Here is a 55864-nt window from a genome sequence, read left to right on the forward strand (position 1 = left end):
CAATGATGCCGATGTGACAATTGAGGCAATTGGTGCTTAACTAGTTAATAGATCGCGAGGTGGCCTTCTCATACACCACCCGCCTGGACGTGGCCTCAAACGGTTTTCCGGCCGAGGCTCCGTCAGTGCTCCCGGGGCCCCAGCGGCGCAGGCGGCGGCCTTCGGTCTCGGCGATCCCCTCGGCGGTCCGCGGGTCGCGCCTGAGAGGATCGGCCCGTGGCGGATGTGGTCTTCTTCGATTTGGACGGCACCCTGGTCGATCACCGGGGCGCGGTGTGGGACGCGATCGGCCAGATCGTCCGGGCCGCGCCGGACGCGACGGCTCCGCCGGAGGAGCTGGTGGCGCTGTGGTGGACGCTGGAGGGGCGCCACATGCGGGAGTACCTGGCCGGCCGGTGCTCCTTCGCCGAGCACCACCGGCGCAGGCTCCGCTCTTTCCTGCCCGCGCTCGGCGAGCCGGTTCCCGAGGATCCCGGCCGTCTGGACGCCTGGATGGCCGAGCGCTACCTCACCGCGTTCGAGGAGTCCTGGCGGTCCTATCCCGATGTGCGGCCCTGCCTGGAGAGCCTGAAGCGACTTCCGCGGGGGCCGCGTCTGGCCGTTCTCACCAACGGGGACCCAGGGCAGCAGCGCGCCAAGCTCGCCCGCTTCGGCCTGCTGGAGTACTTCGAGGCGGTCCTGACCCCGTCCGAGCTCGGCGCGGCCAAGCCCGGCGCCTACGCCGCCGCCTGCCGGTGGATGCGGACCGACCCCGGGCGGGCGGTCAACGTGGGCGACATGCTGGAGAGCGACGTGCACGCGGCCGCCCTCGCGGGGCTCACCGGCGTCTGGCTGGACCGCGGCGTCGACTTCGTCACCGGCGGGCCGTCACCGGCGGCGGACCGGGCGGTACCGCGCATCGAGCGGCTCACCGACCTGCCCGGACATCTGGCGCGCATGGACGCCTGACATTCGTGAGAGCGTCCGGCGCTCACGGGCGCCTGCGCGGCCGGGGACGGCGGGTCCGGTGCCGCTCACCCACCGGGCCCGGTGGGTGCCCCCGGGCCCGGTGGGGCCGGGTCAGGGCAGGGCGGCGAGGAACGCGGTGAACCGCCGCAGGAGCAGCGCGCACGCCTGCCCGTCGTAGGAGGGCAGGCTGCTGTCGGTGAACAGGTGCCGGTCGCCGGGGTAGAGGAACAGCTCGGCGCCGGCGGTTTCGGAGACGAGGGCGCGGGCGGCGTCGGGGGCGTGGACGGTGTGGCCAGCCCGCCGCAGCGCGTCGGCGAAGCCGCGCACACCGGGCGTCAGCCCCTGCACGTGGTGGAACAGCAGCACTTCGGCCATGCCGTGATCGTGCCACGGTGCGGGCGCGGCGGCGCGGACTCCGCCGGACGAGCTGGTCGCGCTGGCGCCGCGGGCGGCGGGGGGCTGACCACGGCGGAGATCGCGCGGGCGTTCCCGGTGCCGGAGGCGACGATGGCGCAGCGCATCAGCCGCGCCATGTGCAGCGCATCAGGGCGGCGGGCGGCCGGTTCCGGCTGCCGCCCGCGGGTGAGCGGGACGCGCGGATGCGCGCCGTCCTGCACGTGCTGTACCTGATCTTCAGTGAGGGGTGCACGGCCGGTTCGGGCCCGGATCTGCGGCGCGCCGAGCTGACCGGGGAGGTCGCGGGGCTGCTGGCGCCCGACCACCAGCGTGCCCGAGCGGCGGTATCTGCGGGGCCGCGCCGACCACCTCACCGCGATGCGGCAGGATGCCCGGTATGGGTGATGTTTTCGCGCATCGGCTGCGGGTGCGGTACAGCGAGTGCGACCAGCAGGGCGTGGTGTTCAACGGCCATTACCTGTTCTTCTACGACGTGGCGCTGACGGAGATGTGGCGGGCGCTGATCGGCGAGTACGGGCAGATGGTGCAGGACGGCTACGACCTGGTGGTGGCCGAGTCCCGGATCCGGTTCCGGGAGGGCGCCCGGTTCGACGAGCTGGTGGAGGTGTCGATGCCGGTGGCGCGCCTGGGGGTGACGAGCATGGTGGTGCGGCCGGTGTTCCGGGTGGGTGAGCGGGTCATCGCCGACGGGGAGGTGCGGCATGTGTTCATCGACCCGGCGTCCAAGGCCAAGCGGGAGATGCCGCCGGAGGTCAGGGCGGCCCTGGAGCCCTATGTGGAAGGGGCGGGCCCGGACGGGGCGGGACAGGCGGCCGGCGCGGCGTCGGGCGCTCAATCGCCTTGACGACGTCTCCGACATCGCGCGCATCCCGATCTGGAATCGGGTTCCGCCTGAGGTGCCCGGCACAGTTCCCGCACGGGTGATTCAACTGGGCGCCGCACCCCCGGGGCAACCCTTTTCCGGGCGGCCCCGCGGGGTTCAGCGGGCGAACAGGGGGCGCGGCGCCCGGGATCGGCGGGCCGGCCGCGCGCACACCTGCGACAGCACCATCCGCAGCGCGGCGGCCTGCGACAGCACCGCCCATTCACGGTCGCCGTAGCCGCGCATGGACGCCGAGGCGTCCAGGACGAGCGCGACGGTCCCCTCGAAGCGGGGGAACTGCGCGGCGGCGGCGCCGACGTGGCGGTCTCGACACTCATTTTCCCCGCCCCGCCCCGACCGGCCCGGTGCCGCCGCTACGCTTCGGCGGCGGTCGCGGAGGGGGCGCCGGTGGTGTCGGGCGCCCGCCTGCTCGGCGGCGAGGACGTCCGTGCCGCGTCCGGCACGGCGCCGCCGCGCCGTTCGGCGGGCGGTTCGGCGGGCAGGCCGGCGGGGCGGGCGGCGGCGCGCTGGGCGAGGTAGGCGCCGGTCAGCACGATGGCGCCGCCGAGCATCTGCGCGGGGGTGAGGCGTTCGCCGAGCACGGCCCAGGCGATGAGGGCGGCCGCGACGGCCTCGGTGTAGCAGATCGCGCCGCCGACCTGCGCCGGGAGCCGCTGCAGCCCGGCGACGCCGGTGAGGTAGGCCACCACGGTGCTGACGACGCCGATCCAGGCGACGAGCGTCCAGCCGGGCGCGGCGAACCCCGCGACGGGGACCGGCGCGGGCAGCACGTCCCACGGCAGCGCCCAGGGCGCGGCGAGGGCGGTGAGCGCGACGGCCGCGACGGCGGTGCCGGACGCGGTGATGACCAGCGGGTCGACCTGCCCGGCGAGGCGGTCGACGATGAGGAAGTAGGCGGCCTGGCAGGCGGCGGCGCCGAACCCGGCGGCCAGGCCGAGCGGGTCCAGCGACAGGCCCGCCCACACCTGCACGACCATCGCCAGCCCGGCCATGGCGACCGCGACGCCGGCGGCGGCGGTGCGGTGCACCGGGACGCGGCGTACCAGCCGCAGCCACGCCAGCACGATCACCGGGCCGCTGAACTCCAGCAGGATCGCCACGCCGACCGGCAGCCGCGACGCGGCCACGAAGTAGCACGCCTGGCAGCCCGCGACGCCCGTCAGCCCGTAGACGGCCAGGCGGCCCAGGTGGGGGCGCAGGCCGCGCGCCGCCGACCGTCCCCGCAGGACGACCGCGACCGGCACCAGCACCACCGCGGCGGTCGCGATCCGCAGCCACACCGCCTGCAGCGGGCCGAGCCCGGCCTCGATGAGGGCCTTGCCGAACGGCCCGGACGCGCCGAAGCACACCGACGACACCAGCACCAGGCCCACGCCCCAGGCGCGCGTCCGCGCCGCGCCGTCCGCCGCCCCCACCGCCCACCCCCGCGCCGCACCGTGCGTCCGTCCGTTCACCCGCCCGCAAGGGCTAATGAGCATGGTGCCATAACGCTCCTTACACGTCGATGGCGGGGAGCACGCCCGCCCGGAGGGATACCGGGCCGTGACTGCGGTGATGCCGGACGCGCCGCCCGGTGGGACTACTATTCGCCGAATGAGCTGGCAGGCGGCCGGGGCGGGGCCCGGTGGAACCGGAGGCGGGCCGAGCGGGGACCTGTTCGCGGCGGTCGAGGGCAACGTGCGCGAGCTGGTGGCGTCCCCCTGGTGGCAGACCGCCCAGCCCGCCGACCGCGCCGGCCAGATCGCCGCGCGGATGCTGTGGGGCGCGGGCGAATGGTGGCTGTACGGGGCGTGGGGCCGCTGGTACCGGTGCGGCCTGGACGGCGCCTGGCACCCCTGCCCCCCGCCCGAGGCGTTCGAGGACCGCCGCGTCGCGGTGCCCGCACCGCCCGGCGCGGGGATCCCGCCCGTCCCGCCGCAGCTGTACCCCACCGGCCCGGACCTGTCCGCCGGGCGCGTCGCGCCGCTGGGATTCCTCGGCCCGGTCCCCGACACCGCGGTCGTGGCGCGCATCTCCCAGGCCCTCACCACCGCGCTGGCGGTCAACCCGCAGCAGTTCGCCCAGCGCGACCCCATGTTCCAGCCCGGGACGCCCAGCACCGTCGCCGCCGCGTGGGGCGCGCTGCTGTGGTGCGCCGGGTCCCCGGTGGTGCTGACCGAGCATCCGCTGATCGAGTCGTTCATCCCGTTCCTGACCACCTCGGCGGACCGGCTGCACTGGATGATGCCGCCCGACTTCGCCACCCTGGCCGGCTACTACATCCACCGCCTGGGCGCCGGCGACGGCGGCGGCGCCGCCCACATCGCCCGCGTCATGTACGAGGTCGCCGCCGGGCTGCAGGCCGACCCCCGGTTCCGTCCCGGCGCCGACGCCCTCGCGGCGGTGACGGCGGCGTCGCTGCGGATGGTCAACCAGGACATGGCCACCGTCCGGTACGGGCCCGAGGCGATCCTGCAGGAATGGCGGCGCCGCTGCCCCGCCGAGTTCGCCACGCCGATGGTCCGCGACACCGCGCCCGGCGAGTACCTGCGCCTGGCCCTGTACGACCTGCAGCAGATCGTCGCCGGGCTGACCGGCCCCCGCCCCGCGGCGCCCGGCCGCGGCCACGACGAGGTCCGCCGCGCCGGGATCGCGGTGCTGGCCGCCGACCTGCAGGCCGCGCCGGGCGTGCTGCCGGCGCTGCAGCGGTGGCTGGACCCCGACAGCTCCCGCACCCTGCAGGCGGTGCTGGGCGACCCGGCCAACCCGCTGCGGTCGCTGTGGCCGCGCGACGGGCGGCTGCCGGACGCACTGCGCACCGACGACGCCGACGCGCTGGCGGCGCTGCTGTCCACGACCTACACGCTGGGGCTGACGTGGTGCCGGCTGGCGCAGGTCGCGCCGCCGGCGGCGGGTTTCGCTGTGCCGCAGGCGGTCGCGGCGGAGCTGACGTCCCCGGCGATGCACACCCCGCCGTCCACCGACGAGCTGTCGGCGTGGGACATCATCAAGGCCGCCCGCGCCCACATGGCCGCCGACCGCGCCGACCGCCCGGTGGCGCCGGTGCCCGAGCCGGCGACGGACGCGCCGGGCCCGCCGCCCGCGGTGGCGCCTGCCCCGCCCCCCGGCGCGCCGGTGCCGCCCCCGGCCGCACCGGAACCGCCCGCACCCGCATCGCCGGTGCCGCCGCCTGCGCCGCCGGTCTCCCCGCCGCCCTTCCCGGGACCGCCGGCCCGTCACGAGCAGCCCGCGCCGCCCCCGCCCCCGCCCGCTCCCCCGCCCCCCTCGTCCTCCCCGTCTCTGTCGGATCCGTTCGAGCCGGGGGCGCCCCACTCTTCACCGCCCTCTTCACCGCCCTCTTCACCGGCGCCGCCTCCGGCGCCCGTTCCCGAGCCGCCCGTGCCCGAGCCGCCCGCGCCGGAGTGGCCGCCGCCCGACGCGACGACCGCCGACGCCGCGCCCCCGGCCCCGCCGCCCATGCCCCCGCCCCCGCCCCCGCCTCCGCCTGCTCCGGCGGAGTCTCAGCCGCCGGCGGAGCCGGTGTGGCCGCCGGAACCGCAGCGGACGCAGCTGGACACCGACGCGTTCCGGACCCAGCTCGACCCGGGTCCCGCGTGGCCCGGCGCCGACGCCCCCGCGGTTTCGGCGCCGCCGCCGGGTCCCGCTCCGCAGGCGGATCTGCCTCCGCCTCCGGCGCCGGTTCCCGAGCCGCCGCCGCCGATGCCTCCGGCGCCCGTCCCTGAGCACAGCCCGCAGATCGCCGAGGCGTACGGGATCCGGTTCCTGTGCGGCGCCGACGACATCGAGCGCGTGGTGACCGAGGTGCGGCGGCGCGGCAAGTGGGCGCGGCGGCTGCGGGGGCAGGAGGTGTCCAGCGCGTCGGCGCCGGCGCTGCTGCTGATCGGGTCGCCGTCCAGCGGGCAGCGGCGGCTGGCGCGGATGGCCGCGGCGGCGCTGGCGGAGGTGGAGGCCTCCAGCGGCGAGGTCCACAGCGCCCACGCCGAAGACCTGCGCGAGCACGGCCCCGACGGGCTGCGCGCGGTGCTGGACGAGCACGCGGGCCATGTCCTGCTCCTGGACGGCCTGGACGGCCTGATCCTCGACGAGGCGCAGGGCCCGGCGTACGCGTCGGTGCTGTACCGGGCGCGGCTGGAGGGCGTCAACGACACCGCGCTGCTGGCGACGTGCGAGCCGGACCGGGTCGGGGAGCTGTCGGCGGCGTCGCCGGAGCTGGTGACCGATCTGCGGGCCGTGCGGCTGCCGGACCTTGACGTCCCCGAGGCGCGTTCGGCGCTGGTGGGGCTGCTGGCCGAGGAACGCCGCCTGCGGCTGGGCCCGGACGCCTGGACGGTGGTGAACCGCGACGTGGGAACGCTGCGTGCGCGGGGGCGGCTGACCGGCGCACGGCTGGTGGAGGCCTATCTGGACCGGGCCGCGACACGGCATCTGGGCAGTGCGGAGGCCACGCAGGCGATCGGGAGCGCGCTGTCGCTGACGGCGGCCGATTTCGAGGGCCTGGCCGCGGAGCTGTCGGGCCGCTGACGGCGCCGTCCCCGGACGCGCGCGCCTCGATCGGCCGGTGCCCGGCCGTGTCCGTGCCCGGCACCGTCCTTGCCGTGTACCTGCCGTGTCCGTGCTCGGCCGCGGCCCCGGCCGGTACGGGGTGGTCTCGGGGGCTCGATTCGCCTTTCCCGCAGGCGATCTGGGCCCCCGTGCGGCGGCGGAATGTCGGTGGGCGGGGTCACGATGGGGGTGTGGATCGCGTTGACCGGCTGCTGGCGCTCGTCGCCGAGTTGCGTGCGGCCTCCCCCGAGCCTCTGGACCCGGCCGCGCTGGCGGGGCGGCTGCGGGTCAGCGAGCGGACCGTCCGCCGCGATCTGGAGCTGCTGACGCACGGCGGGCTGCCGGTGCGGCCGGTGAAGGGCCGAGGGGTGGTGCTGCCGGACGCGCCGGCGCCGGACGCGCTGAGCGAGGCGGGGTCGCTGACGGGCCCGGTGCACGACACCCTGGCCGAGGCCGTCCGGGGCCGCCGCGTCGTCCGGCTCGCCTACACCGACCAGGCGGGGTCGCGCAGCTTCCGCGACGTGGAGGCGCACGGCCTGGTCGTCGCCCCCTACGCGGAGTACCTGGTGGGGTGGTGCCGGATGCGCGACGGGCCGCGGATGTTCCGGCTGGACCGGATCGGCGCGGCGTTCCTGTCGGGGCGGGCCGCGGAGGTCCGCGATCTGGACGCGCTGCTGGCGGCGCTGCGGGTGCCGGTGCCGCGTCCCCCGGCCGAGCCGGGGCCGCGCGGCCCGGCGGGTGCGGCGCGGGCGCGGGCGTGGACGCTGGACCGGCTGCAGTTCGTGCGGTCCCGGCTGCGGGACGCGGCGGCGGAGGTCCGCGGCGGGACGGGCGGTGCCGCGCTGCGGTGCGTGCTGGGGCATCTGGCGGAGTGGACGCGGTGGCAGGCGGCGGCGATCCGGGCGGCGGCGACGGGTGAGGAGCCGGTCCTGTCCGGGCGGCCCCCGCGGTTCCCGGAGGGGTTCGGCCGGGAGATGCCCTTCGACGCGCGGGAGCGGATGATCCAGGACGCGATGGCGCTGCGGTCCCTGGGCGAGCTGGCGCGCGATCTGCAGGAGGTGCTGGAGTCGGTGGGGCACTGGGCGGCGGGCTGCGACGACGCGCTGTGGGAGGCCGAGCTGCCCGACCCGCGCCCCTACGGCCCGCCGGGGCCTCCGCGTCCGCTGGCGGACCTGCTGGCGGGGTGGCGCGGCCCCCTCGCCCACATCGAGTGGCATCTGGACCGCCTGGCCGATGGGCCGCCGCCGGCGCCGCCGGGCGGCGCCGGCGAGGAGGTGTGGATCGTGGACCGCTGCCCTCTGCAGGCGTGACCCGGGCGGGGGCACTCGCGGGGAGCCGTTACAGTGGGTGGGTCGGTGTGGCATGTGTCCCCCGGGCTCTACCTGATGCCTTCGGGGAATACCGCCGGTCCCATGCGGTCCGGGCTGGAGCTTCGTTGTGCCTTTCGCCGTGAGGCGACCACCACACCGGCCTGAACGCCGAGGCCCCGGCGAGGTTCATCTCGTCGGGGCCTCGGCGTTCGCGCGTCTGCGGGACGTCGTGTCCGGGCGGGCGGGGCCGCGCCCCGGTCGCCGCGCCCCGGGCCGGGGGCCGCCGGGTGCGCGGCGGCGGTGTCCCGTCGGTGTCCGGGGCGGGGGGCCGGGACGGTGTCACGGTGGGGGTGTCACGGTGGCGGGTTCATAGTGCGGCCGCCGCGATCGCGGCGCCGATCGCGGCGAGGACGATGATGACGGCGGCCGCGGCGAATGCGACGGTGCGGGCGCGGCGGCGGCGGGGTGCGCCGAGCCGTGCGAGGCGATGGGCCAGCCGCGGGTCGTCCTCGCTCAGGCGGACCTCGATCTGCGTGAGGATCCGCTGCTCCTCCATCGACAGCGCCATGCTCATACCTCCGGGGGGTCAGGTGTCTGGTTCTTCCCCACGGAGCATGATCATTATCCCTTGGGGGTGGTGACGGTCACGCCGCGTGCGGGGGCGCTCTGGTGGTGGAGGCGGTCCAGTGCGGTGACGTAGTAGGTGTAGGTGCGGCCGGGTTCGGCGGACGGGTCGATGATGCCGCCGCCGCGGACGCCGGCGACGAGGTGCGCGGGGTCGACGGGCGCGCAGGCGGCGCGTTCGCCGTCCACGCGGTAGACGGCGTAGACGGCGGCGCCCTCGGACGGCCGCCAGGTGACCTTGACGCCGTCGTCGCCGTGCGGGGCGGCGGTGGTGTCCTGGACGGGCGGGGGCGCCTTGCCTCCGGCGGCGGCGGGCCGCAGGGCGGGGCGGGCGTAGTGGTCGTCGCGGAGCCGCTGGGCGAATCCGCGGCGGTTCTCGGCGATGTCGGAGGCGCTGAAGAACACGTCGCCGTCCACCTGCGGGTATCTGGCGTTGAGGGTGAGGTGGCGCGACAGTTCGGCGGGGTCCTTCCAGGCGGAGTCGGCGCCGACGCGGTAGGCGCCCTGCCCGATGGTCAGGTGCACGTCGGTGCCCTCGACCTGCCGGGCCCACCAGGCGACGAGTTCGGCGTAGTCGGCGCGGGGGTCGCCGATGGGCCAGTACAGCTGGGGGGTGACGTAGTCGAGCCACCCCTTGGTGATCCATTTGCGGGTGTCGGCGTAGATGTCGTCGTAGCTCTGCAGGGCGCGGGTGCCGGATCCGGCGGGGTCGCTGGACTTGTTGCGCCACACCCCGAACGGGCTGATGCCGAACCGCACCCACGGCTTGGACTGGTGGATGCGGCGGGACAGGTCCTCGACGAGGAGGTCGACGTTGCGGCGCCGCCAGTCGTCCTTGTCCATGCCGCCGCCGTGGGCCTTGTAGGTGGCCTGGTCGGGGAACTCGCCGTCCTCGGGGTAGGGGTAGAAGTAGTCGTCGAAGTGGACGGCGTCGATGTCGTACTTGCCGACGACGTCCATGACGGCCTTGGTGGCCAGTTCCCGCACCTGCGGGATGCCCGGGTCGTACCACAGGCCGTCGCCGTACTCGCGGACCCATTCGGGGTGCTGCCGCGCGGGGCTCTTGGGCGACAGTTTCCTCAGGTCGTCGTCGCGGGAGACGCGGTAGGGGTTGAACCAGGCGTGGAACTCCAGGTTGCGGGCGTGCGCCTCCTTGAGCATGAACGCCAGGACGTCGTAGCCGGGGTCCTTGCCCTGCGTCCCGGTGATCCACTGCGACCACGGCTCGAGGGGCGAGTCGTAGAACGCGTCGGAATTGGGGCGGATCTGCACGAACACCGCGTTCATGTTCATCTGCCGGGCGGTGTCCAGCAGCCGGGTGAACCGCTTCTTCTGCTCGGCGGCGGAGTCGCCGGTGTCCTTGGGCCAGTCGATGCCGCCGACGGTGGCGATCCACATGCCGCGCAGCTGCCGCCCCTTGCCGCCGTCCGGTGCGGGCACGCCGGCGCATTCGGCGTCGGCGCCGGCGGGGACGGGTGCGCGGGCGGCGTCGCCGCGTTCGTCGGTGCCGCCGAGGGCGGGGATGCCGCAGCCGGCCAGCGCCCCCGCCGACATCGCCGCCGTGAGTGCCGCCGCCGCAATTCGGATCTTGGATCGCCACATAGCGCGCCCATTCTCACCCACGCGACGGGATGCTGCGTACGAAACGACGCGCAGGACCAGGTCGGCGTCGTAGTCGCCGCCGAGTTCGGCGCGGTACGGCAGGGGCGCCGCGGTGGGCAGGGCGCGCAGGCACTCGTCGAGGGCGGCTCCTACGCCGACGAGGGTGACGTGCTCACCTCGGCCGGGGAGGCGGCGACGCCGGCCGCGCGCCCGCCCGCGCGGCTAGGTGTACTCGGCGTCGAGTTCGACGGGTTCGGCGATGACGTCGACCATGGCGCCGTTGCGCAGCACGGTGATGGGCAGGGGACGCCCGATCGCCTCGGCGAACATGAGCTTCTGCAGGGACTGGGCGTGCGCGACCGGGTTCCCGCCGGCGGTCAGGACCAGGTCGCCGCGGCGCAGCCCCGCCCGGTCGGCGGGGCTGGCGGGCACGACCTCGGCGACGCGCAGCGCCGCGTCCTGCCCGGTGCGGGCCCGCAGCGCCGCCGGGACGGGGACGGGCGCGGCGGCCAGGCCGAGGAACGCGCGGCGGACGCGGCCGTCGCGGATGAGGGCGCCGATGATGCGGCGGGTGATGGCGTTGATGGGGACGGCCAGGCCGAGGCCGATCCCGGCGACGGCGGTGCTGACGCCGACGACGCGGCCGTGGGCGTCGGCGAGCGCGCCGCCGGAGTTGCCCGGGTTGAGGGCGGCGTCGGTCTGGATGACGTCCTCGATGACGCGGACGGCGGTCCCGTTGCGGGTGGGCTGCGAGGCGGGCAGGGACCGGCCCAGGGCCGACACCACCCCGGCGGTGACCGATCCGGTGAGGCCGAGGGGGGTGCCGACGGCGACGACGAGCTGCCCGACGACCAGGGCGTCGCTGTCGCCGAGGGTGACCGGATCGGGGACGGGGCCGTCGGCGCGGACGACGGCCAGGTCCGACAGGGGGTCGGTGCCGACGACGGTGAACGCGCCGGCCGCGCCGCCGGCGAACGCGGCCTGCCCGCCGGCCGCGGCCCCGACGACGTGGGCGTTGGTGATCAGGAACCCGTCGCCGGTGAACGCCACGGCCGATCCGCTGCCCTCACCGCGGCGGTGCCGCACGCGCAGCGCGGCCACGCGCGGGGTCAGCTCGCGGGCGACGGCGGACACGACACGGGAGTAGGCGTCCAGCGGCGGACCGCCGTCCTGGGGGTCGGGGATCATCGCACCTCCCGGATGATTACATCGTTACACGGTAACCACCGAAGGAGAAGAGGTGTTCCCGCCGCGCCCGGCCAGGCGCCGCCGCCGGGGGGCTCAGCGCAGGGTGGACAGGCCGCCGTCGACGTGGACGACCTGGCCGGTGACATAGGACGCGCGGTCCGACATCAGGAACACCGCCACGTCGGCGACCTCCCACGCGGTCCCCTGCCGCCGCATCGGGATCAGCCCGGCGGCACGGTCGCGGCCCTCGTTGCCCGCCGACGCGGCACGACCCATCACGGTGTCGATGAGGCCGGGCGCCACGACGTTGGCGCGCACACCGCGCGGCGCGCCCTCGGCCGCGATGTGCCGCACCAGCCCCGCCAGGCCCGCCTTGGACGCGTCATAGGACGGCGACCGCGACCCCGGCTTCGTCCCCGCCAGCGACCCGATGAACACCATCGCCGCGCCCGCCTCCAGCGCCGGCATCGCCGCCTTCCCGACCAGGAACGGGGCCCGCAGGTTGACGTGCAGGACACGGTCCCAGTCGGCCAGCGCCGTGCCCGCCAGCCCGTACCCGGCACCGATCCCGGCGTTGAACACCACCCCGTCCAGCCCCCCGAGCCCCTCGGCCGCCTGCGTCACCACCCGGTCGCACGACACGGGGTCGGTGACGTCGGCGACCACGACGCACGCGTCCCCGCCCCCGTCGGCGATCATCGCGGCGGTCCGCCCGGCGGCGCCGGCGTCGACGTCGGCGCACGCGACCCGGGCGCCCTCCCGCGCCGCCGTGATCGCGATGGCACGGCCGTTGCCGACCGGCGCCGACGGATCGTCGCTGGGACTCGTCCCCGCGCCGACGACCAGGATGCGGCGCCCCGGCAGCAGGCCACCGGACGAGGGAGAATCGGGCATGACCGGCACCGTAGCCGACACCCCCCGCACCCGCCCAGACCCAAGATCGGCGACGCGGCACGGCGGCCCCGCGGCGGCGGCTAGGGTGCGGGCATGGGCAGCGCCGCGGGGACGACCGGTGAACCGGTGGTGATCGAACGCGCCGACGGCGCCGGAGGCGAACTGGTGCTGCGCCGCGCAGGCGCCCACTACGAGATCATCAGCAACGGCGTGTTCCTCATGGACACCCGCGGCGGCGCGTCCGAACGGCTCCTGGTCCGCGCCGCGGCCGACGGCCTGGACGGCCCCGCGCGGCTGCTCATCGGCGGCCTCGGCGTCGGGTTCTCCCTCGCCGAGGCCCTCACCCTCCCCGGCATCGCACACGTCACCGTCGTCGAACGCGAACCCAAGGTGATCGCCTGGCACGCCGCCGAACTGCGGCCCTGGTCGCGCGGCGCCCTCGACGACCCCCGCGTCACCGTCGAACACGCCGACCTGCTCGACTACCTCGCCTCCCCCCGCGGCGGCCGGTTCGACGCACTGTGCCTGGACATCGACAACGGCCCCGACTGGACGGTCACACCCGGCAACGCCCGCCTGTACGCCCCCGCCGGCCTGGACCTGATCACCGGGCGCCTCACCCCGCGCGGCACCCTCGCAGTGTGGAGCGCGAACGCGGCACCGGCGTTCGAGACGCTGCTGCGCAGCCGGTTCACCCGCGTCCGGGCCCGGCCCGTCCCCGTCCCGCGCGGCGAACCCGACATCGTCTACCTCGCGTCCGGGCCCCGCCCCGCCGCGCCCTGACACCACCGGCCCGTCCCCGGCCCGCACCACCGGCCCGCACCATCGCGCCCCCGTTCCGGCCCGTTCGGTGACCCGGCTGAACCGAACCGTAAACCCCATTCGCTAGGTTTCGGGCTGACAACACCTATTTGGGAGGATCTGTGGCTACTGCCCACGCAGCCCAGCGGCGCCCCGCCGTCCTGGGCGACCTGCTGCCCGGTTCCCTGGCCCGCGACGCCGCCCTCGTCGCCGGCGCCGCCGCGTTCGTCGGCGCCGCCGCGCAACTCGCGATGCCGCTGCCCGGCACACCGGTCCCGGTCACCGGGCAGACCTTCGCGGTCCTGCTGTCCGGCGCCGCGCTCGGCTTCGGCCGCGCCGGCCTCGCCATGATCGTCTACCTGCTGGCCGGGATGGCGGGCGTGCCCTGGTTCACCGACGCCGGATCCGGCACCGGCGCCCCGACCCTCGGCTACGTCATCGGATTCGCCGCCGCCGCGGCCGCCGTCGGCGCCCTCGCACAGCGCGGCGGCGACCGCACCCCCCTGCGCACCATCGCCACGATGCTCGCCGGAACCGCCATCATGTACGCCGCCGGCGTCCCCTACCTCATGGCGTCCCTGCACATCGACCTCGGCCGCGCCCTCGACCTCGGCGTCACCCCCTTCCTGGCCGGCGACGCACTGAAGGTCCTCCTGGCGGCGGGCCTGCTGCCCGCCGCGTGGAAACTCACCGGAGCAGCCCGCGGCCGCTGACCCGCACCCCCCCCCGCCCATGCCCGCCCGACCCGCACCCGCGCCCCGCGCATGCCCCGGGAACGGGCGGGCATGGGCACACCGGACCGCCACCCCGCCAAGCCGACGAGCGCAGGCAGCCGCCAGCCGCGCACCACCGGGCACGGCCCGTGTGGCGCACACCTCACGCACACCCCCGCCCCGCCCGTTTGAACAGGTTCAAATCTGTCGTACAGTGGCATGCGTGAAGCTCGCCGTGACAGCACCGGACCGCCTGTCCGTCCGCACCGTCCCGGTCCCCGACCCGGGCGACCTCATCGCGCGGCTTCCCCACCCCGCCGCACTGGCCTGGATCCGCCACGGCGAAGGCATCGTCGGCTGGGGCGAAGCCGCCCGCCTCACCCTCCCCGGCGGAACCGACCGCTTCGCCGCCGCCGAACACCACCTCCGCGAACTGTTCGCCGCCGCCGCCGTCGACGACCCCATCGCCCTCCCCGGCACCGGCCCCGTCGCCTTCGGCTCCTTCGGATTCGACCCAAAATCCCCCGACTCCACCCTCATCATCCCCCGCCGCATCCTCGGCCGCCGCAACGGCACCGCATGGCTCACCACCATCGGCGGCGACACCGACCCCCACACCCACACCAACCCCCCGCACACCCCCGCCCACCTCCAATGGACCGACGGCGCACTCCCCGAACACGCCTGGAAGAACACCGTCGCCGCCGCCGTCCACCGCATCAGGCAAGGCCACCTCGGCAAAGTCGTCCTCGCACGCGACCTCAACGCCCGCGCCGACACCCCCATCGACGCCCGCACCCTCCTGCACCGCCTCGCCACCCGCTTCCCCGGCTGCTACACCTTCTCCTGCGCCGGCCTCGTCGGCGCCACCCCCGAACTCCTCATCCGCCGCACCGGCGACCACATCGAATCCCTCGTCCTGGCCGGCACCACCGCCCGCGGCACCGGCCCCGCCGACGACCACGCCCGCGCCCAGCACCTGTTCACCTCCGCCAAAGACCGCGAAGAACACCGCTACGCCGCAGACATGGTCCGCGACGCCCTCACCCCCCTCTGCGCCGACCTCACCATCCCCACCGAACCCGAACTGCTCACCCTGCCCAACCTCACCCACCTCGCCTCACCCGTCCGCGGACACCTCGACACCGACCGCTCCGTCCTCGACGTCGTCGCCGCCCTCCACCCCACCCCCGCCGTCTGCGGCACCCCCACCGACATCGCCATGGACCTCATCCGCGAACTCGAAGGCATGGACCGCGGCCGCTACGCCGGCCCCGTCGGCTGGGTCGACGCCCGCGGCGACGGCGAATGGGGCATCGCCCTGCGCTGCGCCGAAATCGACGGCACCCGCGCACGCCTGTTCGCCGGCTGCGGCATCGTCGCCGACTCCGACCCCGACGCCGAACTCGCCGAAGCCCGCACCAAATTCCGCGCCATGCAGTACGCCCTCCACGGCTGACCCGCCCCCGAACTGCGACGATCACACACCGCACCCGGCGACACAAACCCGGCGTACCCCATGTACGGTCATGGACGACCACGCAACACACAGACGGAGGACGAAGCACCGTGGACGTCGAACGGACCGCTTTGCCCGGCATCGGCCTACAGCACGTCATGACCACCGCACGCGGCCGCCAACTCGGCGTCATCTCCCACCGCACCGGCCGACGCGACCTGGTCATCTACGACAAAGAAGACCCCGACAGCTGCATCGCCACCGTCGCGCTGTCCGGCGACGAAGCCAGCGCCATCGCCGAACTCCTCGGCACCGGCCGCATCATCGAACACCTCGCCGAACTCCACCGCCAGGTCGAAGGCCTCGTCACCGAACAAATCCCCATCGCAGGCGGATCCCCCTACGACGGACGCCCCCTCGGCGACACCCGCTCCCGCACCCGCACCGGCGCCTCCATCGTCGCCGTCGTCCGCGAAGGCAAGGTCATCGCCAGCCCCCGCCCCGACTTCACCTTCACCGCCGGAGACATCGTCGTCGTCGTAGGAACAGGCGAAGGAACCGCCGCGGTCGCCCAAATCCTCGCCAACGGCTGACCCCCGCATGCAGTCGGCCGTTCAACTCATCGAACTCGGCGCGATCATCCTGGCCCTCGGCCTCCTCGGCGCCGTGTCCGTCCGCTTCTCCATCTCCCCCATCCCCCTCTACCTCATCGCCGGCCTCGCCTTCGGCTCCGGCGGCATCCTCCCCCTCACCGACAGCGAAGAATTCGTCTCCATCGGCGCCGAAGTCGGCGTCATCCTCCTGCTGTTCACCCTCGGTCTCGAATACACCGCCGACGAACTCGTCGGCACACTGCGCACCTCCGCACCCGTCGGCCTCGCCGACCTCGCCCTCAACGCCACCCCCGGCGTCGCCGCCGCACTCCTGCTCGGCTGGGGACCCGTCGCCGCCGTCGCCATGGGCGGCATCACCTACGTCACCTCCTCCGGCATCACCGCCAAAGTCATCGGCGACCTCGGCTGGCTCGGCAACAAGGAAACACCCGCCGTCCTGTCCATCCTCGTCTTCGAAGACCTCGCCATGGCCGCCTACCTCCCCATCCTCACCGCCCTCCTCGCCGGCGCCGGACTCCTCGGCGGCGCCGCCGCACTCGGCATCGCCGCCGCCACCATCACCGCCATCCTCTACATCGCACTCCGCCACGGAACCCTCGTCCAGCGCTTCGTCGCCTCCCCCAGCGAAGAAGTCCTCCTCCTCAAAGTCCTCGGCCTCACACTCCTCGTCGCCGGCATCGCACAACAACTCCAGGTCTCAGCCGCCGTCGGAGCCTTCCTCGTCGGCATCGCCCTGTCCGGCACCCTCGCCCACACCGCCCAGAAACTCCTCGCACCCCTACGCGACCTCTTCGCAGCCGTCTTCTTCGTCTTCTTCGGCCTCCACACCGACCCCGGCGACCTGCCACCCGTCCTCGGCATCGCCGCCGCCCTCGCCCTCATCGGCATCCTCACCAAAATGGGCAGCGGCTGGATCGCCGCACGCCACGCCCGCGTCGCCATCACCGGACGCCTCCGCGCCGGAGCCGCCCTCGTCCCCCGCGGCGAATTCAACATCGTCATCGCCGGCCTCGCCGTCAGCGCCGGCATCAGCGCCGACCTCGGCCCCCTCGCCGCCGCCTACGTCCTCATCCTCGCCGTCGCCGGCCCCGTCATCGCCCGCGGCACCGAACCCCTCGCCGGCCGCCTCCGCACCCGCCGCGCCCAACGCCGCGCCCCCCAGACCGACGACGACGTACCGGTCCCCACCCTCCGCCACACCGACGAAGAACACCACACCGCCGACGCCGTCTGAACCCCGCCCCGGCCGCCCTCACCCACCCGGCACAGGCGGCTGGCACCCCGGACACCAGAACAGATTCCGCGCCGCCAGCTCCACCACCCGCACCTCGGCCCCGCACACCAGACACGGCTGCCCCGCCCGCCGGTACACGTACACCTCACCGCCATGACCGTCCACCCGCGGCGGCCGCCCCATCGCCTCCGGCGTATGCTCCGCACGCACCGTGTCGATCCGGCCGTCCCGCACCCCGTCGGCCATCAACACCACCAGATCCGCCCAGATACCCGCCCACTGCTCCCGCGTCAGCCGACGCCCCGGCGACCGCGGATCGATCCCCTGCCGGAACAGCACCTCAGCCCGGTAGATGTTCCCCGGACCCGCCACCACCGACTGATCCATCAACAGCACCGCGACCGGCGTCCGCGCACGACTCACCCGCCGCCACGCCACCTCCGGATCGGCGTCCCCACGCAGCGGATCAGGCCCCAGCCGGTCACGCAGCAGCTTCACCTCACCCGGATCCAGCAGCTCACACCTGCTCGGCCCACGCAGATCCGCGAACCCGCCGGCACCCGCCAACCTCAGCCGCACCGCCCCCACCGGCTCCGGCACCGGCAACGCCCCGAACACGAACCGCCCATAAATGCCCAGATGAACATGCAACGTACGCTCATCATCGAACCCCAGCAGCAAATGCTTGCCGTGCGCATCCGCCACCACCAGAACACGCCCGTCCAACCACGCCGCCCCATCGGCGAAACGGCCCTGCGGACTGGTCGCGGCAACACGACGGCCGCCGAACATCCGCTGATGCTCGGCGGCCAGACGATGAACGGTATGTCCCTCCGGCATGGCCGGAGCATAACCCGCCCCTACCGCAGCGGCTCCCCCACCTCACGCATGTGCCCCAGAGCCTGCCGGTACGACGCCACCAGACCCGTCTCCACGTAAGCGACACCCACATCCGCGCAATGCTCACGCACCAGCGGCCGCACACGCCGCAGATTGCACCGCGGCATGCTCGGGAACAGGTGATGCTCGATCTGATAGTTCAACCCGCCCATGAACCAGTCGGTGAACAACCCACCCCGCACATTCCGCGACGTGAGAACCTGCCGCCGCAGATGATCCCACCGCTCCCCCGGCTCCGGCATCGCCATGCCCTTGTGATTCGGCGCGAACACAGCCCCCAGATGCACACCGAACAACGCATGCTGCACCGCGACCAGCACCAGCGCCTGCGCCGCAGGCAGCAACGTGAACGCCAGCGCCAGATACCCCACGGCATGAGCGACCAGCAGCCCACCCTCGACCAGCTGATCACGCCGCCGCCGGCCCCGCAGGAACAGCAGGCTCCCGACCTTCAGATTCAGACCCTCCAGCGTCAGCAGCGGGAAGAACAGCACCGCCTGATGCCGCGCCACCCACCGCAGCACACCCCGCTGCCGCCGCGCCTGCTCATCGGTCCACGCCAGGATCCCCTCCCCCACATCAGGGTCCTTCCCGACATGATTGGGGTTGGCGTGATGCCGGTTGTGCTTGTCGCTCCACCACCCGTGCCCCATCCCGAGCAGCAGATTGCCCAGCAGCAACCCCAGCCACCGGTTCCCCCGCGCACTGCGGGCGATCTGCCGGTGCCCCGCGTCATGGCCGAGGAACCCGGTCCGGGCCGCCAGAACGGCCAGCGGAACACCCAGCAGAACCGTCCACCACCCGTCCCCCGCCCAGGCCACCGCGCCCCAGACCGCGGCCGTAGCGGCCAGGTTCAGCCCGATGGCCCGCACGTAGTACCCGGGACGGCGGTCCAGCAGCCCGCTCTCACGGACACGCCGCGCCAACGGCGCGAAGTCACTGCCGGCCGCCCGGCCCGGCGAAACGGGCGGAACAGGCGGGGCGTTCAGGGCTGAGGGCATGAAGGCTCCAATCACCGAACAGGGGGGACGACTCCCTCCAAAGCTACGGAGTGTGACACCGGTCGGTAACCCGCCACGGAGCCATCCACCGCCTGGCTCCCAGGTCCCGGTTACCTCCCCGGACCGGTAGAGCTACCTCCCCGCCACGCCCCCAAACCGAACAGGACCCTCGGCAAAAGACCGGGCACCGCGGCCATATAGGCTCACAGTTCATGGACGACGGAACGCGGTGGATCGAACTGGACGGCGCGGTCAACGCCCGTGACCTCGGCGGGCTGCCCACCGCCGACGGGCGGACCACACGACGCGCGCGGGTGCTGCGCTCGGACAACCTCCAGGCCCTCTCCGTCGCCGACGTGCGGCTCCTCCTCGACGACTACGGCCTCAAGAACGTCATCGACCTGCGCAGCGACGCCGAGGTGCACCTCGAAGGCGCCGGGCCGCTGGTACGGGTACCGTCGGTGACCGTCCACCAGCTGTCGCTGTTCCCCGAGGGCGGACGCCACACCGACGTCGCCGCCGACACCGCCGACCCCGGCGCCGTGGACGTGAACCGGGTCCTGCCCTGGCAGGAACGTTCCGCCGGCGGCACCGAAACCGACCGCCCGGCCGGTCACTACCTCGGCTACCTCAACGACCGCGGCGACTCCATCGTCTCCGCCCTCCGCGTCATGACGCGCACCGACGGGGCCGCGCTCGTGCACTGCGCCGCGGGCAAGGACCGCACCGGCGTCGTGTGCGCCCTCGCCCTGGAGGTCGCGGGGGTCACCCGCGAGGCGATCGTCGCCGACTACGCCCAGACCGGCGAACGGCTGGAGGCCGTACTGCGCCGCCTGCGCGCCAGCGACACCTACGCCGCCGACCTCGACTCGCGCCCCGCCGACTCCCACCGCCCCCACGCGGCGATCATGGAGAAACTCCTCGCCCGGGTCGACGAGCAGTTCGGCGGGACCCTCGGATGGCTGTCCGGGCACGGCTGGACCACCGATGACACCGACGCGCTCCGCACCCGCCTCCTGGGCTGAGCCCCAGCGACGACTGAGGTTCTCGTCGTTGGAGTTGTCTTTTAGAAGATTGAGGTGAGCGTCTCCGCCCGCCGCCTTTACGTTGTAAATTGAAAGGTGAAACGTTCAGGCGGCCGGCGGTTTCCGGGGACGCCGGTCAGGCAAGGGCCTCGCGGACGGCGGCGTGGGCGGCCTTGCGCATCTCGGCGTGCAGCGCGGCGTTCGCGTTCCGGTCCGTCCGGGCCTCCACGATCCGCAGCCCCTCCCCCGCCAGCGCCTTCGGCACCTCCGCGGCGGCCTCCAGACGCCGGTACGGGACACCGTGCGCCGCGGCGACCGCCTCCAGGTCCACCCGGTGGGGGGTGCCGAAGACCCGCTCGAACGGATCGGCCAGCGCCGCCTGCGGCAGCAGCGAGAAGATCCCGCCGCCCTGGTTGTTCACCACGATGATCGTCAGGTCGGGGCGCGGGTCCTGCGGACCGAGGATCAGCCCGTTCTGGTCGTGCAGGAACGCCAGATCGCCGAGCAGCGCGAACGAGCGGCCGCCATGCGCCAGCGCCGCGCCGATCGCCGTCGACACCAGCCCGTCGATGCCGCTCGCACCCCGGTTCGCCAGGATCCGGATACCGCGCCGCGGCCGCATCACCTGGTCCAGATCCCGGATCGGCATGCTCGCCGCCGCCAGCAGCAGCGACCCGCCCGGCAGCGCCGCGACCAGGTCGCGCGCCAGCCGCGGCTCGCTCACCTCCGGCACCGAGTCCAGCACCCCGTCCACCGCCGCGGCCGCGGCCAGATCCGCCGCACGCCACGACTTCAGCCACGCGTCGTCACCCGACACCACCGGGATCTCCACCTCCGGCGCCACCTGCGTCGCCGACCGGACCGGATCGGGCCAGTGCGCCAGATCCGGCGCCAGGACGATGTGCTCCTCGGCGCGGCGCAGCAGCGACAGCAGCGGACGCGACAATCCCGGCTTGCCCAGCGTCACCACCACCTCCGGGCGGTGCCGCTCCACGAACTCCGGGACGCCCAGCAGGAAATGATGCGACGACAGCGCGTGGTCGCCGTAGCGGGCGTTGCCCTGCGGCTCGGCCAGCACGGGCCACCCGGCCATCGAAGCCGCCGCCACGTACCGCTTCACGTTGGACGCGCCGTCCCCCACCACCAGCACGCCGCGGCGCGTCGGCGGGACGTGCAGCACCGACCCCGGCGTCGCCGGGCGCACCTTCGTCCACGCACCCGTCGCGTCACCGTCGAGGGGCTCGCACCACGACTCGTCACCGTCGGGGATCAGCGGCTCCCGGAACGCGGCGTTCAGATGCACCGGACCCGGCACCGGAGCCCGCGACAGCCCCCACGCGCGGCTCACCAGCGACCGCCAGTACGCCACCATGCCCGGACGGTTCTCCGGGACACCGATCTCAGTGCACCACCGCACCGCCGTCCCGTACAGCTTCACCTGGTCGATCGTCTGGTTCGCGCCGGTGTCGCGCAGCTCCGGCGGACGATCCGCGGTGATCACGATCAGCGGCACCCCCGACTCGTGCGCCTCGATCACCGCCGGATGGAAGTTCGCCGCCGCCGTCCCCGACGTGCACACCAGCGCCACCGGCCGCCCCGACCGCTTCGCCAGCCCGAGGCCGAGGAACGACGCCGACCGCTCGTCGATCCGCACATGCAGCCGCACCCGGTCCGCCTCCGCCGCGGCGTGCAGCGCCAGCGCCAGCGGCGCCGAACGCGACCCCGGCGCCACGACCGCGTCCGTCATCCCGCCGCGCAGCAGCTCGTCGACCAGGACGGTCGCCAGCGCCGTCGCCGGGTTCACGGCGCCGCCCCGATCACCGCGGGCCCGCCCAGATGCGCCTGAGCCTCGGCGGCACGGTCCCGCCACCCCGGACCGGCGACCTCCCACCGGCGCAGCGCCTCCTCGTCCACCACCGGCCGCCGCACCCCGATCTCGCCCTCCACCGGCCACAGCGGATCACCGACGACGTCCCCCTCCAGCAGCGACAGCGTCCCCAGCCCGCACGCGTACGGCAAATCCGGCAGCGCGGCCGCCAGCGCCACCCCCGCCGCCAGCCCCACCGACGTCTCCACCGCGCTCGACACCACCACCGGCAGCCCGCACGCCTCCGCGACCCGCAGCGCCGCGGCGACACCGCCCAGCGGCTGCACCTTCAGCACCGCCACGTCGGCGGCGCCCGCCGCCCGCACCTTCAGCGGGTCCTCGGCGCGGCGGATCGACTCGTCCGCCGCGACCGGCACGTCCACGCGGCGCCGCACCAGCGCCAGCTCCTCCAGCGTCGCGCAGGGCTGCTCGACGTACTCCAACTCCCACCGGTCCAGCGACCGGATCATCCGCGCGGCGTGCTCGACGTCCCACCCGCCGTTGACGTCCACCCGCACCCGCCCGTCCGGGCCGATCGCGTCGCGGACGGCCTCCACCCGCGCCAGATCGTCGGCGTCGGCCTGGCCGCGCTCGGCGACCTTCACCTTCGCGGTGCGGCACCCGGACGCCTTCGTCATCTCGAACGCCCGCTCCGGCCCCACCGCCGGGATCGTCACGTTCACCGGGATCCGGTCCCGGACCGGGGCCGGCCAGCCCTCGTGGGCCGCCTCGCGGGCGGCGGCGAGCCACCGCGCGCACTCGGCCGCACCGTACTCGGGGAACGGCGAGAACTCCGCCCATCCGGCGGGGCCCTGGATCAGCACGCCCTCGCGCCGCGTGACACCGCGGAACCGCGTCCGCATCGGGATGGAGTAGACCCGCACCCACCGACCCCCTGACCTGCCCGTCCAATCACGGTATTCCGGATCACACCGCGCGTTCGGACATTTAGTAGTACCACGGGTAGCGGGACCAGTCGGGATCCCGCTTCTCCAGGAACGAGTCCCGCCCCTCGGCGGCCTCGTCGGTGCCGTAGGCCAGCCGCGTCGCCTCCCCGGCGAACACCTGCTGCCCGACCAGACCGTCGTCGACCAGGTTGAACGCGTACTTCAGCATCCGCTGCGCCGTCGGGCTCTTGCCGTTGACCTTCCGCGCCCACTCCAGCGCCGTCGCCTCCAGCTCCGCGTGCGGGACCACCGCGTTGACCATGCCCATCCGGTGCGCGGCCTCCGCGTCGTAGGCGTCGCCGAGGAAGAAGATCTCACGGGCGAACTTCTGCCCGACCTGCCGCGCCAGGTACGCCGACCCGAAACCGCCGTCGAAGCTCGCCACGTCCGCGTCGGTCTGCTTGAACCTGGCGTGCTCACGGCTCGCGAGGGTCAGGTCGCACACCACGTGCAGGCTGTGCCCGCCTCCCGCCGCCCAGCCGGGCACCACGCAGATGACGACCTTGCCCATGAACCGGATCAGCCGCTGCACCTCCAGGATGTGCAGCCGCCCCGCCCGGGCCGGGTCGATCGTCTCCGACGTCTCCCCCTCGGCGTACCTGTAGCCGTCCCTTCCCCGGATCCGCTGGTCGCCGCCGGAGCAGAACGACCACCCGCCGTCCTTGGGCGACGGCCCGTTCCCCGTCAGCAGCACGCACCCGATATCGCTGGACATGCGCGCGTGGTCCAGCGCCCGGTACAGCTCGTCCACCGTGTGGGGACGGAAGGCGTTGCGCACCTCGGGACGGTTGAACGCCACCCGGACGGTGCCGTGGCCGACGGCCCGGTGGTAGGTGATGTCGGTGAAGCCGAACCCCTCGACCTCTTTCCAGGCGTCCGCGTCGAACAGCTCCGAGACCATGTCTTCCTCTCCGCTAAGGCGACCGCGGCGGCCCGGGCCGCGGCGGTCGTCCCATTCAACCCGCCTTGGATTCGAACACGTTCAGCGGGGTCGTCTACGCTGATGAGATCATGGATCGCCCTCTGCACGCCGCCGTCCTGCCCCCCGGCCCCCGCCTGCTGCGGGCCCTCGCCGACGCGCTCGGCGGCGGCCCGGCGATCTGCCCCCTCTCCCCCGACCTGCCCCGGCCGGCGCTGCGGGCCCTCCTGGACGCCCTGGCCCCCGACGCGATCGAGACGCCGGACGGGCTCGTCCCCCATACACCCGCCGGCGGGCACGTCCCCGCCGCGGAAGGCACCGCGGTGCTGATCGCCACATCCGGCTCCACGGGCGCGCCCAAGTTCGTCGAGCTACCTGCCGCCGCGCTGCGGCATTCCGCCGAGGGCACCCTCACCCGCATCGGGGCCGCGTCCGGCGACCGGTGGCTGTGCTGCGTGCCCACCAGCCACATCTCCGGCGTCCAGGTCCTGGTCCGCTCCCTCGTCGCCGGGACCGACCCGATCATCACGCCGCGCTTCGATCCCGCCGCCGTGGCCGCGGCGGCGGGCGCGCACGTCTCGCTCGTGCCGACCCAGCTGCGCCGCCTGCTGGACGCCGGGACCGACCTGTCGCGGCTCGGCGCGATCGTCCTCGGCGGCGCCGCCGCGGCGCCCGGCCTGCTCGCGGAGGCCCGCGGCCGCGGCGCCCGCGTCTTCACCACCTACGGGATGAGCGAGACCTGCGGCGGCTGCGTCTACGACGGGACGCCCCTGCCCGGTATGCGCGCCGCCGTCGGGGACGACGGGCGGATCCGGCTCGCGGGCCCGTCCCTGTTCACCGGCTACCGGCTGCGGCCGGACGACACCGCCGAGGTCAGGGACGGCGAATGGTTCGTCACCCGGGACCTCGGCGCCATGGAGGACGGCCTGCTCCGGGTCCGCGGCCGGCTCGACGACGTGATCAACACCGGCGGGGAGAAGGTCGTCGCCGGGGAGGTCGCCGCCGCGCTGTCGCGCCACCCGAAGATCCGCGACGTCGTGGTGGTCGGGCGCCCCGACCCCGAGTGGGGCGAGCGGGTCACCGCCGTCGTCGTCCCCGGCACGTCCGGCACACCGGACCTGGCCGAACTGCGCGCCTTCGTCCGCGAGACGATGCCCGGGTACGCGGCGCCGCGCGAGCTGGAGCTGGTGGAGGCCATTCCGCTGCTGGCGTCCGGCAAGCCCGACCGGGCTCGTCTCCGCTCCCCCGCCCGCTGATATCCGGTGGCCTTTGATATCCGGTGGCCTTCGTCACGCTGCCACGACCCGCAGCCTTTACGCAGTAAGGTAGGTCCCGGGTCGTGTTCGCCCGTGTGAGGCGGCCCTTCCCGGGCACCACACCCCTCCGGATCGCTCCTCCACGATCCGCCGGGAACCGGACGCCGGGAACAATGGCCCGGCCGTGCGACGTTCCGGTAAGTGCGTGCGCCACCAGCGAACAACAATCCGCGCCGCACTCACACACCGAAGGGAGAGGGGTGCCCCATGCCGCGAAGCGCCGTCGAGACCCCGCTCACGGAGTCGGCGGGCCCCGCGCTCGACGACCTCCTCCAGCGTGGCCGCGCCCAAGGGCGCCTCTCGCTCGACGAGGTGAGGGGGGCCTTCGAAACGGCCGGCATCAGCCCGGCCCAGGGCCGTTCCATCCTGCGCGAGCTGTCCGAGGCCGGCATCAGCCTGGCGGGCGAGTCCGACACCGTCCGCAAGATGGCCGCGGCCGCCGAGCACGACGGAGGGGACACCGCCCAGGCGACGCCGGGCGCCGCCAAGCGCGCCTCCCGCAAGAAGTCCGCCGTCCCTGCCGCCAAGGCCGCCGGGACCGGCGCGGTCAACGGCACCGGCAAGAGCGCCGCCACCGGGGACGCCCCCGACGGGGGGTTCGAGGTCACCGAGGTCGAGACCGAGCCCACCGACCTGGACGACCAGTCGACGACCATGGGCGATTCGGTCCACACCTACCTCAAGGCCATCGGGCGCCGGCAGCTGCTCACCGCCGAGCAGGAGGTCGACCTCGCCAAGCGCATCGAGGCCGGCCTGTACGCCGAGCACAAGCTGGAGACCGAGAACCTCGGCCCCCGGCGGCGCGCCGACCTGGAATGGGTCGCCGCCGACGGCCGCCGCGCCAAGGCCCACATGCTGGAGGCCAATCTCCGGCTCGTGGTGTCGGTCGCCAAGAAGTACTCCGACCGCGGCCTGTCGCTGCTGGACGTCGTGCAGGAGGGCAACCTCGGCCTGATCCGCGCCGTGGAGAAGTTCGACTACTCCAAGGGCTACAAGTTCTCCACGTACGCGATGTGGTGGATCCGGCAGGCCATACAGCGCGGCTTCGCCGACTCGGCCCGCACCATCCGGCTGCCCGTCCACGTCCTGGAGATGCTGAGCAAGCTCAGCCGCGTCGAGCGCGACATGCACCAGCGGCTGGGCCGCGAGCCCACCCCGGAGGAGCTGGCCGTCGAGCTGGACAAGAGCCCCGAGCAGATCCGCGAGCTGCTGCGCACCAGCCGCCAGCCGATCAGCCTGGACTCCACCATCGGCGAGGACGGCGAGACCCGCATCGGCGACCTCATCGAGGACACCGACAGCCCGGAGGCGTCCGAGCTGGTCGACCGGCAGCTGATGGCCGACCAGCTGCGCCGCACGCTCGACATCCTGTCCCCCCGCGAGGCCAAGATCATGGCGATGCGGTTCGGGCTGTACGACGGGACGCCCCGCACCCTCGACGAGATCGGCAAGGCCCTCGGGCTGACCCGCGAGCGGATCCGCCAGCTGGAGAAGGAGTCGCTGTCGAAGCTGCGGCACCCCAGCAACGCCCGCCCGCTGCTGGACTACGCCGTCTGACCCGCGCGGAACGCACCGGGGCCCGCCGGACCGGCCATGGTCCGGCGGGCCGTCCGGTGGTCAGTCGGAGTGGCGGAACTCCAGGATCGCCACGCCCATCAGCCCGACGCCCATGCCGACGACGATGACGAGCTCCAGCCAGACCGGGACGACCCAGCCGTTCCACGTGACGCCCGGGTTGAACGTCCGCTGCAGCGCCGGCGACAGGTCCAGGCGGGCGAACACCGCCTGGCGCATCGGGTCGACGGCGTAGGTGAGCGGGTTCAGCCGCGTGAGGACGCTCAGCCACGTGGGCAGGCCGTTCAGCGGGTACAGGGCGCCCGACAGGAACATCATCGGCATCATCGCCATCTGCATGAGGGCGAAGAACGACTGCATCTGCTTGATCCGCGCGGCCATCATCACGCCGAAGCCGGTGAGCGCGAACGCCCCGAGGAACATCAGGCCGATCAGCTCGGCCAGCAGCAGCGGATCGTAGGGGACCCCGGCCAGGCCCGCGAGCGCCACGATCACCACGCCCTGCAGCGTCGCCACGAGCGCGCCGCCGATGCACTTGCCGATCACGATGGCGCTGCGGCTGACGGGGGCGACGAGCATCTCGCGCAGGAACCCGAACTCGCGGTCCCACACGATGGACCCGGCGGAGAACATCGCGGTGAACATCACCGACATCGCGCACACGCCCGGGAACAGGAACGTCTTCAGGTCGATGTCGCCGTCGGCGCCCCCGCTGGCCATCAGGTTGGACAGGCCGGTGCCCATGACCAGCAGCCACAGCACCGGCTGGACCAGCCCGGAGACCATCCGCAGCTTGTCCCGCCAGAACCGGAGCAGCTCCCGGTGCAGAACGATCTTCACGGCGCGCACGTCCTGCCGGAGACCCGGCTCGGGCACCCGGACGCGGGCGACGTCGGCGACCGGCCCGGCCGCCCTGGTGGAACCCGCCATCGTCATCTCCTCATCGCGCGCATCGTCATCCGGTTGCGGTCGCTCGACCCGGCCTCGGCGTCGCGGATCGTCGAGCCGGTGAAGGACATGAACACATCGTCCAGGGACGGCCGGGACACGCTCACCGACCGGATCGGGACACCGAGCCCGGCGAACAGCCGCGGCACGAACTCCTCGCCGGAGGCCACCCGGAACGTCACGGCGCCCTCGGACATGACCGCCTCCAGATCGAACCGCTCCTTGATCGCGGCGATCGCGGCCTCGTCGTCGGCGGTCTGGATGCGGACGCGGTCCTCGCCGACGCCGGCCTTGAGCGCCTCGGGGGTGTCCAGCGCGACGATCGTCCCCGAATCCATGATCGCGATGCGGTCGCAGTACTCCGCCTCGTCCATGTAGTGCGTCGTCATGAAGATCGTGATCTCTTCGGCCTCCTTGAGCTGCCGGATGTAGTCCCAGATCGACGACCGCGTCTGGGGGTCGAGGCCGACGGTCGGCTCGTCCAGGAACAGCACCCGCGGCGAGTGCAGCAGCCCCCGGGCGATCTCCAGGCGGCGCTTCATGCCGCCGGAGTAGTTCTGCACCAGGTCACCGCGCCGGTCCCACAGCCCGACCATCTCCAGCACCTGCCGCATGCGCTCGCCCATGACCGCCCGCGGCACCCCGTACAGCTCGGCGTGGAAGCGCAGGTTCTGCTCCCCCGACAGGTAGCCGTCGAGCGTGGGGTCCTGGAACACCAGCCCGATATTGCGGCGCACGCTGTCGCGCTCGCGCAGCACGTCGTGCCCGGCCACCAGGGCGCGGCCGCCGCTGGGCTTCAGCAGCGTGCAGAGCATGTTGATCGTGGTGGACTTGCCCGCGCCGTTCGGGCCGAGGAACCCGAAGATCTCCCCCGCCCGGACGGTGAACTCGATCCCCCGCACCGCCTCCACGTCGCCGAACCGTCTGGTCAGGCCGTCGACCTCGACGGCCGGGTCCCCGTCCGGCATCGGGCCTCCTTCCGCATCGGAACAGACCCATATTCTGGGCCATCCAGCGGTAGGGCCGCACCTGCCCGTCCAGGGGTGCGCCGGGCGGTCGCCCATCACGGCGAGCGCTTCACCGGGCCCGCCGGCGAATCCCGCCGGTCCGGCGTACCCCGCCGCGCCGACGACCACGGTGTCCGGCCGGCGCGGCGGGAGAACGGAGTCCGGCCGGGCGGCGCCGTCAGCCGCCGGCGCCCGCCCGGAGCCGGTCGGTGAGCCGCGGGTCGCACGCCAGCCGGTAGCCGCGCTTGACGACGGTCTCCACGATGCCGGGGCGGCCGAGACCGCGCCGCAGCCGCGCCACGGCCATCTCCACCGCGTGCTCGTCGGCCTGCGGCCGCGCCTCCCGCGGCCGGGTCTCCCGCGCCCACCCGTCCCTGGGCCCGGTGCCGCCCGCGACGAGCCGGCTCGGCAGGACGCCGGACAGCTCCGCCCGCGACACCACGTGCCCGGGACGCCGCGCGAGCGCCCGCAGGATCGCCATCGGCGCCGGCGCGATCGGCCGCAGCTGCCCGTCCAGGACGACGGCGTGGCCGCGCAGCTCCAGCGAGAACCCGTGCACCGACAGCCGCCGCGACCGGCGCCTCGGCAGGTCCGACACCAGGGCCCGCACGAGCGCGCCGAGCCTGGCCCGTTCCGGCTGGACCGTCGGGACGCCGTGGCCGGTGAGCGCCTGCGCGGTGACGGGCCCGACGCACGCCGCCACCACCTGGCCGCGCATGGCCTCCAGCAGCGCCTCCTCCAGCCCGTCCTCGGCGGCGACGGCCAGCGTCGCGGCCACCGCCGGCGCGCTGGTGAACGTGATCGCGTCGACCGTGCCGGCGACGGCCTGGCCGACGAGCCGGCGCAGCGGCGTGGAGTCCTCGGTCCGCGACCACCGGTACACCGGGATCTCGATCACCTCGGCGCCCGCGGCGCGCAGCGCCCCCGTCAGCTCCGGCTGCCGCTCCCCGTACAGCTGGACGGCCACCCGAGCGCCGGCCAGGTCCTTCTCCAGCAGATGCCGGGTCACCTCCGCGCACTCCTCCGACTCCGGCGACCAGACCTCCCGCAGGCCCGCCGACCGGATCGCGCCGCGCGCCTTCGGGCCGCGCGCCACGATGCCGCTCGCGGCCAGCCGGGCGACGAGGGCGTCCCGCATCCCCCACCCGTCGGCCGCCTCCAGCCAGGCCCGGAACCCGATCCCGGTGGTGACGACGACGTGGTCGAGGCCGCCCCCGGCGCACGCCCGGGTGGCCTCCAGCAGCTCGGCGTCGTCGGCGAGCGGGGCCAGGCGGATCGCCGGGGCGAGCACGACCCGGGCCCCGCGCCGTTCCAGGAGCGTCGCGAGCTCCTCGTGGCGGCGGGCCGCGGTCACGCCGACGGCGAACCCGGCCAGCGGCTCACTGCCGGTGCTCATCGGGGAGCGCCACCTCCACCCGGTCGCCGGCGCGGCGGACCGGGAACGCCGGCAGCGCCACCCGGGGATCGTCCAGGCACGCCCCGGTCCGCAGGTCGAACACCTGCTTGTACATGGGGGACGCGACGGTCGGTGCGCCGTCCCGGGTGCCGAGGATCCCCCGCGACAGCACGTAGGCGCCGCTGAACGGGTCGAGGTTCGACAGCGCGTACAGGGCGCCGTCGAAGACCCGGAAGATCGCCACCTGCGTCCCGTCGACCATCGCGCAGGCGCCGCGCTCGGGAGTCAGGTCGGCGTAGGAGCAGATGTCGAACCAGCGGGCCGCGCCGGGCCGTGCCGCGGGCCGTGCCGCCGGGCCTCTGGTGATCGTCGCTTCGTGTGTCGTGGTCATGCGCGGCAACCTCCTGGCGGGAACTGGGCGCCGGGACCACTGCCGTCCGCGCGTGAAATCCGCGTCCGCGCGGCCCCGACGTTCATGCACCGATCCTCGGCAGGGGCCGTTTCGCGGTTGGGTCCCCTTTGTCACCGGCGTGTTAAAAGGCGCTCACGCCTCGGGCGGGGCCGCCGGTTCGAGGCGGACGGCGCAGACCTTGAACTCCGGCATCCGCGACACCGGGTCGAGGGCCGGGTTGGTGAGCAGGTTCGCGCGGCCCTCCCCGGCCCAGTGGAACGGGACGAAGACGGTGTCGGGGCGGATGGCGTCGGTGAGCCGCGCCCGGACGGTCGCCGTCCCGCGGCGGCTGCGCACCCGCACCTCGCCGCCGTCCTCGATGCCGAGCCGTTCCGCGAGGTCGGGATGCAGCTCGGCGAACGGCCCGGGCGCGGCCTCGGCCAGCGCGGCGACCCGCCTGGTCTGCGCACCCGACTGGTACTGCGCGAGGACGCGGCCCGTGATCAGGTAGACGGGGTAGCCGCCGTCGACGTCCTCGTCGGGGCCGCGATGCTCGGCCGGGACGAACCGGGCCCGCCCGTCCGGTGTCGGGAAGCGGTCGAGGTAGGGCCTCGGGGTGCCCGGATGGTCCTCCGACGGGCAGGGCCAGAACACCCCGCCCTCCGCCTCGATCCGCTCGTAGGTGATGCCGGAGTAGTCGGCGATCCCGCCCGCGGCGGCGCGGCGCAGCTCGCCGAACACCTCCGCCGGGTCGGTGCTCCACTCCCCCGGCGCCTTCAGACGCTCGGCGAGCGCACCGATGATCTCCAGGTCGGTGCGGACGCCGTCCGGCGGCGTGACGGCCCGGCGGCGGCGCAGCACCCGGCCCTCCAGGTTCGTCATCGTCCCGGACTCCTCGGCCCACTGCGCGGCGGGCAGCAGCACGTCGGCGCGCCGCGCGGTCTCCGAGGGCACGAAGTCGGCCACCACCAGCAGGTCGAGGGCATCGAGCCGCTCCTCCACGGACGCGGCGCGGGGCGCCGACACCACCGGGTTCGACCCGAACAGCAGCAGCGCCTTCGGCCCGCCGGCGGTGCCGAGCGCCGACAGCAGCTCGTACGCCGAACGTCCCGGCCCCGGCAGGGACTCCGGGTCCACGCCCCACACCCCCGCGACGTGCGCACGCGCCGCCGGGTCGTCGATCCTGCGGTAGCCGGGGAGCTGATCGGCCTTCTGCCCGTGCTCGCGTCCGCCCTGCCCGTTGCCCTGCCCGGTCAGGCATCCGTAGCCCGAGCCCGCACGGCCCGGCAGCCCGAGCGCGAGCGCGACGTTGATGAACGCGCTGACCATGTCGGTGCCCCGGGCGTGCTGCTCGGCGCCCCGCGCGGTCAGGACGTGCGCGCGGTCGGCGCGGGCCAGCAGCCGGACCGCCTCCCGCATCTGCGGGACGGGCACACCGGTGATCCGCTCGACCCGGTCCGGCCAGTAGGCGTTCACGACCGTCCGGACGGCGTCGAACCCGGTGGTCCGGGCGGCGATGTAGTCGCCGTCGGTCAGTCCCTCGCCGATCAGCAGGTGCAGCAGCCCGTTGGCGAGGGCGATGTCGGTGCCGGGCGTGGGCTGCAGGTGCAGGTCGGCCTGGCGGGCCGTGGCGGTGCGGCGCGGGTCCACGACGATGAGGGCGCCTCCGCCGTCGCGCATCTCCGTCAGGTGCCGCATGAACGGCGGCATCGTCTCGGCCGGGTTCCCGCCGGCGAGCAGCACGGCCCCGGACGCCGCCAGATCCGTGACGGGGCCGGGCAGCCCGCGGTCCATCCCGAACGCCCGGCCGGACGCCGCCGCGGCCGACGCCATGCAGAACCGCCCGTTGTAGTCGATCTGCGACGTGCCGAGCGCCACGCGGGCGAACTTGCCGAGCTGGTACGCCTTCTCGTTCGTCAGACCGCCGCCGCCGAACACCGCGACGGCGTCCGGCCCGTGCAGCGCCCGGAGCCGCGCCACCTCCGCGGCGACGCGGTCGAGCGCCTCGTCCCACGTGCAGGGCTCCAGCGGCGCGTCGCGGTCGCGGCGCATCATCGGCGTGGTCAGCCGGTCCGGGACGGTGAGCAGCTCCGCGGCCGTCCAGCCCTTCTGGCACAGCCCGCCGCGATTGGCGGGCACGTCGTCGCGGGGCGTCACCCGGATCGCGGCGCCGCTCGTCCCGGTGCCGCCGGTTTCCGTGCCGTCCCGGCTGAGGGTCATGCCGCATTGCAATGCGCAGTACGGGCAGTGCGCAGGAGTCCCGATCATGCACCGAGAATCGGCGGGCGCCGTTTCGGCGGCGAGTCCCCGGTGTGACTCCAGCGTTAAATGGCGTTCACGCCGCGCGTTCGCCGAGGCCAGAGCGCCCGCTCGGGCCACCGCCGCCCGGCGCCCGCACGGACGCTCCGGCCTTGACGTTCGCGGGTCAAGCGTTGTTGATCCCAGTCATGGCCCTTTCGTCGCCATTTACCCGGTTATCGAACGGATTCATGGCGGCACGGCGGTCACGTGGACGGATGCGGCCCCCGCCGCCGCCCGCCCCGGACCACCGCGCGATGATCACACCTAACCTCGGTACATGCCCGACCTTGCTTACTACGCCTCACTGCCGCGCTCCCGCGGCGCCGCGGCGGCGCTCCTCCTGGACGACCTCGGGCGGGTCCTGCTGGTCAAACCCACCTACAGCGAGGGCTGGTACCTGCCCGGCGGGGTCATCGAGACCGACGAGTCCCCCCTGTCGGCCTGCGTGCGCGAATGCGAGGAGGAGCTCGGCCTCGTCCCCCGCCTGAACGGCCTGGCCTGCGTCGACTGGGGTTCACCGCGCGCCGACGGCGTCGACTCCGTCAACGTGTTCGTCTTCGGCGGCACGATCACCGGCGCGGAGATCGCCGCGATCCGGCTGCCGCCCGACGAACTGTCCGACCACATCCTCGTGGCGCCGGAGAAGATCCCCGAGCTAGCGCCGCCGCACGTGGCACGCCGCATGGACCCCAGCCTGCGGGCCATCGCCGCGGGCCGCGCCGTCTACCTCGAAGACGGCCGCGAACAACCCTTCGGCGTCCCGCCCGGCTGAGCCGCCGGCGCGGCCGATTCACCCGCCCGCAGGGCCGCGCTACGCGGGCACGGCGTCCCTGGCCTGCCGCCCGCGCTCGGGATCGGCCGCGCGAGCGCAGTGCGCGCAGCAGTAGAAATGGCCGTCCACATCGATGCCGTGCCCCATGATCCGGCACTGGCAGTTCTCGCACACCGGCGCCATCCGGGTGATCGCGCACTCGAACGAGTCGAACGTGTGCACCGCGCCCTGCGCGTGCACCTCGAACGCCATGCCGTAGTCGTTGCCGCAGACCTCGCAGGTCGCCATCGCTCCGTCTCCGTTCCCCCGCCGCCCTCGCGGTCACTCCCCTACCCGGGCCGGTCCGGGTCACCCCTGCCTCACAGCCGGCGGAGACACGCTGTGCAGCGGAGTTTTCACCCACGTATGACCGCTCACACAGCGGCGAAACCCGGCGCTCCTACGGTCGTGCCGCCCAACCGACCCAGAAAGAGAGAGCCGATGACCGTCACCACCCGAGCCGCCCGCCGCGACCGCGCCCGTCCGCCGAAGGGCCGCCGTATCGACGACTGGCGGCCCGAGGACCCCGCCTTCTGGACGGCCGGCGGCGCGCGCATCGCCCGGCGCAACCTCGTCCTGTCGATCCTCACCGAGCACATCGGCTTCTCGGTGTGGACGCTGTGGTCGGTGCTCGTGCTGTTCCTCGGCCCCGCCTACGGCATCGACGCGGCCGGCAAGTTCACCCTGACCGCCGTCCCGGCGCTGATCGGGGCCGCGCTGCGGATCCCCTACACCCTCGCCGTCGCCCGGTTCGGCGGCCGCAACTGGACGATCTTCAGCACGGCCCTGCTGCTCGTCCCCGCGGTCCTCGCGGCGTTCCTCATCGAGCCCGGCGTCTCGTTCACCACCCTGCTGGTCCTGTCGGCCGTCGCCGGCGTCGGCGGCGGCAACTTCGCATCCTCGATGGCCAACATCAACGCGTTCTACCCCCAGCGGCTCAAGGGCCGGGCCCTCGGCGTCAACGCGGGCGGCGGCAACCTCGGCGTCGCGGTCGTGCAGCTCGCCGGGCTCCTCGTCCTCGCCACCGCCGGAAAGGACCACCCCGGGCTCGTCGCCGGCGTCTACATCCCGCTCATCGTCCTCGCCGCCCTCGGCGCCGCCCGCTACATGGACAACCTGACCCAGGCCCGCAACGACCGGCACGCGATGCGGGACGTCTGCAAGGACGCCCACACCTGGATCATGTCGGTGCTCTACATCGGCACCTTCGGATCGTTCATCGGGTTCGGCTTCGCGTTCGGGCAGGTCCTGCAGGTGCAGTTCGCCGCCGACTTCGACACCCCGGTCAAGGCCGCGTACCTGACGTTCCTCGGCCCCGCACTCGGCTCCCTCCTGCGCCCCGCCGGCGGGTGGCTCGCCGACCGGCTCGGCGGCGCCGCCGTCACCTTCTGGACGTTCGCCGCGATGGCCGCCGCGGCGGGCCTGGTGCTGACCGCCTCGCTGCGCGGGTCGCTGCCGCTGTTCCTCACCGGGTTCGTCCTGCTGTTCGCGTTCAGCGGCGTCGGCAACGGCTCCACCTACAAGATGATCCCGGCGATCTTCCGGGCGAAGGCGCAGCGCGGTGCCGCCCGCGGCGGCGACCCGGTCGCCGCCGAGCACGAGGCCCGCAGGCTCGCCGGCGCGCTCATCGGCATCGCGGGCGCCGTCGGCGCGTTCGGCGGCGTCCTGGTCAACATCGCCTTCCGGCAGTCGTTCCAGGCCTACGGCACCGGCGACGGCGCCTACCTCGCGTTCATCGCCTTCTACGCCGTGTGCTGCGCCCTCACCTGGATGGCCTACCTGCGGACCCGCCCGGGGAGGCCGGCGGGCGTCTGACGTCCCGCACCGCCTGCGCCGGTCGGCCCGCGCGCCGCCCCCGCGTCCGGCCGGGCCCCTCCGCGGGTTCCGGCCCCGCGGGGTCCGGCCACCGCGGCGACCGGCCCGAGGCGCGCAGCACCGACTCCCACGCGTCCCCCGGCGCCAGCGGCAGGTGCGGGACGCCCCAGTGCCACGCCGACACCAGCAGATCGGAGTCGCGCGGCTGGTACCGCTCCCCCACGGCGCGCGCCATGTCCCAGGCGTGCAGATGCCATTCCACGCAGGCCGCGCCCGCGTGGTCGCCGACGGTGTACTTGGTGCCCCGGTAGATCAGATGCGTCCGGTCCCACATGTCCGGCATCAGGTCGGCGTACGCGCCGGCCGACACCCCGAACGCCATGATCCGGTCCGGCCCCGGATCGGGCGGCAGCACCGCCAGCTCGGCCGCGTTCTGCCGCGCCTGCTGCCTGATCAGGACCGCCGCCGCCGTGTCCCGCGCGAACAGCGTGGCCAGCCGGCTGTCGGGCGCGTCCTGCAGGTACTCCAGGAAGTTCTCGGCGACGCACCGCAGATGCCCGGCCAGATCGATCAGCCGCCAGTCGGCGCAGGGCGTCGGGACGTCCCAGTCGCCGGCCTTCTCCGCCAGCGCACGGATCGCCCGCACCCCGTCCTGGTAGGACTCGAGTACGCGGTGCCGGTCCGGCGGCGTGCGCTCCACGTGACTTCCCCCCGCGTCCAGAGCACCGTGTGCCCTCTCCGCCGGGACGCGGCCTCGCGCCCGTCGCGGCAGGCGACGTGCGGCACGGGCCTCCCCCGGCGTTCCCCGAGAGGGCAGACTCTCAAAGTTCGGTGGCCTGTGCCACCCGGTCACGCTGTGTCGTCACACGTCGGAGACGGCTCAGACGATCACGGTGGGCCGCGTCCGGAAGCTGAGCCGGTGCGCCTCGCGGGCCGTGCGCAGCCGGTCGACCTCGTCGGTCCACGGGGCCACCGCCGGGCGCGCCTTGGCCTTGCGGTAGGCGATCTCCGCCGCGCGGCGCGTCCGGGCGTCCTGCGACTCGGCCGCGTACACCTTCGGTCCCATCGCGGCCCGCTCGGACGCCTCGGCGGCGGCGAGCACGGACGTCATCGCCTTGTCGAACGCCACCGTCAGCTCCCGCAGCATCGGCTCGGGCGCGTCCTGGCCCTGCGCGTCCCGCAGCGCCCGCTCCGCCTCGCCGGCCGCCGCCAGCCGCGCCTCGTACTCGGCGGCCAGCCGCTGGTCGGCCTCGTGCAGTTCCGCGACGTCCTTGCTCACCCGGCGCCCCAGCGGCATGGTGGTACTCCCTCAACGGTCTTCGAATCCGGTCGGGGCCAGCGTACGCGGGCCTGCGGCGTGTCGCGGCGGTGGACACCCGGCTTCGGCCCTTTACACAGTAAGGTCGGTGCTCATGGTCAGGCAGCCCAGCATCAACGCCCAGCACCGCACGCCGCTGTCCACCGAGCGGATCATCGAGGCGGCCCTGCGGATCGTCGACGGCCAGGGACTCGGCCGGCTCACCATGCGCCGGCTCGGCGACGCGCTGGAGGTCGAGGCGATGGCGATCTACCACCACCTCCCCCGCGGCAAGGAGCAACTCCTGGACGGCCTCGTCGCGCACGTCGCGTCCGCCCCCCTGCACGCGGACGGCGCGGCGTCCGGGACATGGCGGGACGTCCTGCGCGCGTGGGCCGCCGACTACCGGGGCCGGCTGCTCGCGCACGCCGGCGTGCTGCCCCTCGTCGTCACCCGCCGCAACCCCGCCGCGCTCACCGCCACGGTCGCGTCACTGCGCGAGGTCCTCCGCCGCGGCGGCGTCGCGGAGGACACGGCGGCGGTCGCCGCGCACACCCTCCTCGGCTACGTGATCGGCCACGCCGCCCTGGAGGTGCGGGACACCATGGAGGACGGCGCGGACCGCCCGGTCGACTGGGACGCCCGCTTCACCGCCGGCCTCGACCTCGTCATCGGCGGCGCGGGCTAGCCGCCCGCCGCCCGTTCAGTCCTCCACCACGAGGACCTCCAGGTGGCAGGGGCCGTGAACGCCCTCCACCCGGACCATCTCGATGCCGTCGGTGGCGGAGGGACCGCTGATCCACGTCAGCGGACGCGCCGGGTCCAGCCGCCCGACCGCCTCCGGGACCGTTCCCGCGATCTGGTCGGCGTGCACCACGCACAGGTGGTAGCCGGGGACGAGGGACAGCACCCGCCGCCCCTGCGCGCGGCCGCCGTCCAGGACGACCGTGCCCGTCTGCGCCACCGCCGCCGCGCAGCCGGTGACCACGCCGTCCACGGCGGCGAGGGTGCCGAGGTCCACCGCCGGGGTGTCGGCCAGCGCCCGGACGCCGTCCAGCTCCGCCAGCCACCCGAACGGCAGGTCCGCCGGGACGACGATCTCCTCGACCTCCCGTCCCCACAGCGCGGCGGCCACCGCGGTGCCCAGCTCGTCCGCGCTCACATGCCGCACCGCCGCCCGGTTGTCGGCGAGCCGCTCGGTGAACAGCGCGACGACGTCCGCCCTCGCCGCGGCCTCCGCCTCGGGCAGCCGGCGTGCGTAGCCGCGCGGCACCGGCGGACGCGCGCCGCCCGCCCCGCCGAGCGCCTCCCGCACCCGCCGCAGCACCTCCGCCCGCGACCCGGCGCCGCCGCCCGCGGTCACCGCCGCCTCCGCGTACCGGCCGTCACGGCCGCGTCCACGCCGTCACGGCCGCCTCCGCGTCCACCAGGCGCGGAAGCTCTCGGCCGGCGGCGCGGGCAGGTCGCGGGCCTCCGTCCACGCCCCGAGCAGGCCCGGCAGGCGGCGGATCCGCCCGCCGCGCGACAGCAGCCGCGCCCACCGTGCGCCGCGCCGCACCGCCGTCTCGTGGCGGCGCGGGTCGCCCATCGTCCACGCGAGGCCGCGCATCAGCACCAGCTCGGGCGTCGGGACGGGACGCCTGCGGCGCGACTCGACCACCTTCCCTCGCAGATGGACCAGCACGTCCGGAATGTCGATCTTCACCGGGCACACGTCGGCGCAGGCGCCGCAGAGCGTGGACGCGTACGGCAGCGACGCATCGGCGGCGCGCTCCACACCGCGCATCTGCGGGGTGAGGATCGCGCCGATCGGCCCCGGGTAGACCGGCCCGTACGCCTGACCGCCCGTCCGCTCGTAGACGGGGCAGACGTTCATGCAGGCCGAGCAGCGGATGCAGCGCAGCGCCGCGCGTCCGACCTCGTCGGCGAGGGCCTTGGTGCGGCCGTTGTCGAGCAGCACGAGGTGGAACTCGCGCGGCCCGTCGCCCGGCGTCACCCCCGTCCACGTCGAAACGTACGGGGTCATCCGGTCACCCGATGACGAACGCGGCAGAAGCTGGAGGAACACCTCCATGTCCGCCCAGGTCGGGACGACCTTGTCGATCCCGGCGACGGAGATCAGCGTCTCGGGAAGCGTGAGGCACATCCGCGCGTTGCCCTCGGACTCCAGCACCACGGCCGTCCCCGTCTCCGCCACCAGGAAGTTCGCGCCGGTGACCCCGACGCGGGCGCGCAGGAACCCGTCGCGGAGGTGGGCGCGGGCGGCGGCGGCCAGCGCCGCGGGGTCGTCGGACGGGCCGGGCCCGGCGGCGGGCACCTCCCGCCGGAACAGCTCCCTGATCTCCGCACGGTCGCGGTGGATCGCCGGCGACAGCAGGTGCGAAGGCCGGTCCCCGCCGAGCTGGACGACCATGTCGGCGAAGGCGGTCTCGCGGGCCGCGACGCCCATGCGGGCCAGCGCGTCGTTCAGGCCGATCTCCCGCGTGGTCGCGGAGGAGGCCTTCACGACCTCCTCCGCGCCGGCCGCCCGCACCAGGCCGGTGACGATCCGGCGCGCCTCGGCCGCGTCCACCGCCCAGTGGACGACGCCGCCCGCCTCGGTCACCGCCCGCTCCAGCTCCGCCAGGTGGAGGTCGAGGTCGAGGAGCGTCCCGTCCCGGACGGCACGCCCGGCCTCGCGCAGTTCCTCCCAGTCGGCGGGCTCCTCGGCCGCGGCGGCCTCCCGCTCCCTGACGGCCGCGGTCGCGCCGCGCAGGTTGCGGCGCAGCCGGGTGTCGGCCAGCGCGGACCGCGCCGCGGCGGCGAACTTCGGCGCCGGCGGCGGAACCGGCCCGCCCGTCCCGGCGGAGGACGGGGGCGTCCGCGGGACGGGGCCCGTCACGCCGGCCCCGTCTCGGCGAGGATCTCGGCCAGGTGCATGGTGCGGACGCCGCCGCGCAGCCGCGACAGCGCGCCGCCGATGTGGGCCAGGCAGGAGTTGTCGACCGCGCACACCACGTCGGCGCCCGTGCCGCGGATGTGCCCGACCTTGTCGGCGACCATCGCGACCGACACGTCCGCGTTCTTCATCGCGAAGGCGCCCCCGAACCCGCAGCACTCCGCCGCCGCGGGCAGTTCCACCAGGTCGAGGCCCTTGACGGCGCGCAGCAGCCGCAGCGGCCGGTCGCCCACGCCGAGCGTGCGGGCGGACTGGCAGGACGGGTGGTAGGTGACCCGGTGCGGGAAGTAGGCGCCGACGTCGGTGACGCCGAGGACGTCGACGAGGAACTCCGTCAGCTCGCAGACGGTGAGGGCCTCGGCGGCGCGGGCCAGGCCCGGGTCGCGGGACGCCCGCGCGATCCGCGGGTAGGCGTCGCGGACGGTGGCCGCGCAGGACGCGGACGCGGCGACCACGACCTCGGTGCCCTCGAACGCGGCCGTGTACGCGCGGGCGAGGCCGGCGGCCTCGCGGTGGTAGCCGGACGTCCAGTGGATCTGGCCGCAGCACGTCTGCCCCGGCGGGTACACGACCTCGTGCCCCAGCCGTTCCAGCAGGACGGTCACGGCCTTCGCGGTGCCGGGGAACAGCGCGTCGTCGAAGCAGGCGACGGACAGCGCGACCCGCACCGGCCTCACTCCCCCCACGCCTCGCAAAGCCGTTCCCGCCGAACATCGTAGGGGTTTCCGCTCCCCGACGGCGTGTCGTTCTTCATCCGTCACGTGCGGGAGGGACGCTGTGCCTGGCACCCCGGGGTGAGACGGGTCACAGCGCTCCGGTACCCCGGTACCAAACGACAACCGTCCCAACGGGCTATAGCCGGTCATGGCGAACCGTTCCACACTGGGGTGCGTCAATTAGAGAAAGCACCACGACCGACCAGTAGTTGAGACCGGAGGCACCACGATGTGCCCGCACCAGCCGCCCTGTCCCGCACACACTGCACCCGACCGCGACGCCGCCCGGACGCTGATCTCGCACCCCGAGCAGGGGTGGAGCCTGCTGTGCAACGGCGTCGTGCTCTTCGAGGACACCGGTGAGCTGCTGCCCGACGGGGGAATCATCGCACCGCACCGGCCGACGGACCTGCAGGCTCCGTCCGCCGCTTGAACGGGGTCTCCACGGGGGACTAGTTCGAACGGATGATCATCCTCGGGGGCACGGCCACCTGCCCGGAGTCTCCGGGCCCGCACGGGGCCCGGAGCAGATCCGCCACTACTCCCGGCCGCCCGTCCGCACCGGACGGGCCGCCCATCTCCGCAACCACGGCTCCGCCGCCCTCCCGGCCGCGGCGGGGTCCCGGTTCAGATCGTGCCGCTCCCCCGCCAGCACCGCGACATGCGCCGCGTCCGCCGCGTCCGGAACACCGAACGGGTCACGGTCGCCGTTGACGACGAGGACCTCCACCCCCGCCGAACGCAGCTCCTCCACCCGGGTCTTCTCCGGGTTGCGCGGCGGGCGGAGCGGGAAGGCCAGCGCCACGACGCCCGCCGCACCGGCGGGCGCCGCCGTCCGGCACACCACCCGGGCGCCGTTGCTCCGCCCGCCCTGGATCAGAGGGACGTCCCCGAACCCGTCCCGGACCACGCCGACGATCTCCAGCCACGCCTCGTCCTGCTTCGCCGCGGGGCCCGGTGCGCGGCGCCCGGCGAGCCGGAACGGCTGCGTCACCCGCGCGACGGCGCCTCCCAGGCCGAGCGCGGTCTCCCGGACGGCCAGCAGGTCGGGCGCGTCCACTCCCCCGTTCGACCCGTGCGTCAGCACCAGCAGGAACGGCGGATCGGCCGCCTCGTCCAGCGTCACCTCCGCCGGCCCGTGCACCGTCACGATCTCCATGCGGCTCACCGTAGCCGCCCGCGGGACGATCACTGCGGCAGACTGTCCCCATGGAGAAGATGACCGACGAAGAGTGGCGCGACTTCGTCTCCGAGGGCACCCGCACCGGCAAGGCGGGCGTCACCCGCAAGGACGGAACACCGCACGTCACGCCGGTCTGGTTCGTCCTCGACGGCGACGACGTGCTGTTCAACACCGGCCGCGACACCGTCAAGGGCCGTAGCCTGGCCCGCGACCCGCGCGTCTCGATCTGCGTGGACGACCAGACGCCGCCGTTCTCCTACGTGCTGCTCCAGGCCGAGGCGTCCCTCGTCGAGGACCTCGGCGAGATGCGCCGCTGGGCCACCGTCATCGGCCGCCGCTACATGGGCGCGGAACGCGCCGAGGAGTTCGGGGCCCGCAACGCCGTCCCCACCGAGTACCTCGTCCGCGCCCGCATCACCAAGGTGGTCGCCGAACGCGCCATCGCGGACTGACGGGTTCAGGCGTCGGGCCAGCCGGGGACGGGCGTGCCCGTCGCGAGGCGGAGCCGCTCGGCGAAGCTCTCGTGCAGCAGCGGACCCCACGCGTAGTCGCTCGGGACCCGCACCGCCTTTCCGAGCACCTCGTGCGTCTCGCCCGGCCGCCGCTCGGCCGGGCCGTCGGCGTACCGGACGCCGAGCAGCGCGTACATGTGGTCGAGGGCGCCGAAGGCCTCACCGGTGAGCGCGGGGAGCGTCCCGTCCGACGCCGCCTGCTCCAGGACCGGCTCCCACCACAGGTCGGCGGGTTCGCCGTCCTCCTCGCCGTCGCCGAAGTCGCGGCGCAGCCGCGCCCGGACCTGCCCCGCGGTGCCCGGGTCGGCCAGGCCCCGCCGCCACACCTCGCCCGCCTCGGCGGCGCGTCCCCGCAGCGGCAGCGTCCGCGCCAGCAGCTCGGTGGCCAGCGGCCCCACCTCCAGGTCGGGCGGCTCCTCCCCCAGCGCCGCGCCGAACGCGCCGATCGCCTGATCGAGGTAGGAGATGCCGAGCGCCACGGCGAGCCGCGCGTAGGCGTACGGGGCGGTGGCCCGGTCGATCAGCCTGAGCCCGGCGGCGAGGATCCGCTGGGCCCGCGCGGGATCGCCGCGTTCCAGCAGCCGCTGGGCCAGGTCGTGCGCGGCGGGCGGCCCGTACTCGGCGTCACCGGTCCCGATCACCGCCTCCCAGTGCTCGCGGGCCTCGTCGAACTCGCCGGCGTCGTCGGCGATCCGGGCGAGCGCCAGGTGGGCGGGCGGAAGGTAGGCGGCGTTGCCGAAGTCGACCACGACCCGCCAGGCGGGCGCCGCCCGGCCGTGCTCACCGGCCCGCTCGTGCGTGAGGGCCAGATGGTAGGCGGCGCGCGGCCCGTACTCGGGATCCCCGGTGGCGATCGCGGCGCGGTCCGCCTCCCGCGCCCCCTCCACGTCACCGGAGTCGTCGAGGACGACGGCCAGCCCCAGCGCGGCCTGCGCCCGCCAGGGCGTCTCACCGAGCGCGAGCACCCTCTCGAACAGCGGCGCCGCCCTCTCCGCCGCACCGTTCTCGGCGAGGTTCCGCGCCTCCTCGCACAACTGCGCCGGGTCGTCGGACACACGCTCCGGTGACTCGCTCATCGATCTGCCCTCTGGGGGTCGGGGTCGCCGGAAAAGCCTAGCGATCCGGCCCTTCCACGTCTCGCGGCGACACCCTGAACCTCACCAAGATCACGAATTGTGCCCCCGCTTCCGGGCTCAGTCCTCGAAGGCGTCCGGGGGCGGGCAGGAGCAGACGAGGTTGCGGTCGCCGTACGCCTGGTCGATGCGGCGGACGGGCGGCCAGTACTTGTCGTCGCGCAGGGCGGGGACGGGGTAGGCGGCCTCCTGGCGGGTGTAGGCGTGCTTCCAGTCGTCGGAGATGAGGCAGGCGGCGGTGTGCGGGGCGTTCTTGAGGGGGTTGTCCTCGCGGTCGTAGCCGCCGTCGGCGACCCGCTGGATCTCGCGGCGGATCTCGATCATGGCGTCGCAGAACCGGTCGAGCTCGGCGAGGTCCTCGGACTCGGTCGGCTCGATCATCAGGGTTCCGGCGACGGGGAACGACAGGGTCGGGGCGTGGAAGCCGTAGTCGATGAGGCGCTTGGCGACGTCCTCGGCGGTGATCCCGGTCTCCTTCGTGATCTTCCGGAGGTCGGCGATGCACTCGTGGGCGACGAGGCCGTTGCGGCCGGTGTACAGGATCGGGTAGTGCGGCGCGAGGCGGGCGGCGAGGTAGTTGGCGCCGACGATCGCACCCTCGGTGGCGGCGCGCAGGCCGTCCGGGCCCATCATCGCGATGTACGCCCAGGAGATCGGCAGGATGCCCGCCGAGCCCCACGGCGCCGCGGAGATCGGGCCGACGCCCGTCTCGGGGCCCGCCTCGGCGCGGAGCGGGTGGTTCGGCAGGAACGGGGCCAGGTGCTCGCGGACGCCGATCGGCCCGACGCCGGGGCCGCCGCCGCCGTGCGGGATGCAGAACGTCTTGTGCAGGTTGAGGTGCGAGACGTCCGACCCGAACTCGCCGGGACGGGCCAGGCCGACGAGCGCGTTGAGGTTGGCGCCGTCCACGTAGACCTGGCCGCCGGCCTCGTGCACGGCCGCGCACACGTCGGTGATCGTCTCCTCGAAGACGCCGTGCGTGGACGGGTAGGTCACCATGATCGCGGCGAGCCGGTCGCCGTGCCGGCCGATCTTGGCGTGCAGGTCGTCGAGGGCGACGTTGCCGCCTTCGTCGCACTTGACGACGACGACGCGCATCCCGGCCATGACGGCGCTGGCGGCGTTGGTGCCGTGCGCGGACGACGGGATCAGGCACACGTCCCGGTGCCGCTCGCCGCGGGATGCGTGGTAGCCGCGGATGGCGAGCAGGCCGGCCAGCTCGCCCTGCGAGCCGGCGTTCGGCTGGACGGAGACTTCGGCGTACCCGGTGATCTCGGCGAGCGCGCGCTCCAGTTCGCCGATCAGCTCGACGTAGCCGGCGGCCTGGTCGACGGGGGCGAACGGGTGGATGTCCGCGAACTCCGGCCAGGTGATCGGCTCCATCTCGGCGGTGGCGTTCAGCTTCATCGTGCAGGAACCGAGCGGGATCATGGAGCGGTCGAGGGCGATGTCCTTGTCCTGGAGTCTGCGCAGGTAGCGCAGCATCGCGGTCTCGGAGCGGTGCGCGTGGAAGACCGGGTGGGTCAGGTAGGGGCTCTCGCGGCGCAGCCCGTCCGGGAGCGCCTCGGCCGCCTCGGCGGCGCCGGCGGCCGGGACGCCGAACGCCTCCAGGACGGCGGTGACGTGCCGGGGCAGCGTCGTCTCGTCGCAGGCGATCCCGACGTGGTCGGCGCCGGCGGGACGCAGGTTGATCCCGCGCTCGCGGGCCGCGGCGACGACCTCCGCGGCGCGGCCGGGGACGCGGGCGAGGACGGTGTCGAAGAACGCGTCGTGGACGATCTCCACGCCGCCGCCGCGCAGCCCCGCGGCGATCTCCGCGGCGCGGCGGTGCGTCCGCTGGGCGATCGCGGCGAGTCCCTCCGGCCCGTGGTAGACGGCGTACATGCTCGCCATGACGGCGAGGAGGACCTGCGCGGTGCAGATGTTGCTGGTGGCCTTCTCGCGCCGGATGTGCTGCTCGCGGGTCTGCAGCGCCAGCCGGTGCGCGGGGGCGCCGCCGGCGTCGACGGACACGCCGACGAGCCGTCCGGGGAGCTGCCGCTGGATCCCCTCGCCGACCGCCATGTAGCCGGCGTGCGGGCCGCCGAAGCCGTACGGGACGCCGAACCGCTGCGTCGAGCCCACGGCGATGTCGGCGCCGGACTCGCCCGGCGGGCGCAGCAGCGTCAGCGCGAGCAGGTCGGCGGCGACGACGACCCTGGCGCCGCGGTCGTGCGCCTGGCCGATGACCGGCTCCAGGTCGCGGACGGCGCCGGACGCGCCCGGGTACTGCAGCAGCACGCCGAAGAAGTCCCCCTCGGGAAGCCCGCCGGCCAGGTCGGCGGTGACCACCTCGATGCCGAGCGGGACGGCCCGCGTCCGCACGACGTCGATCGTCTGCGGGAGGGCGTCGGCGTCGACCAGGAACGTCCCTGGGTCCTTGCGCCTGGAGACGCGGTGGGCGAGGGCCATCGCCTCTGCGGCGGCGGTTCCCTCGTCCAGCATGGACGCGTTCGCGACCGGCAGGCCCGTCAGGTCGGCGACCACGGTCTGGAAGTTCAGCAGGGCCTCAAGGCGCCCCTGGGATATCTCCGGCTGGTAGGGGGTGTAGGCGGTGTACCAGCCGGGGTTCTCCATGACGTTGCGCAGGATGACGGCCGGGGTGACCGTGCCGTGGTAGCCGAGGCCGATCATGGACGTCAGGACGGTGTTGCGGGCGGCGAGCTCGCGCAGCCGTTCCAGCGCGGCGGGCTCGCTCAGCGCGGGCGGCAGGTCCAGCGGCCTGGACGTGCGGATCGCGGCGGGCACCGCGTCGTCGATGAGGGCCTCGATGCCGGAGTAGCCGATCACGGCGAGCATCCGGGCCTGGTCGGCGGCGGAGGGGCCGACATGCCGGTCGGCGAACGTGGAACGGGGGTGCTGCGGCGAGGCCACGGGGGCGAAGAACTGGGCGGTCATGGAGAGCCTCCTGGCTGCTGCGATGCTCAGATCCGCCGCCGGCGCGGGGCCGGCGGCCGGTCTCCCCCTCTGTCATCGGCACCTGAGAGCTTCACCCGCGCGGCGGGGTTTCCCCTTCGGTGAGACGCCCTTCCCCGCGTGCGGGGACCGACGCCTGCTTTCCAGAGGTGCCTCGCCCAGCGGTCCTTTTGCCTGAGAGGTTCCGGGGAGGTTGCCCCTTCGGCGCCCCACGCTGGCGGCGTGGGGTCTCTCCCGCACAGGGTCGACGGCATGTCCTCGACAAACCCTACCCAAAGCCGCGGCCCGGGATCGGCCCTCCCCGGCCCGGCGCGAGCGACCGGCGGCATCCCGCCTTACCAATGAGTAGGATATGGAGGTCTGACCTGGGAGGTAACGGGCCTCGGGGCCTCGGGACGCGAGATGGGGCTGCCGGTGCACACACGACGGCCGGACGGCCGCCGGCCGCTCGACGGCGCGCCGCCGGTTCTGGGACGCTGATCGCGATGACGGATGGTCAGGGCGGCGGTACGGCGTGACGCAGACCCGCGACGGAACGGTGCGTCCCAGGCAGGGCGCGGCCTCAGGTGTGCCCGTCGACGAGCCCGCCCAGCCCGACCGGATCCGCCGCCCGTCGGACGCCATCAGGTTCGCCGCGTCGGTGACCGGCCTGGCGGCGGTGATGCTGCTGGTGTCGTTCGCGAAGGGGACGACGCACGGCCTGCACGCCGACATCCAGGAGGGCACCGCGCACGCGCCCTGGCTGCTGCTGTCCCTGGCCACGCTGATCTCCAGCTTCGGCGTGCTGGCCGCGCCGATCGCGTTCGGCATCGAGCGGCTGTTCCACAAGGACGGGACGCGTGTCGCGATCGCGCTGCTGGCCGCCATGATCGCATTCGGGATCACGGTCGGGCTGGACGACCTCGTGGTGCGGGCGGCGCCCGGCGGCGTCTTGGACTCGCTGATCTGGGGCGGCACGGAGACGGCCCCCATCCACACCGACATCGCCCCCGTGATCGCTTTCGTCAGCGCGGTCGGAATGGCCGGGCGCGCCCGGTGGCAGGCCGCGACGTGGACGATGATCGGGCTGGCGGCGCTGACCGGCCTCACCGCCAACTACGCCTCGGTGTCCGCGCTGGCGGCCACCTACTTCCTCGGACGCGCCATCGGCCACGGCACCCTGTACGTCGTCGGCACGCCGAACCCGCGTCCCGCGGGCACGGCGGTCGTCGCGGCGCTCGAACGGCTCGGGCTGCGCCCGGAGCGGGCCGCGCGCCTGGACGACCCCGCCGGCGGCGCCGAGGAGACCCGCCGGTACGGCGTCGTCCTCGCCCCCCGTCCCGAGGACGGGGACGGGGACGGGGACGAGGAGGGGGACGGCGGCGGTGCGCGTCTCCCGGTCCGCCACGGCGGCCGCGGCGAATGGGACCTCGAACTCCGCGTCTTGGACCGCGACCAGCAGACGGCGGGGGTGCTGTATCGCGTCTGGCGGCTGCTGCGGCTGCGGTCCACGACGACGGGGCGGGCGCTGCGGTCGCTGCGCAGGTCCCTGGAGCAGGAGTCGCTGATGGCGTACGCGGTGGACGCCGCGGGCGCCCGGACCCCCCGTCTGGTCGGCACGTCGGAGGTCGGCACGGAGGCGGCGCTGCTGGCGTTCGAGCACGTGCCGGGGCGGCGGCTCGCCGACGTCCCCGGCGAGGAGATCACCGACGCGCTGCTGACGGACGTGTGGCGGCAGTTCCGTTCGCTGCAGGCGGGCCGGCTCGCGCACCGGCGGCTGCAGGACGAGGCCATCGTGGTCGGCGGCGACGGCCGCGCCTACATCACCGACCTGCGGGCCGGGGAGACCGCGTCGGGCGACCTGGCGCTGCGGCTCGACCTGGCGCAGCTGCTGACGACGCTCGCGCTGCGGGCGGGGCCGGAGCGGGCGGTCCGCACCGCCGCGTCGGTGCTGGGCGAGGAGCCTCTGGCCGCCGCGGTGCCGCTGCTGCAGAGGGTGGCGCTGTCGCGGACGACCCGGACGGCGCTGCGCCACGACCGGGAGGTGCTGACCCGCATCCGGGAGCAGATCGTCCGGTTGAAGCCGGAGACGGAGGTCGCACCGGCCAGGCTGGAACGGTTCCGGCCCCGGACGATCTTCAGCATCGTGGCGCTGTCGATCGCGGCCTACATCGTCATCCCGCAGGTCGCGAGCATGGACGTGGGGACCATGGCGTCCGCGGCGAGCTGGCACTGGGCCCTGGCCGCGCTGGGCGGGGCGGCCCTCACCTACGTGGCCGCGGCGCTCATGCTGATGGGGTTCGTGCCGGAGCGGCTGCCGCTGGGGCGGACGGTGCTGGTCCAGGTCGCCGCGTCGTTCGTGAAGCTGGTGGCGCCGGCGGCCGTGGGCGGCGTCGCGGTCAACACCCGCTACCTGCAGCGCTCGGGGCTGCGGCCCGGCCTGGCGGTGGCGAGCGTCGGCGCGTCGCAGCTGATGGGGCTGGTCACGCACATCCTGCTGCTGATCCTGTTCGGGTTCCTCACCGGCTCGACGACGAAGGCGACACAGGACCTCGCGCCGTCCCGCACGATCGTCATCGCGGTGCTGTCGCTGGGGCTGCTGGCGGGGCTGGCGATGACCGTCCCGCGGGTCCGGCGGGAGGTCACGTCGCGGCTGAAGAGCATGTTCTCCGGTGTGGTGCCCCGGCTGGTGGACGTCCTGCAGACCCCGAAGAAGCTGGTCACGGGAATGGGCGGGACGCTGCTGCTGACGGCGGCGTTCGTGCTCTGCCTGGACGCCTCGATCCGCGCCTTCGGCGGGTCGCTGCCGCTGACGACCGTCGTGGTGGTCTTCCTCACCGCCAACGCGGTCGGGTCGGCGGCACCGACGCCCGGTGGCCTCGGCGCCGTCGAGGGGGCCCTGACGCTCGCGCTGACGATCTCGGGGCTCACCGCGGAGACGGCGACGTCGGCGGTGCTGCTCTTCCGGCTTCTCACGCTGTGGTTGCCGGTCCTGCCGGGATGGGGCGCGTTCACCTACCTGCAGCGCCGGGAGTCGCTCTGATCGCCTGCCCGTGGTCGTCAGGCCGTGGTCGTCAGGCCGTGGTCGTCAGGCCGTGGTCGTCAGGCCGTGGTCGTCAGCCGGTGCGGCGGGCGCGCCGCCGGCCGGCCAGTTCGTCGTGGGGGTGCTCGGACGGGTCGTCGTCGGCGGCGGCGGCCCGCTCACCGGGTAGTTCCGCGAGGCTGCCCTCCACCTCCTGCCACACCCTCCCGAGCGCGATGCCGAACACGCCCTGCCCGCCTTGCAGCAGATCGACGACCTCGTCGGGCGAAGTGCACTCGTACACGCTGACGCCGTCGCTCATCAGCGTGATCTGCGCCAGGTCCCGGACGCCCCGGTCCCGCAGGTGGGTGACGGCCGTGCGTATCTGCTGCAGCGACACACCGGTGTCCAGGAGCCGCTTCACGACCTTCAGGACGAGGATGTCGCGGAAGCTGTAGAGCCGCTGGCTGCCCGACCCGTGCGCCGGCCGCACGCTCGGCTCCACCAGTTTCGTGCGCGCCCAGTAGTCGAGCTGCCGGTAGGTGATCCCCGCCGCCGAGCACGCGGTCGGGCCGCGGTAACCGACATCCTCCGGCGGCGCCGAGACCTGGGTTTCGAAGAGCAGGCCCTGCTCTCCGGCCTGCCGGGACGCCATGTGCCTGTCGGGGGTCGCCTTGCCCTCGCCGCTGCTCACCGCCACGCGGACCTCCGGCTTCTATCAGCCCGTGCCGCTTCGTCAAGGGGGTTTGACGAATTACACCACGGGTGTTCCACCAGCACGGTAGGTGCCGGTCAGGGTGTGGTCAACGTTCACCGTCGGCGCGTCGCATGCCCGGATGAACCGGCTTCACGTGGGCAAACTGCGCACCTTCACCGCCTCACCACTCTTACCCCGGAGGCCGCCCGGTAAAAACCGGCAGGTCCGGGGCGATGCACAACCAATCGCGGCAGGGCATGACCATACACCCGAGGGTGACATTCCCCACGTTCGCTCTATGCCCCGCGCAGTCGCGGTCATGCGGACCCGGCGGCGGGCGTCCGTCAGCCCGCGCGGCCGAAGTCCTCCGGGGAGATGGTGTCGAGGAACTCGCGGAACTTCTCCACCTCGTCCTCCTGCTCGTCCGGGATGGCCACTCCGGCCTCTTCGAGGACGTCCTCGCTGGCGAAGATCGTGGCGCCGGTGCGCAGGGCCAGGGCGATGGAGTCGGAGGGGCGGGCGCTCACCTCGACGCCGTTGGAGAAGATGAGGTCGGCGAAGAAGATGCCTTCGCGCAGCGCCGTGATGTTGACGGTGCGGAGCTGCACGCTGAGGGCGTCGAGCACGTCGCGGAACAGGTCGTGGGTGAGGGGGCGGGCGGGCAGAACCCCCTGCTGGGCGAAGGCGATCGCGGTCGCTTCCACCGCCCCGATCCAGATGGGCAGGTAACGATCGCCCTCCGTCTCCTTCAACAGGACGATCGGCTGATTGGAGGGCATCTCGACCCGGACGCCGACGACCTCCATCTGCTTCACTGCGGCTCCCTGCTGGTTCTCGCTATCTCGATCACCACGTGCAGCGGATCGATTCGTGACCGAACCCTGTAGCCAACGTACACCCCGCCCCGGACAGCTCGTGTTGCCGCGGGTCCGGCAAAATCCTCCGCGGCGCCCATGATCAGCGGTCGAGGCTTTCACGGAGACCGGCCGACACCAGGGCGGCGTGGAGCCTGACCGACAGGGCGGCGATCTCCCGCGCGATCTCGGCGGCCTGCTCGTGGGCGCCCCGGCTGCGGCGCCGCAGCTGCGGCGCGACCATCTGCTCGATGAGGCCCGCCTGCCGGTCGGCGGCGGCCTTGACCGCCCGCAGGTGCCGGACCTCGAATCCGAACTCGCCGAGCGCCGCGGCGGCCCGCGCGATGCTGAGCGCGTCGCCCTCGTAGTGCGCGCCGGCCCTGCGGACGAGCCCGTACTCCTCCAGCCTGGCCAGGAGGGCCTCGTCGATGCCGGCGCCGTCCAGGAGCTGGCGGCGCGTCAGCCGGACGGCGGGGTCGTCGGCGGTGGTGTCGGCGGCGACGAGCGTGCGGGGGCGGCGCTGCGGCGTACCGGGGTCGCCGGGCTTGCGGGAGCCGAGCGGCGGAACGCTCTCGCCGCGGTCGCACGCCTCCAGATGCTGCCGGATGACGCGCAGCGGCAGGTAGTGGTCGCGCTGCGCGGCGAGGACGAACCGGAGCCGCTCCACGTCGGCGGCGCCGAACTTGCGGTAGCCGGACGGGCTGCGCTGCGGCTCGACCAGGCCCTCGGACTCCAGGAACCGGATCTTGGAGATGGTGATGTCGGGGAATTCGGGCCGGAGCAGCCCGAGGACGTCCCCGATCGTCATCAGGGACCGGGCTGGCTGCGCGTTCAAGGCCCCTCCCATCGTCGCCGCGACCTCGTGTCGTGCTCGCCGTGCTCCGCCGGTCAGCCGTGCGCCGGGTTGGTCAGGAACACCAGCCGGAACTTTCCGATCTGGACCTCGTCGCCGCCCGACAGCGCGGCCTGGTCGATCCGCTGCCGGTTGACGTAGAGGCCGTTGAGGCTGCCCACGTCGCGGACGGAGAACGCACCGCCCTGGCGGGAGAACTCGGCATGCCTGCGGGAGACGGTGACGTCGTCCAGGAAGATGTCGCTCTCGGGGTGCCGGCCGGCGGATGTGCGGTCCTTGTCGAGGAGGAAGCGGCTGCCGGCATTGGGGCCCCGCTTGACCACGAGCAGCGCCGTCCCCGGAGGGAGGGCCTCCATGGCCATCTGGTCGGGGCCGGCCGGCTCCTCGGCGCCCGCGTCGGTGTCCAGGGCCTCGAACCCGCCGATGGAGATCGTGGACGTGGACTCACCAGGGGACTCGCGGGGAGGCGGCGACGGCGAACTCCGCGTCAGCGGAGTGCCGCAGTTCGAGCAGAAGCGGGCATCGTCCGGGTTGGCGTGACCGCACTGCGTGCAGTAGACGCTCGGCATCGATCGGCTCGGCCTCCTACCATCGGCGTACCGCCCGCGGCCGTCCCGCCGCAGCGGGAGCCGCCTGCGCCACGCGCATCCATCAAACCAACCCACGCCGGGGACCCGTCCCCCGACCACGGTCCAACTCACCGGCCGCTCACGCGACGGTCGCCGCAACTTACGCGGGTATTACCCGAGGGGTCAACTGGAACGGTGAGCCGACCGGTCCAAACTACATTCGTCAATGATCGCAGGTCTATGCCGCCGCGCGGACGGCCCGATCGCGACGCCTGTGCCGGGCGCCCGGTTCACCGCTTCCCCCGTTCCCTCTACGGAGACCGTATCGCGCCGACGGTCACTTTCGCGCGCGGGTTGATCAGGACGGACGCCCCCGCTCCCTGGAGCGTCTTCACCAGGCCGCCGGGGATGTTCAGGGCGGTCGTCATCGTGTGGGGGTCGCCGATGGCGAGGAAGCGGTACGGGGCGGTGAGGGGCTCCCCGTCGGCCAGGATGCCGCCGGGGCCGTCCAGGAAGTAGGTGTCGACCCCGGCGCGCACGTTGTTGACCTGGACGACCTCCGCGCCCGCGTCCCGGAGTTCCTCCAGGGCGTCGAGCAGGTTGATCGCCTTGACGCCGCCGCCCGGGTCGCCGACCACCATCTCGATGCCGGGCCCCTCGGCGGGGACCGTTCCCGCCAGCAGGCCGTAGGTGGCCGCCCGCTCGCGGGCCTCCTCCAGCGCGGTCTCGCCTTCGGCGTCCCGTTCCAGCTCGGCCCTGGTCTCCTCCAGCTCGCGCAGGTCGCCTCGCAGCCGCTCGGACCGCTGGCCCAGATCGGACAGGATTCCGACGAGCTCGTCCTGCCGCGCGGTGGCGAACGTGGTGTCCCGCCCGGTCGACTCGACCTGGGCGACGACGGCGAAGCCCAGCAGGAGGCACAGCACCCCGCCGGCGAGCTGGCCCCGGCTGACTCGCGGCCTCAACAGCGCGGCGAGCCCGCGCAGGCCGGCGGGCTCGGCCGGACGCTCGTCCGCGCCGGTGTCCGGACGCCCGTTCCCGGGCCCGCCGTCCCCGCGTTCGCTCTCGTTCATCGTCATGCCCCGAACAGCCTCCGCCGGATGCCCGCCACGTTGGAGAAGATCCGGATGCCGAGGACGACCACGACACCGGTGGACAGCTGGGAGCCGACGCCGAGCTTGTCGCCGAGGAAGACGATCAGCGCGGCGACGACGGTGTTGCCGACGAAAGAGACCACGAACACCTTCTCGTCGAAGATGCCCTCCAGGCGGGCGCGGACGCCGCCGAACACGGCGTCCAGCGCCGCGACGATCGCGATCGGCAGGTACGGCAGCAGCCAGAGCGGCACGTCCGGCTGCAGCAGCAGGCCCAGCGCCACGCCGATCACCAGCCCGATGAGCGCGATCACGCCCGGGTCACCTCTCTCACGGGCCGTCCTCCCCGCGGGGGACGGCGTACCGCAGCCGGACCGGCCCCGCGGCGGGCAGGCGCACGTCCGGCGCGCGGCGCGTACGGTACCTGATCCGGTAGCGGTCCTTCAGCGCCCGCAGGCGCCGGTCGGCGGCCGAGCCCGCGAAGGCGTCCCGCAGGCCGCCGGGGTCGCCCAGCGCCGTCACCTCGTAGGGCCGGGCGAGCGGCCGGTAGTCGACCATGATCGCCTCACCGGCGGTGCGGATCGCGGTCGTCGCCGTGAGCCGCTGGCCGTTGACGGCGATCGCCCGGGCGCCCGCCGCCCAGAGCCCGTTCACCAGGACCTGGAGATCCTGATCATAGACGCGGGCGCCCGCGGCGGCCTCGTCCCGCGTGCCGGGCGCGTCCGGATCGCCGCGCGGCGCGTCGTCCAGTGTGATCACCAGGCCCTCGCCGGCGACGGGCGCGGCGGCCGCCGCCGCGGCCGCGCGGGCCAGCCGGGCCCGGGCGCGGCGGCCGGCGTCGCTGCGGGCCAGCGCCGCGGCGCGCCGCCGCTCGGTCTCGGCCCGGAGCCGGCCGAGCCGGTGCTGCAGGCCGTCGGTCTCGGCGGTGCGGGCGTTGATCTCGCCGACGAGCCGGGAGCGCTGCTCGGCGGCGACGGGCTCGCTGCGGCGCACCTCCGCCCCCGCGACCGTGACCAGCGCCCCGGTGAGGACGAGGACGAGCAGGACACCGCTCCCCCGCAGCCGTCCCCGCCGGGGGCCGGGGGCGCCCGGCCGGTCCGCGCGGCGGGCCCGCCGCGCGGCGGCCTCCGCGTACCCGGGGTCGAGGAGCTTGCCCGCGAACAGGTCGGCGAGCAGCGACATGGACGCGTCGGGCCGCCGCCATCCGGGGGCGTCGTCGTCCTTCCGCGCGATCATCGCCCCATCATGGCAAGGGACGGCGGACGGCGCGGCATCAGCCGTCCCTCGGCAGGCGGAGGATGTACCCGACCCGCGGCACCGTGTGGATGAGGCGGGGGCCGCGGTCGTCGAGCTTGCGGCGGAGGCGGCTGATGGAGGTCTGGACGACGCCGTCGCCGCCGTCGAAGTCGTAGGGCCAGACATGGTCGAGGAGCCGCCTTTTCGCCAGCACCCGGCCGGAGTTGAGGAGCAGGTAGCGCAGGAGGGTGAACTCGGTGGGGGTCAGGCCGATCGGGACGCCGCCGCGCCGTACCTCGCAGGCGTCCTCGTCGAGTTCCAGGTCGGCGATCGTCAGCCGGGCCCGTTCCCGCGCGGAGGGCCGGGTGCGGCGCAGCACGGCGCGGATGTGCGCGATCAGCTCCGCGAGGCTGAACGGCTTGGCCATGTGGCCGTCCGCGGCGGTGGTGGGGCCCTTGGACTCGTCCCCGGCGGCGTCGCGGTCCGCGAGGAACACGACCGGCGCCTCGCAGCCGGCCCGCCGCAGCCGGGTGCGGGCGTCCGCGCCGGGCCCGTCCGGCAGCATCGCGTCCAGGACGATCAGGTCGGGGCCGAACCGCGGGACGCCCGCCAGCGCCTCGGCGGCGGACCCGGCCACGGCCGTCTCGAAGCCCTCGTAGCGCAGCGCGGTCGCGACGAGCTCCGCGAGGCGGGCATCGCCGTCCACGACGAGGATCTTGGTGGGGGTCACGTGCCCAGTCTTCCCGCTGATCGCCGTGGGCCCGCACGCGGGCCCTCCGCTGCGGGCCGGGCGGTGGCGATACGGGCGGTGGCGATACGGGCGGTGGCGGGTCAGGCGGTGGCGGGGCGGCCGAGGCCCATGTGGACGGCGAGGCCGGCGAGCACCGATCCCATCAGGTAGCGCTGGGCCCGCTGCCAGCCGGGCCGCCGGGCCAGGAACACGGCGATGCCGCCCGCGCCGAGCACGATGAGGGCGTTGACGGCGACGGCGACGGCGATCTGGGTGACGCCGAGCAGCATGCTCTGGACGGCGACGTGGCCGCGGTCCGGGTCGGTGAACTGCGGCAGCAGCGACACGTACAGGATCGCGATCTTGGGGTTGAGCAGGTTGGTGACCAGGCCCATGGTGAACAGCCGGCGCGGCCGGTCGGCGGGCGGGTCCGCGGCGGCGAACGCCGCCGTCCCGCCCGGCCGGACCGTCCGCCAGGCCAGCCACAGCAGGTAGACCGCCCCGGCGGCCTTGATGGCCGTGTAGAGCGGCGGGACGAGCGTGAAGACGGTGGTGATCCCGGCGGTGGCGGCGGCGACGTAGACCAGGAACCCGGCGGTGACGCCGGCGAGCGAGATCAGCCCGGCGCGGCGGCCCTGCGCCACCGACCGG

General features: G+C 74.3%; 53 protein-coding genes and 2 riboswitches (1 of these 55 cut by a window edge). Of the genes, 18 read left to right on the top strand and 35 right to left on the bottom strand.

Features of this window, described 5'->3' with window-relative positions:
* Positions 1-216 precede the first annotated feature (216 nt).
* The gene (locus ACGFK0_RS19550) at positions 217-948 is read left to right on the top strand and encodes an HAD family hydrolase (protein ID WP_392906529.1); all 732 of its coding nucleotides are present in this window, start codon (positions 217-219) and stop codon (positions 946-948) included.
* A 111-nt stretch (positions 949-1059) separates the two neighbouring features.
* Here ACGFK0_RS19550 and ACGFK0_RS19555 read toward each other — a convergent pair whose 3' ends face one another.
* Complete coding sequence (locus tag ACGFK0_RS19555; RefSeq protein ID WP_392906531.1) at positions 1060-1323, bottom strand: hypothetical protein; 264 nt, start codon at positions 1321-1323, stop codon at positions 1060-1062.
* Between the two features lie 418 nt (positions 1324-1741).
* Here ACGFK0_RS19555 and ACGFK0_RS19560 point away from each other — a divergent pair, with 418 nt between their 5' ends.
* A complete protein-coding gene (locus tag ACGFK0_RS19560; RefSeq protein ID WP_392906533.1) occupies positions 1742-2209 on the top strand; it encodes an acyl-CoA thioesterase in 468 nt (155 codons plus the stop codon).
* A gap of 135 nt (positions 2210-2344) precedes the next feature.
* On the opposite strand, the gene ACGFK0_RS19565 is transcribed toward ACGFK0_RS19560, so the two are convergent.
* Both ACGFK0_RS19565 and ACGFK0_RS19570 read right to left on the bottom strand, forming a co-directional pair.
* The gene (locus tag ACGFK0_RS19565; protein ID WP_392906535.1) at positions 2345-2473 is read right to left on the bottom strand and encodes a hypothetical protein; all 129 of its coding nucleotides are present in this window, start codon (positions 2471-2473) and stop codon (positions 2345-2347) included.
* 128 nt (positions 2474-2601) lie between these two features.
* Positions 2602-3726 carry a DMT family transporter gene (locus tag ACGFK0_RS19570; RefSeq protein WP_392906536.1) on the bottom strand — a complete coding sequence of 375 codons (1125 nt, stop codon included), beginning with the start codon at positions 3724-3726 and terminating at the stop codon, positions 2602-2604.
* 115 nt (positions 3727-3841) lie between these two features.
* On the opposite strand from ACGFK0_RS19570, the gene ACGFK0_RS19575 reads away from it, so the two are divergent.
* On the top strand, positions 3842-6769 hold the full coding sequence (locus ACGFK0_RS19575; protein WP_392906538.1) for a hypothetical protein: 2928 nt from the start codon (positions 3842-3844) through the stop codon (positions 6767-6769).
* Between the two features lie 212 nt (positions 6770-6981).
* A complete protein-coding gene (locus ACGFK0_RS19580) occupies positions 6982-8100 on the top strand; it encodes a helix-turn-helix transcriptional regulator (RefSeq protein WP_392906540.1) in 1119 nt (372 codons plus the stop codon).
* Between the two features lie 367 nt (positions 8101-8467).
* On the opposite strand, the gene ACGFK0_RS19585 is transcribed toward ACGFK0_RS19580, so the two are convergent.
* The 4 genes from ACGFK0_RS19585 to ACGFK0_RS19600 form a co-directional block, all read right to left on the bottom strand.
* Complete coding sequence (locus ACGFK0_RS19585) at positions 8468-8674, bottom strand: DUF3040 domain-containing protein (protein WP_392906541.1); 207 nt, start codon at positions 8672-8674, stop codon at positions 8468-8470.
* Positions 8675-8721: 47 nt separating this feature from the next.
* On the bottom strand, positions 8722-10326 hold the full coding sequence (locus ACGFK0_RS19590; protein WP_392906542.1) for a glycoside hydrolase family 10 protein: 1605 nt from the start codon (positions 10324-10326) through the stop codon (positions 8722-8724).
* Between the two features lie 222 nt (positions 10327-10548).
* Positions 10549-11514, bottom strand: a complete 966-nt coding sequence (locus ACGFK0_RS19595; RefSeq protein WP_392906543.1) for a S1C family serine protease — start codon at positions 11512-11514, stop codon at positions 10549-10551.
* Positions 11515-11607: 93 nt separating this feature from the next.
* The gene (locus ACGFK0_RS19600; RefSeq protein ID WP_392906545.1) at positions 11608-12408 is read right to left on the bottom strand and encodes an SDR family NAD(P)-dependent oxidoreductase; all 801 of its coding nucleotides are present in this window, start codon (positions 12406-12408) and stop codon (positions 11608-11610) included.
* A gap of 93 nt (positions 12409-12501) precedes the next feature.
* On the opposite strand from ACGFK0_RS19600, the gene ACGFK0_RS19605 reads away from it, so the two are divergent.
* From ACGFK0_RS19605 to ACGFK0_RS19625, 5 genes are all read left to right on the top strand, one after another.
* Positions 12502-13191, top strand: coding sequence for a spermidine synthase (locus tag ACGFK0_RS19605; RefSeq protein WP_392906547.1), 690 nt, complete (start codon positions 12502-12504; stop codon positions 13189-13191).
* A 140-nt stretch (positions 13192-13331) separates the two neighbouring features.
* Entirely contained in the window at positions 13332-13922 is a 591-nt protein-coding gene (locus ACGFK0_RS19610) for a biotin transporter BioY (protein ID WP_392906548.1), read from the top strand.
* A gap of 223 nt (positions 13923-14145) precedes the next feature.
* Complete coding sequence (locus ACGFK0_RS19615; RefSeq protein ID WP_392906549.1) at positions 14146-15381, top strand: isochorismate synthase MenF; 1236 nt, start codon at positions 14146-14148, stop codon at positions 15379-15381.
* A 110-nt stretch (positions 15382-15491) separates the two neighbouring features.
* On the top strand, positions 15492-15974 hold the full coding sequence (locus tag ACGFK0_RS19620; RefSeq protein WP_392906550.1) for a cation:proton antiporter regulatory subunit: 483 nt from the start codon (positions 15492-15494) through the stop codon (positions 15972-15974).
* Between the two features lie 7 nt (positions 15975-15981).
* Positions 15982-17229, top strand: a complete 1248-nt coding sequence (locus tag ACGFK0_RS19625; protein WP_392906551.1) for a cation:proton antiporter — start codon at positions 15982-15984, stop codon at positions 17227-17229.
* 18 nt (positions 17230-17247) lie between these two features.
* Here ACGFK0_RS19625 and ACGFK0_RS19630 read toward each other — a convergent pair whose 3' ends face one another.
* On the bottom strand, positions 17248-18069 hold the full coding sequence (locus ACGFK0_RS19630; RefSeq protein WP_392906552.1) for an Fpg/Nei family DNA glycosylase: 822 nt from the start codon (positions 18067-18069) through the stop codon (positions 17248-17250).
* Positions 18070-18089: 20 nt separating this feature from the next.
* Positions 18090-19130, bottom strand: coding sequence for a fatty acid desaturase family protein (locus tag ACGFK0_RS19635; RefSeq protein WP_392906553.1), 1041 nt, complete (start codon positions 19128-19130; stop codon positions 18090-18092).
* Between the two features lie 212 nt (positions 19131-19342).
* Between ACGFK0_RS19635 and ACGFK0_RS19640 the strand changes: the two genes are divergently transcribed.
* Positions 19343-20155, top strand: coding sequence for a tyrosine-protein phosphatase (locus tag ACGFK0_RS19640; protein WP_392906554.1), 813 nt, complete (start codon positions 19343-19345; stop codon positions 20153-20155).
* A gap of 136 nt (positions 20156-20291) precedes the next feature.
* Here the strand turns inward: ACGFK0_RS19640 and menD are convergent, their stop codons facing one another.
* The 3 genes from menD to ACGFK0_RS19655 all read right to left on the bottom strand — a co-directional run bounded on the left by menD (position 20292) and on the right by ACGFK0_RS19655 (position 23870).
* The gene (gene menD, locus ACGFK0_RS19645) at positions 20292-21959 is read right to left on the bottom strand and encodes a 2-succinyl-5-enolpyruvyl-6-hydroxy-3-cyclohexene-1-carboxylic-acid synthase (RefSeq protein ID WP_392906555.1); all 1668 of its coding nucleotides are present in this window, start codon (positions 21957-21959) and stop codon (positions 20292-20294) included.
* Complete coding sequence (locus ACGFK0_RS19650) at positions 21956-22906, bottom strand: o-succinylbenzoate synthase (protein ID WP_392906556.1); 951 nt, start codon at positions 22904-22906, stop codon at positions 21956-21958. The genes menD and ACGFK0_RS19650 overlap by 4 nt, the downstream gene beginning before the upstream one ends.
* A gap of 64 nt (positions 22907-22970) precedes the next feature.
* Entirely contained in the window at positions 22971-23870 is a 900-nt protein-coding gene (locus tag ACGFK0_RS19655) for a 1,4-dihydroxy-2-naphthoyl-CoA synthase (protein WP_392906558.1), read from the bottom strand.
* Positions 23871-23980: 110 nt separating this feature from the next.
* On the opposite strand from ACGFK0_RS19655, the gene ACGFK0_RS19660 reads away from it, so the two are divergent.
* Both ACGFK0_RS19660 and ACGFK0_RS19665 read left to right on the top strand, forming a co-directional pair.
* Complete coding sequence (locus ACGFK0_RS19660; RefSeq protein ID WP_392906560.1) at positions 23981-25144, top strand: AMP-binding protein; 1164 nt, start codon at positions 23981-23983, stop codon at positions 25142-25144.
* Between the two features lie 267 nt (positions 25145-25411).
* Positions 25412-26761, top strand: coding sequence for an RNA polymerase sigma factor (locus ACGFK0_RS19665; RefSeq protein ID WP_392906561.1), 1350 nt, complete (start codon positions 25412-25414; stop codon positions 26759-26761).
* A gap of 60 nt (positions 26762-26821) precedes the next feature.
* Here ACGFK0_RS19665 and ACGFK0_RS19670 read toward each other — a convergent pair whose 3' ends face one another.
* The 5 genes from ACGFK0_RS19670 to ACGFK0_RS19690 form a co-directional block, all read right to left on the bottom strand.
* Positions 26822-27709, bottom strand: a complete 888-nt coding sequence (locus ACGFK0_RS19670; protein ID WP_392906563.1) for an ABC transporter permease — start codon at positions 27707-27709, stop codon at positions 26822-26824.
* A 2-nt stretch (positions 27710-27711) separates the two neighbouring features.
* The gene (locus ACGFK0_RS19675) at positions 27712-28695 is read right to left on the bottom strand and encodes an ATP-binding cassette domain-containing protein (protein WP_392906565.1); all 984 of its coding nucleotides are present in this window, start codon (positions 28693-28695) and stop codon (positions 27712-27714) included.
* Between the two features lie 217 nt (positions 28696-28912).
* The gene (locus ACGFK0_RS19680; RefSeq protein ID WP_392906566.1) at positions 28913-30130 is read right to left on the bottom strand and encodes a uroporphyrinogen-III synthase; all 1218 of its coding nucleotides are present in this window, start codon (positions 30128-30130) and stop codon (positions 28913-28915) included.
* Positions 30114-30521, bottom strand: coding sequence for a nitrite reductase small subunit NirD (nirD, locus tag ACGFK0_RS19685; RefSeq protein ID WP_392906568.1), 408 nt, complete (start codon positions 30519-30521; stop codon positions 30114-30116). Before nirD ends, ACGFK0_RS19680 begins: the two co-directional genes overlap by 17 nt.
* A 153-nt stretch (positions 30522-30674) precedes the next feature.
* Positions 30675-32789, bottom strand: a complete 2115-nt coding sequence (locus ACGFK0_RS19690; protein WP_392906570.1) for a molybdopterin oxidoreductase family protein — start codon at positions 32787-32789, stop codon at positions 30675-30677.
* Positions 32790-33099: 310 nt separating this feature from the next.
* Here ACGFK0_RS19690 and ACGFK0_RS19695 point away from each other — a divergent pair, with 310 nt between their 5' ends.
* Positions 33100-33594, top strand: a complete 495-nt coding sequence (locus ACGFK0_RS19695; protein ID WP_392906573.1) for an NUDIX domain-containing protein — start codon at positions 33100-33102, stop codon at positions 33592-33594.
* Between the two features lie 39 nt (positions 33595-33633).
* Here the strand turns inward: ACGFK0_RS19695 and ACGFK0_RS19700 are convergent, their stop codons facing one another.
* A complete protein-coding gene (locus tag ACGFK0_RS19700; RefSeq protein WP_392906574.1) occupies positions 33634-33882 on the bottom strand; it encodes a hypothetical protein in 249 nt (82 codons plus the stop codon).
* A gap of 192 nt (positions 33883-34074) precedes the next feature.
* Between ACGFK0_RS19700 and ACGFK0_RS19705 the strand changes: the two genes are divergently transcribed.
* Positions 34075-35448: a nitrate/nitrite transporter gene (locus ACGFK0_RS19705; protein WP_392906576.1), complete on the top strand. Its 1374-nt coding sequence runs from the start codon at positions 34075-34077 to the stop codon at positions 35446-35448.
* Here ACGFK0_RS19705 and ACGFK0_RS19710 read toward each other — a convergent pair.
* The gene (locus ACGFK0_RS19710) at positions 35396-36148 is read right to left on the bottom strand and encodes a maleylpyruvate isomerase N-terminal domain-containing protein (protein WP_392906578.1); all 753 of its coding nucleotides are present in this window, start codon (positions 36146-36148) and stop codon (positions 35396-35398) included. The genes ACGFK0_RS19705 and ACGFK0_RS19710 overlap by 53 nt on opposite strands.
* Positions 36149-36328: 180 nt before the next feature.
* Entirely contained in the window at positions 36329-36745 is a 417-nt protein-coding gene (locus ACGFK0_RS19715) for a plectin (protein WP_392906580.1), read from the bottom strand.
* Positions 36746-36860: 115 nt separating this feature from the next.
* Between ACGFK0_RS19715 and ACGFK0_RS19720 the strand changes: the two genes are divergently transcribed.
* The gene (locus tag ACGFK0_RS19720) at positions 36861-37433 is read left to right on the top strand and encodes a TetR/AcrR family transcriptional regulator C-terminal domain-containing protein (protein WP_392906582.1); all 573 of its coding nucleotides are present in this window, start codon (positions 36861-36863) and stop codon (positions 37431-37433) included.
* A 15-nt stretch (positions 37434-37448) separates the two neighbouring features.
* Here ACGFK0_RS19720 and ACGFK0_RS19725 read toward each other — a convergent pair whose 3' ends face one another.
* The 3 genes from ACGFK0_RS19725 to ACGFK0_RS19735 all read right to left on the bottom strand — a co-directional run bounded on the left by ACGFK0_RS19725 (position 37449) and on the right by ACGFK0_RS19735 (position 40351).
* The gene (locus ACGFK0_RS19725) at positions 37449-38108 is read right to left on the bottom strand and encodes a lactate utilization protein C (RefSeq protein ID WP_392906584.1); all 660 of its coding nucleotides are present in this window, start codon (positions 38106-38108) and stop codon (positions 37449-37451) included.
* 42 nt (positions 38109-38150) lie between these two features.
* Positions 38151-39527: a lactate utilization protein B gene (locus tag ACGFK0_RS19730; protein ID WP_392906951.1), complete on the bottom strand. Its 1377-nt coding sequence runs from the start codon at positions 39525-39527 to the stop codon at positions 38151-38153.
* Between the two features lie 95 nt (positions 39528-39622).
* Entirely contained in the window at positions 39623-40351 is a 729-nt protein-coding gene (locus ACGFK0_RS19735; RefSeq protein ID WP_392906586.1) for a (Fe-S)-binding protein, read from the bottom strand.
* A 277-nt stretch (positions 40352-40628) separates the two neighbouring features.
* On the opposite strand from ACGFK0_RS19735, the gene ACGFK0_RS19740 reads away from it, so the two are divergent.
* Entirely contained in the window at positions 40629-40832 is a 204-nt protein-coding gene (locus tag ACGFK0_RS19740) for a DUF5999 family protein (RefSeq protein WP_392906588.1), read from the top strand.
* A gap of 105 nt (positions 40833-40937) precedes the next feature.
* Here ACGFK0_RS19740 and ACGFK0_RS19745 read toward each other — a convergent pair whose 3' ends face one another.
* Complete coding sequence (locus ACGFK0_RS19745; protein WP_392906590.1) at positions 40938-41558, bottom strand: alpha/beta family hydrolase; 621 nt, start codon at positions 41556-41558, stop codon at positions 40938-40940.
* Positions 41559-41608: 50 nt separating this feature from the next.
* Here ACGFK0_RS19745 and ACGFK0_RS19750 point away from each other — a divergent pair, with 50 nt between their 5' ends.
* Positions 41609-42034 (top strand): PPOX class F420-dependent oxidoreductase, encoded by a 426-nt coding sequence (locus ACGFK0_RS19750; protein WP_392906592.1) that lies wholly within the window; start codon positions 41609-41611, stop codon positions 42032-42034.
* A gap of 5 nt (positions 42035-42039) precedes the next feature.
* On the opposite strand, the gene ACGFK0_RS19755 is transcribed toward ACGFK0_RS19750, so the two are convergent.
* Positions 42040-43170: a tetratricopeptide repeat protein gene (locus ACGFK0_RS19755; protein WP_392906593.1), complete on the bottom strand. Its 1131-nt coding sequence runs from the start codon at positions 43168-43170 to the stop codon at positions 42040-42042.
* Between the two features lie 117 nt (positions 43171-43287).
* Positions 43288-46164, bottom strand: a complete 2877-nt coding sequence (gene gcvP, locus ACGFK0_RS19760) for an aminomethyl-transferring glycine dehydrogenase (RefSeq protein WP_392906595.1) — start codon at positions 46162-46164, stop codon at positions 43288-43290.
* Positions 46165-46226: 62 nt separating this feature from the next.
* A riboswitch (glycine riboswitch) is annotated at positions 46227-46334 on the bottom strand.
* Positions 46335-46429: riboswitch (glycine riboswitch) on the bottom strand.
* Positions 46430-46696: 267 nt separating this feature from the next.
* On the opposite strand from gcvP, the gene ACGFK0_RS19765 reads away from it, so the two are divergent.
* On the top strand, positions 46697-49204 hold the full coding sequence (locus ACGFK0_RS19765; RefSeq protein WP_392906597.1) for a YbhN family protein: 2508 nt from the start codon (positions 46697-46699) through the stop codon (positions 49202-49204).
* A gap of 73 nt (positions 49205-49277) precedes the next feature.
* On the opposite strand, the gene ACGFK0_RS19770 is transcribed toward ACGFK0_RS19765, so the two are convergent.
* The 9 genes from ACGFK0_RS19770 to ACGFK0_RS19810 all read right to left on the bottom strand — a co-directional run.
* On the bottom strand, positions 49278-49883 hold the full coding sequence (locus tag ACGFK0_RS19770) for a MerR family transcriptional regulator (protein WP_392906599.1): 606 nt from the start codon (positions 49881-49883) through the stop codon (positions 49278-49280).
* A 341-nt stretch (positions 49884-50224) separates the two neighbouring features.
* Positions 50225-50695, bottom strand: a complete 471-nt coding sequence (locus tag ACGFK0_RS19775; protein ID WP_067468341.1) for a bifunctional nuclease family protein — start codon at positions 50693-50695, stop codon at positions 50225-50227.
* A gap of 142 nt (positions 50696-50837) precedes the next feature.
* On the bottom strand, positions 50838-51569 hold the full coding sequence (locus tag ACGFK0_RS19780) for a MerR family transcriptional regulator (RefSeq protein ID WP_392906601.1): 732 nt from the start codon (positions 51567-51569) through the stop codon (positions 50838-50840).
* Positions 51570-51622: 53 nt separating this feature from the next.
* A complete protein-coding gene (locus ACGFK0_RS19785) occupies positions 51623-52156 on the bottom strand; it encodes an FHA domain-containing protein (protein WP_392906602.1) in 534 nt (177 codons plus the stop codon).
* A gap of 311 nt (positions 52157-52467) precedes the next feature.
* A complete protein-coding gene (locus ACGFK0_RS19790; RefSeq protein WP_392906604.1) occupies positions 52468-53232 on the bottom strand; it encodes a DUF881 domain-containing protein in 765 nt (254 codons plus the stop codon).
* Positions 53229-53561 carry a small basic family protein gene (locus ACGFK0_RS19795; RefSeq protein WP_392906606.1) on the bottom strand — a complete coding sequence of 111 codons (333 nt, stop codon included), beginning with the start codon at positions 53559-53561 and terminating at the stop codon, positions 53229-53231. The genes ACGFK0_RS19790 and ACGFK0_RS19795 overlap by 4 nt, the downstream gene beginning before the upstream one ends.
* Before the next feature lie 16 nt (positions 53562-53577).
* Positions 53578-54483, bottom strand: a complete 906-nt coding sequence (locus ACGFK0_RS19800; RefSeq protein WP_392906607.1) for a DUF881 domain-containing protein — start codon at positions 54481-54483, stop codon at positions 53578-53580.
* 37 nt (positions 54484-54520) lie between these two features.
* Complete coding sequence (locus ACGFK0_RS19805) at positions 54521-55213, bottom strand: response regulator transcription factor (RefSeq protein WP_392906609.1); 693 nt, start codon at positions 55211-55213, stop codon at positions 54521-54523.
* Between the two features lie 101 nt (positions 55214-55314).
* Positions 55315-55864, bottom strand: the 3' portion of a protein-coding gene (locus ACGFK0_RS19810) for a LysE family translocator (RefSeq protein ID WP_392906611.1). 89 nt of this gene lie beyond the right edge of the window; 550 of the gene's 639 nt are visible here — the last part of the coding sequence; the start codon falls outside the window, past its right edge; the stop codon is at positions 55315-55317.

Origin of the sequence: Spirillospora sp. NPDC048823, assembly GCF_043198445.1 — a bacterium.
Lineage (GTDB): Bacteria > Actinomycetota > Actinomycetes > Streptosporangiales > Streptosporangiaceae > Spirillospora.

Bases quoted from the DNA above. Each gene is read 5' to 3' on its own strand.
- ACGFK0_RS19555 (WP_392906531.1), bottom strand. From the start codon at position 1,323: ATGGCCGAAGTGCTGCTGTTCCACCACGTGCAGGGGCTGACGCCCGGT.
- ACGFK0_RS19560 (WP_392906533.1), top strand. From the start codon at position 1,742: ATGGGTGATGTTTTCGCGCATCGGCTGCGGGTGCGGTACAGCGAGTGC.
- ACGFK0_RS19565 (WP_392906535.1), bottom strand. From the start codon at position 2,473: ATGCGCGGCTACGGCGACCGTGAATGGGCGGTGCTGTCGCAGGCCGCC.
- ACGFK0_RS19570 (WP_392906536.1), bottom strand. From the start codon at position 3,726: ATGCTCATTAGCCCTTGCGGGCGGGTGAACGGACGGACGCACGGTGCG.
- ACGFK0_RS19575 (WP_392906538.1), top strand. From the start codon at position 3,842: ATGAGCTGGCAGGCGGCCGGGGCGGGGCCCGGTGGAACCGGAGGCGGG.
- ACGFK0_RS19585 (WP_392906541.1), bottom strand. From the start codon at position 8,674: ATGAGCATGGCGCTGTCGATGGAGGAGCAGCGGATCCTCACGCAGATC.
- ACGFK0_RS19590 (WP_392906542.1), bottom strand. From the start codon at position 10,326: ATGTGGCGATCCAAGATCCGAATTGCGGCGGCGGCACTCACGGCGGCG.
- ACGFK0_RS19595 (WP_392906543.1), bottom strand. From the start codon at position 11,514: ATGATCCCCGACCCCCAGGACGGCGGTCCGCCGCTGGACGCCTACTCC.
- ACGFK0_RS19600 (WP_392906545.1), bottom strand. From the start codon at position 12,408: ATGCCCGATTCTCCCTCGTCCGGTGGCCTGCTGCCGGGGCGCCGCATC.
- ACGFK0_RS19605 (WP_392906547.1), top strand. From the start codon at position 12,502: ATGGGCAGCGCCGCGGGGACGACCGGTGAACCGGTGGTGATCGAACGC.
- ACGFK0_RS19625 (WP_392906551.1), top strand. From the start codon at position 15,982: ATGCAGTCGGCCGTTCAACTCATCGAACTCGGCGCGATCATCCTGGCC.
- ACGFK0_RS19630 (WP_392906552.1), bottom strand. From the start codon at position 18,069: ATGCCGGAGGGACATACCGTTCATCGTCTGGCCGCCGAGCATCAGCGG.
- ACGFK0_RS19635 (WP_392906553.1), bottom strand. From the start codon at position 19,130: ATGCCCTCAGCCCTGAACGCCCCGCCTGTTCCGCCCGTTTCGCCGGGC.
- ACGFK0_RS19640 (WP_392906554.1), top strand. From the start codon at position 19,343: ATGGACGACGGAACGCGGTGGATCGAACTGGACGGCGCGGTCAACGCC.
- ACGFK0_RS19655 (WP_392906558.1), bottom strand. From the start codon at position 23,870: ATGGTCTCGGAGCTGTTCGACGCGGACGCCTGGAAAGAGGTCGAGGGG.
- ACGFK0_RS19660 (WP_392906560.1), top strand. From the start codon at position 23,981: ATGGATCGCCCTCTGCACGCCGCCGTCCTGCCCCCCGGCCCCCGCCTG.
- ACGFK0_RS19665 (WP_392906561.1), top strand. From the start codon at position 25,412: ATGCCGCGAAGCGCCGTCGAGACCCCGCTCACGGAGTCGGCGGGCCCC.
- ACGFK0_RS19670 (WP_392906563.1), bottom strand. From the start codon at position 27,709: ATGGCGGGTTCCACCAGGGCGGCCGGGCCGGTCGCCGACGTCGCCCGC.
- ACGFK0_RS19675 (WP_392906565.1), bottom strand. From the start codon at position 28,695: ATGCCGGACGGGGACCCGGCCGTCGAGGTCGACGGCCTGACCAGACGG.
- ACGFK0_RS19680 (WP_392906566.1), bottom strand. From the start codon at position 30,130: ATGAGCACCGGCAGTGAGCCGCTGGCCGGGTTCGCCGTCGGCGTGACC.
- nirD (WP_392906568.1), bottom strand. From the start codon at position 30,521: ATGACCACGACACACGAAGCGACGATCACCAGAGGCCCGGCGGCACGG.
- ACGFK0_RS19690 (WP_392906570.1), bottom strand. From the start codon at position 32,789: ATGATCGGGACTCCTGCGCACTGCCCGTACTGCGCATTGCAATGCGGC.
- ACGFK0_RS19695 (WP_392906573.1), top strand. From the start codon at position 33,100: ATGCCCGACCTTGCTTACTACGCCTCACTGCCGCGCTCCCGCGGCGCC.
- ACGFK0_RS19700 (WP_392906574.1), bottom strand. From the start codon at position 33,882: ATGGCGACCTGCGAGGTCTGCGGCAACGACTACGGCATGGCGTTCGAG.
- ACGFK0_RS19705 (WP_392906576.1), top strand. From the start codon at position 34,075: ATGACCGTCACCACCCGAGCCGCCCGCCGCGACCGCGCCCGTCCGCCG.
- ACGFK0_RS19715 (WP_392906580.1), bottom strand. From the start codon at position 36,745: ATGCCGCTGGGGCGCCGGGTGAGCAAGGACGTCGCGGAACTGCACGAG.
- ACGFK0_RS19720 (WP_392906582.1), top strand. From the start codon at position 36,861: ATGGTCAGGCAGCCCAGCATCAACGCCCAGCACCGCACGCCGCTGTCC.
- ACGFK0_RS19740 (WP_392906588.1), top strand. From the start codon at position 40,629: ATGTGCCCGCACCAGCCGCCCTGTCCCGCACACACTGCACCCGACCGC.
- ACGFK0_RS19745 (WP_392906590.1), bottom strand. From the start codon at position 41,558: ATGGAGATCGTGACGGTGCACGGGCCGGCGGAGGTGACGCTGGACGAG.
- ACGFK0_RS19750 (WP_392906592.1), top strand. From the start codon at position 41,609: ATGGAGAAGATGACCGACGAAGAGTGGCGCGACTTCGTCTCCGAGGGC.
- ACGFK0_RS19755 (WP_392906593.1), bottom strand. From the start codon at position 43,170: ATGAGCGAGTCACCGGAGCGTGTGTCCGACGACCCGGCGCAGTTGTGC.
- gcvP (WP_392906595.1), bottom strand. From the start codon at position 46,164: ATGACCGCCCAGTTCTTCGCCCCCGTGGCCTCGCCGCAGCACCCCCGT.
- ACGFK0_RS19785 (WP_392906602.1), bottom strand. From the start codon at position 52,156: ATGCCGAGCGTCTACTGCACGCAGTGCGGTCACGCCAACCCGGACGAT.
- ACGFK0_RS19790 (WP_392906604.1), bottom strand. From the start codon at position 53,232: ATGACGATGAACGAGAGCGAACGCGGGGACGGCGGGCCCGGGAACGGG.
- ACGFK0_RS19800 (WP_392906607.1), bottom strand. From the start codon at position 54,483: ATGATCGCGCGGAAGGACGACGACGCCCCCGGATGGCGGCGGCCCGAC.